We start from the raw sequence: 53,280 nt of genomic DNA on the forward strand, positions 1-53,280 counted from the left end.
CTCGATGAAAGCCGCGTGAGAGTTCAATCTGCCCTCCTTGCCCCGGGATGTCACCTCTCGGGCTGCTTGGTCGCCTCGGGCAGGCTTTCCAAGAAGGACGCCAGATCTACGCGCGTGGTGATCGTTCGCGTGCCATACTTTCGGATCCGCAGCCGCCCTTCTTTGATGGCCTTGTAAAGGACGTCTGGCCCAGCGAAGACAGGACAGCAGCCTCAGGAACGGTAAGGCCGAGCTTTTCCGCGGCGTTTTGAAGCATCGGTTCGCGCCTTGGCATCTCAGGGTGGTGTCGCTTCATTTGATTGCCGCAACGACATCGAAGGCATGCAGATCCGACGGATGAAGGCTAAGCGAATGCTCGACAACATCCGAAGTCCGTTAGGCGGAGTTTCGGACGCGATTTCGTACAATTGGGATAGTTGTGAATCCTCACTTAACTGGCAGCGAAGCACGGATGAGGCCGATCCATTCGCTTCAGTCTGCTGCGCCCGCTCTGGGCCTTGCAGCGCATGTTCACGAGGAGGCAGAGATCAGGACGATCCACGGCATAGCTTCCGGTTCGGCCCCCCTGAACCGCCCGCCGGCTCCCCCCAGCGGTTTGGAGCTTCGTCACGTCACTGCACCCAGCAGCACAATCTGGGCGCCCCGCGACAGCCGATCACTTAACCGCCTTTCGGCCGACCGCCACCCAGCAAATGTCGGTATCGGATCCGGAGCTCCATGATCACAAACCGGTCGAGCTCACCCCGCCGGTAGCGCTGACGCAACTCGTCCCGTGCTGGATCCGGGAGCGCGGCGATCAATTTCCAACCTTCAGCAACGTCGTCGAAGAGCGCGACAATCCCTGGATCAAAGCGAGCGTCATCTCCACGGTATTCCTTTTCGGCTGCGAGGTTGGAAAAAGCTGGCGAACAAATTGAAATCCGGGGGACACCCTTCCCTCGGGACACCACCTTACTCGGAGCGAAAGGGCCGCCTCGCTGAGCTGTTCGTACGCCAGCAGCGGGACGGCTCAACGATGTAAGTCTGTAACGGACGTGCCGCGCGCTGGCACGCAACACGAACGTTTTAGCCTCAAACTCGCGATGATGCTGCGGCACGGCCTCAGTGCAGGCTGACGCTGCTCTGCAGGTGCGCCTGCCATTGTTGCGCGGTCGTGCTCATGACCATGCCGTGCTCATGGTGTCCCACATCCACCAGCCAGTCGGCATGGCCCAGATCCGGCTGCTGCGGCAATACCTGCAGGCCCGCCGCACTGGTGTCGGCCCACTCGTGGTGCCCGTCGAAACCACCGGTCCCGGGCAACGTGACGCCGGGCTGGAAGTGGAATGTGAAATTGTCGCCGCCGGTCTCCGTGGCAGCAGCGGATTTGGGTGGATCGAGAATCAGCGTGCCGCCGTGGCCGTCGGATTGGAATTTGAATGAGGCTTGGGGGCTGAAATTGTCGAACCAGAAGCTCGCATGATGCGCGCCGTCGGAGATCGTGAACGCGCCGCTCTGCGGATCATAGGTTTCAATAAACTGCGACGAATTGAAATCGATGCCGACGAGATCGATCACGTCCGAATGCGCGGCGTCGGGCGCGGTGCCGGTGAAGCCTGCAATGTGACCGGAGAAGCTGGCGGGATCGTCGAGCTTGAGCTCGCCGGTGCCGGCCAGGAAGGTGATCGTCGCGCTGCTTGGCGCCCAGACCTCGAGCAGATGGCCGGACGCGATCGTCATCGGCCCTGCCGGTTGGCTGGTGATGACAGTGCCGCCATGGCCATCGCTGCCGAAATCGAGCGCGCCACCGAGGCCGTCGAGGATGAGGCTCGCGCTGTGGCTGCCGTCGCCCACCGTGAGCCGTCCGGTGCCGGCATCATAGCTCTCGGTGAAGCCGGCCGCGGTGAAATCGATTCCGGCGAGGTCGATCGTGTCGCTGCCGGATGCGTTCGCCATGAAGTTCTGGACGTGCCCGCTGAACAATCCGGGGGCGTCGATCTTCAGCGTGCCGGTGGCATCATCGAAGCGAACGGTGCCGATCGTGAAGCTCGAAATCTCGAGCACGGCGCCCGGCGCGATGGTCGCGGTCTGATGGTTGATCAGCGTGCCGCCGGCACCGTCGGACGCGAGAGCGAACAGGTCGGCGAAGTTGTCGAAGCTCAGGCTCGCGCCATGCGCGCCATCGTTCAGCTGCAGGACGCCATTGCCGTAACTCGCCGTGAACAGCGCGGATCTGAAATCGATTCCGACGACATCGATCGCGTCGCTGTTGGCTCCGGCGAAATTGATGATGTGACCGCTGAAACCGGCGGGATCATCGAGCTTCAGCGTGCCGGTGACATCCGCGAACGTCACGGCCTGGTTGCTGCCGCCGGCGAGCTCAAAGATGGAGCCGGCAGGGACCTGCAGCGATGCCGCCCCCGCGAGGAGCGTGGTGGTCGCGACGGTGGGCAACCCCGGATTCTGGAAGATTTCGAAGCTATCCTGGCCGCCGGTCTGTCCGATCGTGAAGGTCTGACCTGCGTGCGAGCCGGTGCCGACGACGACTTTTCCGACCAGGTCGGGCAGCTTGAAGCCGACCTTCCCATCGCCGCCGAAGTGGGTGCCCAGGACCGCGAAAAGGACCTGGAACTGGTTGATCGGAAGCGTGCGGCCGTCCGCCAAGATCCATCCGTGCGGAATATTATTGGGACGCCCGGCAAAGGCCATGATCTCGCCGATGAAGGGCGTGTTGGGATCGGGTTCGCCTCCACTCGAGGGAAAGACACCCTCGTAGGCGATGAGATAGGAGAGCGCGACCGTGGGCTGGTCGTTCGAGATCGGCAACGCGCCGCCCTGGGGCGGCCCGAGGTTGGTCGGAGCGAGGCTGATCGTGTCGGTGCCGCCGGAGGTTCCAGGAGGCAGGGTAGAGGAGCCATTTCCCGCGCCGATGATCGTCGCGTTGACGAGGTTCGGCAGCTTGAACGTCGTGACGCCATCGCCGCCGTAAGCATTGCCGATCACGTAGAACAGTTCCTGGTAATCGGCGATGTTGAGGGTCTGTCCCTCTGCGAACAGATAGCCGTCGGGCACGCGGTAGGGCACGCCGAGGTACGGGATGACTTCGCCCGCCAGATCGGTGCTCGCGCCGCCGGTCGAATTCGGCAGTTGGCCCGCGACCCTGATCATATAGTTGATCGCCAGCGAGGGCTGGTCGTTGTCGAAAGGTCGCCCGCCGCCGCCCCATTGCTGCGGCACGTTGGCCAGGGTCAGCCCGATCTCGGCCGATCCCTTCTTGTCTCCCAAGGCGAGAGACGGGTCGGCGGACGATGCCGCACCGTCCGAGAGCACCGCGCCCTGCCCGATCGCGACCGTGCCTTGCAGGTCCGGCAGGGCGAAACTGTTGAAGCCGTTGCCGCCATAGTTGGGGCCCAGCAGGCTGAACAGCGTCGTATTCTGCGAAATCGACACGATCTGCCCCTTGGCCTGGGCGGTCCCGCCCACGGCAAAACCGCCGGCGAAGGTCCTGATCGCAGCCATCGGGATGCCGTGGCCGGAGCCATCGCCGCTGCTGGGAAAGACCCCCTCCGTCACGACGAGCTGGTTCAACGCGACCCACGGCTGATAGTTGTCCGCGGTCACCGTCCCCGCCCCGGCGATCTCGTTGGTGCCGTTGACGGTGTTGCCGTCGTGCACGACCCAGTAGATCTCGCGCGCGGAATTGGTCCCGCCGATGCTCGCATCGTTGCCCTCGAAGCTGTAGGCGACCGATCGCATCGCGGCCTGGAAATCCGCCACGCTCGGCGCCGGGCTTGTGCTGGCCCCGACCAGCGTGAGGATACCGTGCTGATAGCTGCCGGTGATGGTCGCGCCATCGCCGAAGCTCATCGTGTTGGTGCCGTGATTGAAGGACAGCCGGTCGCCGGCCTGCGCGTTGAGAAGCTGCACCTGGACGTCCGCCAGCGAGGCGTTGACGCCGTTGTCGTCGAGCACGCTGATGTTGTCGGCGAGGATGACCGGCGCGCCGCTGTTCTGGAAAGCTGCAAAGCTGGTCGGAGGCGTCACGATGGGCGCGACATGCGTGGTGGTGACATGACTGGTCACGACTGCAGAGTTCGTGACACTGTCGCTGACGTACCATGCGATGGTGCGCGAGGTATCGGCTCCGCCATTGGTCGGGTCGTATTTGCCGTCGGAATAGGTCACCGCGCGCAGGGCCTGCTGGAAGTCAGCAGCCGAGGCTCCTCCCGGCCCCGCCGTCAGCGTGAGCACGCCGTTGTTGTAGATTGCGTGGATGATGCCGCCGTCGCCGAGCGGCAACGTATCATCGTAGGCGAGCGTGTCGCCTGGCGCGAGCCCGGAAGAGATCGTCACCGTCGCGCTCTGCAGCATCGAGCCGTCGAGATCGGTCACGGTCAGCGTGCTGTCGAGCGTCACGGGTGCGCCGCCGCCGCTGTAGCGGACGGTCGCGCCGGCGACCACGGTCAGCGGCGGCACGACATCGATGGTCACGGCCTCGGTGCTGGTCGCACCGGACGGATCGCTCGCGGCAATCGTGAAATGATAATTGCTTCGGAGCGCGAGATCGGCGGTGAAGCTCGACGTGACCGCACCGGTGGCCGCGTCGATCTGGAAGGCGGAGGCGTCGTCGGCAAGACCGCCGACCAGCGCATAGGTCACCGCTCCACCCGCCGGGTCGGCGGCAACCGCCTTGTAGACCGTCGTTCCCGTCGGCGTCCCGCTCGTGATCACCGCGTGGTCCGCGGAACTGATCACCGGCGGCAAGTCGTCGACGGCGAGCGTTACCGTCTGCGTGGTCGACAGGCCCGAGGTCTCGGTGGCCTGGACGGTGAAGCTGTACGACGATTTGGTCTCGAAGTCGGGCACCGTCTCGAGCGTCACGGCGCCGCTGTGCGCGTCGATGCTGAAGCTGGAGGCGTCGCCACCCGGCAGCAGCGAATAAGTGATGGTGCCGTGCCCGCCGGGCTCCGTGGCCACGGCGGTGTAGACTGTCGTTCCCTTCGCCGTTGCCTCGGCGACGTCGGCGGTCGGGGCCGAAATGAAGGTTGGTGCAACCGCGGCAACGTGGATGGTGACGGCCTGCTGCGCCGACAGGTGGCCGCCATGGGTCTCGTCCGCCTGAACGACGATGTCGTAGGACGGCTTGAGATCATGGCTCGGCACGGCCTTGAAGGTGACGGCGCCGGTCACGGGATCGATCGTGAACGCGGCGGCGTCGGCGCCGAGGAGCGAGTAGGTCACGGGATTGCCGCCCGGCTCGGCCGCCAGCGCCTGATACACGACCGTGGCAGTCGAGGTGCCCTCGTCCACGGTTGCGGTCGTCGGCGACGAGAAAGCCGGCGGCAGGTCGTTGACCGCGACCGTGACGGCCTGCTCGGCGACGAAGACGCCATTGGCGGCGCTGACGATGACATCGAAGCTGTACGTGCCGCCATGCGCCTCGAAGCTCGGCACCGCGTTGAGCGTGACGTCGCCGGTGGCGGCGTCGATACCGAGCGCCGGATCGGCATTCGCCAAGATGTAGGTCAGCCCCGGTCCGGCGGGACCTGCCGCCGCGGCCGAATAGACCACGCTGCCGGCCGGAATGCCCTCGTTGACAGCCGTCGCGACGGCAATGGAGATCTGCGCCGGATTGTCGCTGTCCGTCTCGACGGCGGTTGCGGTCAGCGCGATCATGCCATCGGTCGCGGGCGTCACGGTCAGGTCCGAAAGCGACCAGCCCGTCACGTCCTGCGATGTGACCGCGTTGCTCGCGGTGAACGTGTGCGTGCCGTCGCTGAGCGTGGCGCCCTCGGGAATGCCGCTGATCACGATCGCGGCGATCGAATTGTGCGCGGTATCGTCCGGTGTCCCGCCGACGCCGGCGGTCAGGACGACGTGAATCGGCACGCCATGCTGGGCGATGACGCCGTTGCCGCTCCAGGTCACGGATGGCGGCAACGGGCTGACGGTCACCTGCTCGGTCGCGGTCGCCGTACTGGTTGCGCCCGGGTTGGCGCCGCTCTGCTCGGTCACCGTCGCCGTCAGCTGGAAGTCGGCATCGGTCGGCGGCGTGATGGTGAGCGCCGCGAGCGCCCAGTCTTTGACATCGACGCTGTCGTGGCCGCTGGAAGCGGTGAAGCTATGGTTGCCATCGCTCAGGATGGCGCCGTCCGGAATGCCGCTGATGACCACGGACTTCAGGGTGTTGGGCGACTGGTCGGCCGGCAGCGTTGCGGCCACCGCGCTCAGTGCAATGGCAATCGGCGTGCCTTCCGGTCCCGCCGCCGCACGCGCGGCGAAGCTCACCGACGGCACTGGCGGCGTCACTGTCACATCCTCGAGCGCAACGCTCGTGCTGGTCTGCGCCGGATTGTCGGCATCCTGCTCGGTGACCGTCGCCGTCAACGTGAATGAGGCGTTGTCCGGACCGGTCACGGTCAGTTTGGCGAGGGACCAAAGGGTCACATCAACAGCATTGGTGCCCTGGCCGGCGGTGACGGTGTTGACGCCATCGCTGAGGATCGCCCCTTCCGGCAGGCCGCTGATGACGATGGACTTGATCGTGTTGTGCGACGCGTCGCCGCTGAGCCCGGCGGCGCTGACGTCGAGCGCGATCGCGATCGGCGTGCCCTCGGTGCCCGAAACGGCGCCTTGCGTGAACGACACGTTCGGCGGCAGCGGAGACAAGGTCACGGTCTCGGTCGTCGCGGCCGAGTAGGAATTGCCGTTGGCGTCGGTCACCGTGACGGTCGCCGACAGCGTGAAGTCGCTGTCGTTCTCCGTGGTGATCGTGAGCTTGCCGAGAGTCCAGCCGCCGACATCGACCTCTTTGGAGCCGGCGCTTGCGGTGAAGCTGTTGACGCCGTCGCTGAGCACCGCGCCCGGTGGGATGTCCGAGATCACGAGCGATGTCAGCGTCGTGCTGCCGAGGCCGGTGAAGCTGATCTCGAGCGGGATCGGCGCGCCTTCGACGCCGGTTTCCGGCGTCGCGCCGAGGTTCACGAGCAGCTGCGGCAGGATGACAAGCTCGGTGCCGCCGTGGCCATCGGGCCTGAATGCGAACGTATCGCCGGTGGGCAGGCCGCCCTGGACCGAGAATGCCACCGGCGCGCCGTCCAGAAGCAGCGTCGTGCCGGTCCAGACCGCCGAGTGGACATCGTTGTTGGTGAGATCGATGACGTCACCGGCGTCCAGTCCGGCGAGCGTGATATCGAAGCCGGCGAGGTCCTCGACGCTCACCATCCCGTTGCCGACGAATGTCAGCACGTCATCCGGCGACAGCGTGTTGCCGGCGCCGAAATTCACGATCCCTGCATCGAAGATGGCAACGTCTCGCAGCGTCGAACCGCCCACATCCAGCGTGCCATCGGGCCCGACCGTCAGATTGCCGCCGGTGATGATGGTGCCGGCCTCCACGCGCAGCGTGGCGAGACCGGGATCGACGACGATGTCGCCGTGGTTCACGACGTTGACGCCGCTGAGGATCGCCAGGTCCGGCTCGACATGCAGCGTGCCGTGCGCATCGATGTCCAGCTCGCCACCGGCCATCGTCGTGCCGCTGTCGAGGGTCAGCGTCGATCCGCTGGTAATCCGGACGTGGCTGTCGCCGGTGATCGCCACGTCGGCGAGATCGGAGTTGCCGCTGCCGGCAATGGTCTGGATCAGACCGCCTCCGAGACCCGAGAGCTCGCCTCCGGTGATGGTGGCGTGCTTAAGATCGATGAACGAGCCGCATCCATCGGCGGTGATGAGGCCGCACGCGTTGTCGATATCGCTGTGATCGATGGCGATGACGCCGCCACGCGCGCTGATGATGCCGTCATTCTCGACATCGGACCTGTGGAATTCGACGAGCCCGCCGCATTCGGCCTCGATCTTTCCGGAATTCTCGACCTGGTCGCGCGCGAAGCGGACCTCGGCGCCCCTGCCGTCTGCCTCGATCACGCCATGGCAAGCGTTGTCGATCAGGGACCGCTCGAACACCACGTCGGCGCGATGCGTGGCCTCGATCAGTCCGGCATTGTGCACGTCCGCGCGCCCGAAACGGACCTCTGCCCCCTTGCCGTCCGCGACGATCTCGCCGTGGCGCTCATTGTCGACCAGCGAGCGCTCGAACACCACGTCGCCGCGATGCGTGGCCTCGATCAGTCCGGAATTGCGCACGTCCGCGCACTCGAAACGGACCTCTGCTCCCCCACCCTCCGCCGCGATCACGCCGTGGCGCTCATTGTCGATCAGCGAGCGCTCGAACACCACCTCGCCGCGATCGGCGGCCTCGATCAGTCCGGAATTGCGCACGTCCGCGCACGCGAAACGGACCTCTGCTCCGCCACCCTCCGCCGCGATCACGCCGTGGCGCTCATTGTCGATCAGCGAGCGCTCGAACACCACCTCGCCGCGACGGGCCGCCTCGATCAGCCCGGAATTGTCCACCCGGTCGCGATCGAACGCAATTTCCGAGCCCCTGCCGTCGGCGAGGATCGTACCAGCCCGATGATTGTCGACTTGCGAGCGCGTGACATCGATCTCGCCGTGCTCGCGGGCAATGATGCCGCCGGCATTGTCGATCCGGCTGCGCTCGAACACGATGGCCGAGCCTTTGCCCTCGGCCCCGATCAGTCCGTCATTGTCGATCCGGTCATGACGGAACGCGACGAGGCCGCCGTTCTCCGCGGCGATCGCGCCGGCATTGCCGACGAAGCCGTGCCTGACATCGACGCGGGAATGCCGGCCCGATGCCAGGATGCTGCCGTCCTCGCCATTAGCGATGCGCGCGAAGCTGAAGCCGACGCTGCCGCCGTCGACGGCAGCGATCGCGCCGGCATTGTCGACGCTGATGCGGTCGCCGGCCGCGCCGACGAACGTCACTTGAGCACCCTTCCCGTCGGCGACGATGCTCGCCCCGTCCTCATTGTTGATGTCAGCGGCGATCAGGACCTTGCCGCCGTTGCGCGCGGCGATGTCGGCGGCGTTGTCGAGCGAACTCTCGATCTCGAGCAAGCCACGATCCGCAGCCTCGAACAGCCCCGCATTGACCACGGCAGGCCCGCTCGGGCCCGGCCCCTGAACGTCGATCAGGATCGTCGATCCTGCGCCCGTGGCACGAACCGAGCCTTCATTGAAAAGCCGATCTTCAACCAGAAGCTCGCCGGACAGGGTCGCTTCCAGCAGGCCGAAATTGTCGACCTTGTTGCCGGTATGGATGACAAGCCGTCCAGTGTCCTCCTCGCCGAGCGGCGTGGCGTCCACCGTCCCCTTGTTGACGAAGACGAGCTGGCCGTCGCCAACGCCGATGTTGCCGCTGCCCGCGATCAGATTGTCGACATTGGTCAGCACAGCGCCGGTGCCGGCGGCGCCCAGGATGAAATTGCCCGCGGTCGGGCCCAGCATGTCGATGCTGCCCCGCCCGGCCAGGCTGACGGCGCCGATGATCCGCAGCGACGGATCGACCCCGGACGAATTGAGCTGGATCAGGCCCGCATTGGCGAGGTTCGGGACACCAAGCGAACCGCCAGTGATGTTGAGTATGGCGCCGAAATTAACCGTCAGGCTGGCGATCGTATAGCTGTTGGCGTAGCTCGCCTTGCCGCTCTGGATGATGACGATGTCGGTCGCCGCGGTCGGCGCAAAGCCCTGATTCCAATTGAACGGGTCGCGGTCCCATTGTCCGAGGCCATTCCAGATGAACAAATTGGAATGGACTGGCGACGGCGACGGAAGATCCGGCGGCGAGACGATTACCGTGACGTGCGGGCCGCTGCCATAGAAGTTCAGATCCGGGAAGGACGGCAGGTCCTGTCCGAAGTTCGCCAACGGAAAGGTGGGCGCGTCGATCGGACTGCCGCTGCCGTGAATGCCGCCCACCGCGCTCGGCGTCACGGTATTGGTTTCGAGCCACTGCAAAGCCTCTCGCATCGGGCCATCGGCCGACGATCCGGACGCATCGAGCGGCAGCGAAACCAGTTCGCCGTGCTGGTCGACATAGGAGATCAGATGCGGATCGCCGATGCTGCCGAGCGCAGTGCCGCGCGCGAGCAGATCATAGGACCCGTGAGTCCTGGCCCCGTGATGGTCGATGAGCGCAAACGAATAGCTGATGCCGCCGAGCTTCGCCGAGACGCTGGCGCTCTCCTCCGCTGTCAGTCCATGCACCCAGCCGGCTGCGCCGGCATGGACGTGCATGGTGGCGACCGGCGTGCCGATCGTCAGATCGCCGCTGTCGGCAAGCTTGCCTGCAATGAACGCGAAGGTGCCCTCCAGCAGCGTGAGCGCTGCCACGTTCGAATCCGAACCGGCGTGGGCGGAATGGCCGTCGACGGCCATCCGCGTGTTGGCGGCCAAATGGAGCGCGGTGCCGTCGGACAGGACAATGCTGACGGACGACGCGCTTCCTGTCTTGATGACGTCGTTCTTGTAGATCGCGTCACCGGCATGCAGGGTGACGCTGACACCGTTGCGCATGACCGTGACGTCGCCCGCGACCTTGTCGATACGGCCAATCGCGCCTTGGGCGAAATGGCCGCTGACATCCGAGGCCTGGCCCGGCGGCTGCAGCTGCGCGTATTTTTGCGGCGCCGCGCCGCGCATCAGCGCGATGCCAGCGTTCAGGCGATCCGCACTCGCGCCAATCTGGCTCGCGACCTGCTCGTCGAACATGGTAGCCGCAGGCCCGTGGTGCTCGCCCCGCAACTGCACGTCGAGCATCTGGGCCGGCTGCACCGTCTCGGCCGCCCGGGTAGTCGCCTGTTCCGAATGATGATTGGATGCTGACGTCTGTGATTGCGGCTCAATTTCACCGTTCGTCATACAATTTTCCAAACCTATCAATCATTCAAATGTCCGCATCGCGCGTGGACGGTCGATGCGGGTGACCGCGGGCCAGCGCAGCCGAGGTCAGAATGGGTTATCCCATTACCCGGGACAAGCTTAGCGTAAACGAATGGTTAAATGGGCGCCCGCATTGTGAGTCAGCGGGGGCAGAGCCCGGTTCAAGGGCTGCCAAAATTGAGGTCGGACAATGGCGGTATGATCGTCTGGATATCCCGCTGGTTGTGTTGCTGGTTGCTGCCCGCGAAAACCGTGTCAACTGCGGTCGTCGTGGTGAAGCAGATACCTTGACAGCAGGCGCCGTTGAACACGTCATCGCTCAGCGCGACGTGCATGGCTTCCTGACCTGAGAGCCGAACGCCGAGGTCGGTGCCGTGTTCGCTCCCGGCCACCTTGACCCGCGCGACGCCGACGATGGTCCCGTGCTCTTCCGCAACAACGATCGAGCTTGATTGCAATTCGAGCTGATCAAACGAGAGTTCACGACGGCATGCATCTATGAAGTCCCTGTCTTAACCCCATACTGCTTTCGACCGATAACGTAGCGCCGATAGCCTGGGCGGCATGCACTCTCGCGCTGGCACGGCTTGTCGCGGTTCCTGAACGACGGCCGCGTCGAGCTCGACACCAATCCGGTCGAACGCGCAATCCGCCCTGTCACCCTCAGCCCAAGAACTACCTGTGCGCCGTGTCTTGTAACGGTATGCGTCGGGCACCAGGCAAGACGCCGATCATCATTAAGCGTAACGCTGCGGGCTCAAGCCATGGCGGCGGGCGATCTCCGACGCCACCACGCCGGGCTCCGTCGCGAATACACTTCTTCGCGCCCGCCGGAAGTTAGTTTGACAACGCCGATGGGGCTCGAGATATGCACCCAGTGGTACGGTGAAAACGCTCTCCGTCATCCACGTGGGCCTCGAACTGGAGCAACTCCAACAAGCGGCGAGCCTTGATGCCCTGCGGAGCGGAGAGAATCTGACGAAGATGCATGAGGCGTTCTGCGGGAGCAATGCCGACCGTACACTGGTCAAATTTTGTCTGCCGCTCCGATGCAGAAAACGGGTTCAACAAGGATCCCTTGGGATGCTGGAGTGATCGCGCCAGACGCCGGCGTCCTTCAAGGTCACGATCGTCGTATGCGGCAACAGATTTGTCGCAGTGTCCGCGCCGCTTTCGGCCTTCGGATCCAGCCGCATCTCCACAATTTGCATGTGGCGCCGGGTTTCGGCATCGCGCACCGCTTGCGGGGTGAAGTCGGCGAGCTCCACCCCGCCATAGCGAAGCATGGTTGCAATGGCGTACTGCATCGAGAACATGGCTTCCCGCGGATCGCCTGACTCTGAATGCATGAGGTTCACCATGTTGACCCGGCCTACCAGCGTTTCGACCTGTGCGACCTCATCGGCATCGAAGCGGTGCTCTGCCGCAAGAGATTGCAATGCATCAAGGCAGCGATGGGTTGATGCGCAGTTCGGGTAGAGCTTGAATGCAAACCCGTGGCTCTCAATGGCCAGCGGTTCTTTATGGACATTTGCCACAGTGGACCAGTCAGCCGCCGTGCGGCCGCCATACAACGCGCCAAAGCCGTGTGGGCCTTCCAGTGCCACTTCGCTGCCTCTCACTCCCGCCGCGGCCAATGAGGCCGCCAGGACTCCGCCTTGGGCGGCCAGTCCAGCATGCAGCGGCTTGGCGTCGGTGCCGAACTGGACCTTGGGCCCCGCGGCCATGGAAACCGCCAGGCTGAGCGCGTGCGTCATCTTGTCGGTGTCCAAGCCCCGGAGCCTTGCGCATGCCGCTGCGGCGGCAATGACGCCGATGGTCTGCGTGCCGTGCCAGCCTTTTTCGAAATGGGCCCTGTTCATGGCCATGCCAATCCGGGCCATCACTTCGCTGCCGACAATCAGCGAATCAAGCACCTGGTCCAGGGAGGCATCCATCTCGCAAGCCTGCGCCAGGATCGCGGGAATGACGGCGCAGCCAAAGTGGCTTCCTGCAACAAAAAACATTTCGTCGAGCTCTCTCGCATGCGCCGCCGTTCCATTCGCCAGCGCGCTCCGCCGTCGAAGCCCTCAATGGAGATCAGAGTTTCGTTGCAGAAAGCGTCGCGATCTACCGTACCCGCCGCGATCGCATGCTGTCGCGCATCAACCAGATCGAGAGCCTGAGCTGCCTGCCGCCCGACGGCGCGTTCTACCTCTACGTCAATTGTGCTGGCCTGATCGGCCGAAGGACACCGGCCGGGACGTGCCTCGAAACCGACGGTGACGTCGCGATGTACCTGCTCGAAAGCGTCGGCGTCGCCGTGGTTCAAGGCAGCGCCTATGGCTTGTCGCCCTACTTCCGCATTTCGGTCGCGGCGTCGCTCGAAATCCTCGACGACGGCGCCAGTCGCATCGCTCACGCCGTTTCAGAACTCCGCTAGCACCCCGATCGAAAGCATCTCATGGCAAACACCGGCATCGTGAAGAACACTTCGGCTCCCGCAAGTCGATCCTGCAGTGATCGCAAAACTGCGGACCATCGCGGTCGCCCTGCTCAGCGATCAGCTGCACCGCAATTGCGGCAGTACCGGGCTGATCCCGTATCACTTCCCGGCGCCGATGGTGGGCACTGCGGTGACGGTCGAGACGCGCGGCGGCGACAACCTCGCCATCCTGCGCACCTACGACTTCTGTCGTCCCGGCGACGTGATGGTCGTCGATGCCGGCGGTGATATCTCCAACGCACTGGTCGGCGGCATCATGACGCTCGCCGCGGCCTCGCTGGGGCTTGCCGGCATGGTGATCGACGGCGCGATTCGCGACGTTGCCGAGATTCGTCAGCGTACTTTTCCGTGTACGCGCGCGGCGTGACCCATCGTGGTCCATACAAGGATGGTCCCGGAGCGATCAATGTCCCGATCACCGTGGGGGGTATGCCCGTGAACGCGGGCGACATCATCGTGGGCGATCAGGACGGCCTCCTCGCCTTCCCACCATCCCTGGCTGCAGGGGTCATCGAGAAGGCACTGGCCCAGGAACAGAATGAACACCGCACCATCCAGGCAATCCGTGAAGGCCGATGGGATCGATCATTCGTCGATGCGCTTGAGGCACGTTGCGCCAACTGAGCGGCAAATGTGAGAGTTGCGGAGAAGCTGACGGAGAGGGAGCACGCCAGGCCCGTTCTTGATGCCGGCCAGGCTCTCCCCAGTCCTTTCAGCAGGCCTCCCCCCGCCCCTCGAGGGTCGTCCTACACGGTATTGACCTACTTTCCCGCGGATGGCCGATGCCGGAATATAACGGCCTTCTCCAAGGCTCCCATCATCGGATGATGCAGGCCTTTGCCTGCCTGCTCCATTTGAAGAAGGCGCCGCAGGGCGGCCTGGGGCGGGCGCCCGCCGGGCACTCGTTCCACACCGGCGCGCCGGCCTCCCAGCCATCGACCACGCAGCCTCCGTTCGGCGCGACGTGGCATCCGGGTCCACAGGACTCGCCTGCATGAGAAGGCCCCCCGACCAGACCCAGCACCAGTATTGCGAGGCACAAGACTCTCATCGCTCTGCTCTCCCGAGACGAGACGGCTGACCAACAATGCACCGGCAGCGAGAACGACACCGGCTACGATCCGTTCCCGAAACGCAGCTTGCGTTCCTGAAGCTCGTCGATGATGCCTCGAGCCCCCGTTCGTCATTCTGCGCGAGCAGCATGGCGCTGGCGCGGCGGATGGCACCCGTCACTTGAGCGACATCGAGCAAAATCGGCCCAGCGGCGCCGCGCGCGTCAACGGCACGACCTGCTACTGCTTGACCGGTGCTGACGGCTCGTTTCGCACCCCGAAGATGCCCTTGAAAAATTCGACGGCCTTGTTCGACGAGTCGGACGCGTCCGGGGTCGACGTCGGCGTTGTCGAACGCGCGAGCTCGGCCTGAGCTTGCCTGCTTTTCCGGCGCGCATGCGCGGCGCTCCGCCGGCGCGATCCTGTTTCGTCGCCGACGACGATCGTAATCTTCTGCGACACCACGGGAGGATCGAAGTTGAAGTGCTCGCCGTCGCCGAGCACGAGCTGCAGCGTATGTTTTCCCGGCGGCAGCTCGATCCGGACCTCGGTCTCGCCGCCGCCATAGTGCAGATGCTTCCTGTCCTGCGGGATCGGTTCGCCCGCGCTGATCGGATCATTGGAATCGATCAGCAGATGATGATGGCCGCTGTTGGCGAAACTGTCCCCGGCATGGGTGACCCCCATGTTGCGGAGGCCGAAGCGGCACCAGAACGCGCCCTTCACGGTGTCCCCGTCGGTGGGCGTGATGAAGTAGAGATGCGCATCCTTGGGCGCGGTCCTGCCCTGCCCCGACGCAAGCGTCGGCAACAGCGCGAGCGCAGTAGTCAGTCCCATGGCTGCAATCGTCACGTGCCGACGCAGACCAGGTCGTCGAAAGCATTTCAGATCAGTCAACGCCGCCGAAGGCGCAGATGTGACGCTACTCATAACGCTCCAACTCGCAAACATATTGCACAACAGATATTGTCAACTTCGAAACAATGGCCGCCGGTTAGACGGCTCGAGCCCTGACGCGTCCAGCTCAACGGTGCCGCTAACTCGGTCTGCTCGTCATCCTCCTCCGCACCAGCCCGCACTAGAGCGACTGAGCGACGCGGAAGCCATGCGTCGGATATCTCACCCGCCCGTCGTAGCGGTCGCGGCTTCCGCTGCGCACGTAGCTTGCATCATTCTTCCACGATCCCGAGCGGATGACGCGGACGAAGCTCTGCTCGTCAACCCATGCCGCGCCATTGGACGGCGCTCCCTGATAGTTCTTGTGCCAGCTGTCGGCGACCCACTGATCGACGGAGCCGCCCATATCGAACAGGCCGAAAGGATTGGCCTGGAAGCTCCCCACTTTCACTAGGCGTGCGGGCTCGCCGGTCCCGTTGCATCCGTCGCAATTGGCCATTCCCGGGCGCATCTGATCGCCCCACCAGAATTTCGTCGCTGCACCTCCGCGCGCGGCATATTCCCATTCCGCCTCGCTCGGCAGCCGAAACGGCTTGCCGGAGGTGCGTGAGAGCCACGCCAGATAGTCCTTGGCGTCGTAGTAGCTGACATTGGTGACGGGATTGTCCTCCGGGCCTGTCGCCAGGTCCGCGCACGCCTTGTCGGTCACGCATGCGTTCCACTCGCCGACCGTGACGGGATATTTGCCGAGCGCGAACGGTGCGATCGTGACGCGGTGGACGGGAAGCTCCGCGCTTTCGAGGCCCCCCATTGCGAACGTATTGCCGGGGATCATGACCATGTCGGGCAAGCGGTTCGTCGAACGCATCGACGGCTCGGCAGCCATATCCGAATCCGTGAGAGAGGGTGCGGCCTTGGGCGGCGAAACGACCGCCGCGGCCTGCAACTCTGGCGCCGGGCTTTGCATCGTCTCCGTGGGGCTCGAGCGCGTCGCGGCGTCCGGAAGCCCGCCTTGCAGCAGCGCTGGCGTTGGCTCGGGCGTCGGCGCAACGGGCTGCGGCGGAGCCGGGCTCTCCGAAACAGCGATGCTCGTGCGGCTCGCAGCCGGCTCCGGCGTCTGGACCGCCTGCTGCTGCGAAGCCGGCTCGGGGAGCGGCGAGCCGGGACCACGCGCCAGCATGAACCAGCCGGCGATGGCGATCAGAACGAAGGCGGCGAGACCGGCCGCGGCGCGGGGCGAGACCAGCGGCCCACGTTCGGCGCGCGAAGCGGCCGAGCGAAGCTTCGAGGCCAGATCGTCCTGTCCATGCGTCTGCCAGATCTCGGCAACGTTGCGAGCTTCCGCCGCGGAATATTGCTCTGTCGAAACACCGGGAATGCTGCAGACGATCCGTCCAGCCGCGCCGCCATCTGTCGCCGCCTCGACGCTGGCGGTCGCGCATCGGGACTCGAGGGAGTGCTGCAAGGGCGGACACATCATCAGCAACAGGCCGCCGTCATCGCTATTGCGGCGCTGCTGGATCTCCGGGCACTCGATCTGCTCGTCGACACGCTGGAAGCTGGGCGGGCGCAGCGCGTTCAACGTCACCCGCACCGTCCGGCCGCACCGCTCGCACGGAACGGTCTGGGTGACCGAGACCATCGCCAACTCGCTCGCCGTTGAGCCCGCCGCGTGCCTCATCTCGTCGATCCCGATCATCGTCGTCTGGGACGCGCCCCGCATTGGCCCTGCTGGATCATTGCCCCCAGGCAGCAAACGCATCCTTGAATGCGCGCTCACCGTCTGCTCCCTTTTCGATCGCCAGAACCGCCCGGCTGCCGCCGCTGTACACGATCGGAATGTCGATCCACTCCTTGCCCTTGAGCAGCAGCACGTTCCGCTTGGTGTCGACATCGCCGGCCGACAGCGCGATCATGAAGAACGTCGGCGTCACCTTTGCCGTGAGAGCGGACAACGGAGCGCCGCGCCCCGATTCCCTGGCCTTCATGCTCACGCCCCGCAAGGTATCGACGCCGGTGCGAGAGGCGTCCTCCGGCAGGTTGAACTTGACCTCCATGATGTGGCTTGCGGGCATTTCGTTTTCGACGTTGGGACGCAGCAACAGGGTGGCCGTCATGCGCTGATCGATCTCGATATCGCCTTTGATGGATGCCGGCACCGCCCCGGCGCCCGGCTCGACGCGCCACGTCACCTTGCCCATGAATCGCTTGCCGCGAGGATCCGACGGATCCTCCTGGTATAGCACGGCATGCGACACAAGCAGCTCGGCAGCGCTTGTCGCACCATCACTCGTCGCACCCTTGCCGTCCGGCGAAATCCGGTCCGCAATCACTTTGCGCGGCTCTGTACCGGCCGGCAGCGCGACCGCCGTCGAGCCTCCAGTCCAGAAAGCCGGCAGTTGACTGAAGACCCCTTGCCACGAGGTCGTCATTCGGTTCGTGGCCGACAGCCAATAGGCCGAAGCGCCGACCATCATGACCGCGACGGCTGCCGCAGCGGCCATAAGGTGCCGGGCGCGCCATCGCCTCACTGTGCCAATCGAGCGCGAGCGGCGGCTCTCCGCCTGCGGCGGCAGGTCGGCGAGATCGCGCAACGCGTCGCGCCGCCGCGCGTCGGCCGGCGCCGCGCGGTCGAACGTCTCTGCCTCGGGCACACGCGGGTTCGATGAAGCCACGGGGGACACCGTGCGCAACGGCAGCACGGTCGCGGTGGCCGGCGCTTCGGCCAGATGGAGAGAGTCGCTGTTCGTAAGTGATCCGGCAGCTTCCGACGATGTCGAGACCAGCGGCACTGGCGCGCCGGGCGACTCCGGACCGCCCCAGTTCTCAGCCGCTCCACCACGTGCTGATTCCTGCGCTTCCCCGCTCCGCGCGCTGACGCGCGAGCGCGGGCTCAGCCAGGATGGCGGCGCGACGTGAATCACGCTGCTCTGTTGCGGCTCCCGCTCTGCCGAGAGCCGGGCGAGCGCCAGACCTTCGGCCACCGTGGCGATCTCATCCTCGATCGAACTCGCCGGGCGGGTGACCGACGGCTCGGCGTCCACGCTCGCACCAGCCGGTATCGGCGACTGTGCCGAAGTTGCAACGACGGTTGCCGGCGGCTCGGACTCCAGAAGCGGCAGGGGCGACGCCGTCATCGGCAGCACGACCGAATCGAGCCGGCGCGTCTGTCCTCGAAGCCGGATGATCCGATCGGGAAACAGCGACTTGACGAGATCGTAAAGGCCCGCGCCGGGCAGCAAGAGCTGGCGGATCGCGACGGGGCCGCTGCGTGCGGGAACGTGATCGGCACGTCCGACGCCGTGATCGCCCGGCTCGAGAACATCGAGCGTCGGTCGCCCCTGATCCGAGAGGACGACGACCTTGCGCCCCCGGAGAACCGCATTCAGCTCGCGCAGATCGGACGACGAGGCGTCGTCGACGATCACCAGATCGAACACCCCGAGGCGCGACGGAAGTTGCTCGGCGACACGCCAGGTCGGCATCAGCTGGCACGGAATTCCTTCATGGCATCCTTCCAGCGCCTCGCGCGCGATCTCGCGCAACCGGGACGCCGTCAGGCCCGAGCAGGTCGCAGCCAGTTTGCGCAGCGTCGTGGTGAAGACGGTGAACGCGTGCATCACATCGCTGTCGATGTTCTGCGCCAGGCTGAGGGCAGTCCGTGACACGACCACCTCTTCGAACAGCTCACGCAAACGCACCTCGAGCGCGGCACGCTCGTCGGACAGATCGCGGAGCCGCTGCAACTGACCGACGACTTCGGTCTGTCGCGTCAAGACCGCCCAATTCCAGGCCATGACCCAATCTGCGACGAGCACCGGATCGCCGCCGTCCCGGTCTGCCGGCTCGGTCCTGATACGGCGGGCGAAGGCGCCTGCCCCGGCCGCGGTCATCGCTTGGCACACCTCATCGAGCAGTTCGACATCCTCGCGCCGCTCATGCAGCGCTCGCAGCCTTGTGCGCACGGCGATCCAACGCCGCTCGATTTCGCGCGGACCGATATCATCGCGGCCGATCTGCGAGAGCACGTCTTCGCGAACCAGCGCTTCGATCGCACCGCAGCCGCGGAACAGCCGTTTCAGCCGGGCCAACTCCGTCCGCTGATCGGCGACGCGTCGAGCCGCGGTCCTGACGGCAGCCGCGAGCGCTGCAAGTCTCTGGCCATCGCCGAGCAGATCGGCGATGTCGGCGTCCCGCATCGAGAGCTTTGCGGCATTGATCGACACGTTGCGCTTGGCCAGGGCGGCCGTCACGACCGCGATCTCGACGCTCCTGGCGACGCGCTCGTGCCCCTGGAGCGGATGCGATGCTTCCAGCGCAGGCGCACCGATAGCCGGCGCCAGCGAACGCCATCTCGCGTCGAGCGAATGCTGGTGGCGCCGCCACGTCAGGTGATCGCGGACAACGCTCCAATCCGCAGCCGTCTTTGGCGCGAAGCCCGCCAGCTTGATCGCATCCACGGACTGCTTCAGCGCACGACCGGACGGCGACAACCGCGCCAACAGCTTGGTGCTGCCGCCGGCAGCCAATCGCTCCACGGCAGCAACCAGATCGTTGTCGAGGAAATTGTCGTCCGGCAGTTCCACCGGCCGCGCCAGCACGTCAGCGCGCCGGACCAAGAGAGCCGAGGCATCGCGTGCGAAGTCGATCACCATGGCCGCTTCGCGCGGTGTTTCGCCGCCACGCCCGCCGATCGGAGACAGCGCCGCGAGCCAGGGCTGTTCGGCGATGATCCGATGCGCTGCAGCCAGTGCATCGAGATCACTGGCAAATTTGTCGGCCTCGTCCGGTCCGAGCGCCGCCGCGGCAGCGCGGCCGAGCCGATCGTCCCGAACATCCGCACTGCCCTGCGCCGTCGCTTGCAGATCCTTGTGCAGGCGCACCAAGGTCGCGGCGTCCGGCAGCGTCGCCATCTTGGGAAGCTCGTCATCGACATATTTGAGATCGGCGCCCAGCCGCAGCCGCGCCGCGCGCGCCTGATCGGCGGCCGCAATCAGCAGATCGGTCTCGGCCAGAAACCGTTCCGGGCGATCCGTGAACCAGGCATAGTCGTCTCGCTCGGCGATCAACGACGTCAGGCCGTCAACCGGCAGGTCGGAGACGCCCTGTGACCTCAACGTGCTCCGGTCGACGATCGCGGCCGCCTCGTCGTCGAGACGCGAGATCTCCTGACTGGTTGCGACGATGTCGCGTTCCAAGCGATTGACCGCTTCGGCCTGCTCGTGCAGGTCCATCCTCTCGACGATCGAGAGTAGCCGGCCCACGATTAGCTCTGCTTCCCGTAACGCGTCCTTGTCCGACGCCATCAGATTGAGGGTGAGATCGCGCACGGCGCCGGGCAGCGCACCGGACAGGGTCGCGAGCGCCGACTCGTCGCGCGAGACCACGAGCACGCGCAGCCCCAGAGCGAGATGATGACAGACCAGATTGACGATCGCGGAACAGCGGTCGGTGCCGACGGCGCCTTGAACGACCACGCCGTCCGATCGTCTCAGCTGGCGTACAATTTCCATCTGGTCGGAGTTGGTCGGCAGGGGAAAGAACAGATCGCCCTGGCCGTCAGCGGCTTGCGCGGCGGGAGCGACGTCGATCGGATGACCGATCACGCCGGAGGGCCGCTGGCGCAGCATGTCCCGGGCATCGTGGTCCGGAGCCCCGAGCAGAACATTGAGCGGCGTGGTCAGGCAGCAGCCACTCTTCGGTCCATACTCGATCGCTCGCCTTAGGCGCTCGAGATCGTGCAGCAGCGTCTCGTCCGAGCGCTGCCGCGCAAACATCACCCAGCGATCTGAGACCATCAGCCGCTCGCCTGCTTCCGGCAGCGGATGGGCTGGGCCCGGCGCGCCCGGACAATAGCGGGCTTGCGGATCGAGGTGGGAGCTGATCGCGGTGAGCACCGGCTCGAAACTCGTCGGTTGGAACGGCGATATCTCGCTGCCTCGCCCGAGAGCCTGCAGCAGCGTTTCGGCGTGATCACCTGCCGATGCCGCCGTGGGCGTCATCGGCTCGAAGGCGCTGAGGCGGACCGCCGCGCCGGCCATCCGGGGGCGAACCCTGATTTCCGCCTCTGCACTTTCCACGACCTCGATCTCGACGAGACGCTCGAGCACCGGCAGATCCAGGTCACGTCCCTGTCGTCGCCAGCGGCTGACGCCCAGTCCCCAGACGATCTCGCAATCGCCCCGACTGGCCACGTTAGCCAGTTCGCGCAACCGTCGGTGCAGGTCGATGGTGCGACGGATCGGCCGTTCGGCCGCGGCCCACGTGGCCCACGAACCCGCGAGATATCGCTCCAGGCGCTCGACGATGTCAGGGCGCTGCTCCAGACGCAGACGCACGCTCCAGAGTCCCTCGGCGGCATCGCCAGACTCCCCCTGCGAGCAGTGCTCCGCACGCGCCTGCCCGAGTGCGACCAGGCGATCCTTCTCGGTCTCGTCTACCGTGATCGTGGCGCGCTGCCGGACCAGCGGACGTCGGTTCGGATCATCGGACACGCCGATCCACATGACCAGATCCGAATCGACAGCCGGCGGCTGGGTGGCAACGAGGCCTTCGACGCAGAGCCACACCGGGCCGTCCGCATCGAACGTGTCGCGCGTGACGCCGGGCAGGTTCTCAAGCTCGTGCTGATGAAGCACAAAACGGGTGCCGTCCGACAACTGATAGTCAGACACGCGCTGAACCGCCTCGCGCCCATGCGAGACTATATCGCTGAGGTGACCGAGGATGGTCTGCAGCGGTCCGATCGCTGGCTGCAACCGATGGACAACATTCATGATGTCTTTCCGATCCGAGCCGATGCGCGCCACGACCCGCGCCGCACCTGGTGAGAAGCATGATGATCAAAGCAAGCAGACTTGAACATTTTCAATCTTGGTAAGGTTCGCGTCTCCCGCTGCACCGCGATTGCACTGGTCGAGATTTCGCGGCGTTCGACGGACGACAGGACTAATTGGCCAATAGGGTCACGCAATGCGGCGTAATGATGGGTGCCTCGCCACACGGGCTGCAAAACCGCCAAGATGAGCCAACTGATTTGTAGGACTTCCAAAAAGTTCGGATCAGACGAGCCGCGGCTACTTTAGAATTCGTTTAAAGGCCGCGACTTTCCGCCCGCTCGGCTGCCTTGATTGCGTGCGGCGGGCGGTCGCACGATCCCGAGAGCCGCCGAACCGGAAAACCCGCACGTCATCCCGCCGCAATCCGAGCAGAGCCCGCGTCGGTTTTCCCGTGTGATTTGAATGGGCGCTCCAGACAATGCCATCGCTTCAACGCAATTCGTCGCGCAACGCCTCGATCGCTGACGAAGTGTGGCCTCACTCACGAACTCACGCTGCGGCAGCCTGGGCTTCAATCGATGATGCGTATCATGTCATTGCGCCCGCGATGATTGTCGCGCGCCGTAATCGGCAGGAATTCGCGGAACTTAGCCGATAGCGGCAAGCCTGGCAGCGCCCGCCCGCTCTTCTGCCGAACAACCACGCCCACCGGCGCGCGCACCGCTCTGCCCAAGTGCCGTCACGTCAACATCGCCCGCGAGCCCAAGTATCGACATTGCCGGCTTCTAGCGGCGAAGGACTTGCATTTGCACACACGGATCAGTGCTCAGGCGACGCGGATGAGGGTTGGACGTCCGCAGGTCATTGATGGGGAGGTTGAACTGATGGATTTGGTTAGCTGCAATGTGAGACCTGCCGGTCGCGTCGTGCCTGCGCACGACGTTGCGCCAGGTCTCGGCAATGGTGCTCGAACGCGCGGCCGGGCAAGGCTCCTGCCCTCGCTCCTGGCCGCTGTCTCAACACTGGCGCTGGGCGCCGTGACGGCGAAGGCGGCCGAAAATACGCCGTCGCGTGCGACGGACGGGCCGGCGGTCAAGGCGCTGATGGCGAAGCTCGAGTCCATGGAGCAGCGCATCAACAGCCTCCAGGTCGAACTCAAGGACGCGAAGGCCAAGAAAGCCGCCAGCGTCGGACAGTCCGCATCGCTCGCATCGAGGCGACCGACGGACAAGGTGGCGCTCACCGACGGCAAGGACCAGCGTGGCAGCGCGTCGAAAGCTTCGTTCAATGCGGCGTCGGCGTCGAATTCCACTGCCAACGCCATGGCGCTCGCCGATCCGAAAGACACCAAAGCCAACGATCAGGCCGCACAGCGCGCGGAATCGCCGACACCGGCGTCACGGCTGGCGGCAGCGTTTGCGGATTCGGAGCCAAAGCCCAGATTCACGCCGGCTGCCGATCTCAAGGCACCCCCGCCGTCACCGGGCAGAGATCTGTTCGGCGCTGCGCCTACTCCCGCGCCCGGCATGAAGATCGGCATGTACGGCGAAATCAAATTCGGCTCGATGCAGAACCCTGACGCCAACGGCCAGTGGCAGAACGGCTTCGACGCGCACCGCTTGGTGCTGCTGCCGACCTATCAGGTCAACGACTACATCACCTTCAATGCAGAGCTGGAATGGGAGCACGGCGGCATCGCGTTCGACAACGACGACAAGCTGCACGGCGCCGTCGAGGTCGAACAAGCCTTCTTCGACATCAAGTTCAACGACTATTTCACGTTGCGCTCTCCAGGCGTCGACCTGATCCCGATCTCCTTTACCAATCTCTACCACGAGCCGACGCTGTTCTACAGCGTGCGGCGGCCGGAGCTTGCCAACGGCCTGATCCCGACCACCTGGTATGCACCCGCGGCCGGATTCTACGGCAAGATCGTCGACGGCTTGAACTACCAATTCCAGGTCAGCCAGAGCGCCGAGGACTTCGGTGACAGCTTCGATCGTCGCGGGGACAATGGCCACATCACGCCCGGCGGCTATGAGGGCGGCATCAATGGTTTAGAGGCGCTTCAGCTTTCTCGTCCGCCGATCGGCGATAATCGTCAGTTGAGCAACCAGCTGGCCTATACGTTCCGACTGAGCTACACGCCGTCGTTCCTCCCCGGCTTCGCCGGCAGCTCGGCGATCTACTATTCGCCGAACGTCACGCCGCGCGGCGCCTACGCCACCGATCCGAACGGCAACGAGATTTCGCTCGGCAAGAACGCGATGACGATCTTCAACACCGAAGCTCGCTATCGCGTCCCGAACACGGGGCTCGAGCTGCGGGGCGAATACGCCTTCGTGAACTTCTCCAACCCGGAGAACCTGCGTGCGAACAACGACCTTGTTGACGACAACAACGTCGGCAAGAACATGTGGGGCTACTCGGGCGAGATCGCCTATCACTTCCGGGCGCCCAACGACTACGACATCGTGCCGTTCTATCGTTACACCCGCCAGAACTTCCAGACCTCGGGGGTGCTCGGCTCTGACATCTCGAACGGGATTCACAACATCTCAGGTCATGGCGACATGACGTTCCACGACGTCGGCCTCGCTATCTTCCCGAATCCGAGCCTGGTCTACAAGCTGAACTACACCAAGGTGATCGATCACAGCGCCGCCGGCGCCATGCAGGATCGCATACTCGCCGGTGTCGGCTGGCTCTGGTAGCCGATTGGACCCCGCCTGCTGCGCAGGCGGGCGGCAAAAAGCTGGGGACGGGAGGCCGCTGCCTTCCGTCCCGGGCATCTCCTCGACAAACATGCGTACTCATCAGAGCGGGCGGGCGGGCAAGTGGTTTGGAATGCTGATGTGAGCTCCGATAGGCTGAGATACGGTACGGTCTCGGCTGCTCTGGTCGTCGTCGCGCTGGGGCTTGCGGCGTGCAACCCAGCCACGCTCAACGCCGATGATCGCGGTGACGACGTGATGGGCAAGGTCGGCCGGCTCGACCTTTCACCCCGCTATCCCCGGCAGGTGCTTCCCGAGCAATCGCCGGCAGCCAGGCGCGCGCGCGCCGAAATCTATTCCGGCGCCGACGATGCGAGAGACGCGCGCAATGCCCGCGCGGAAGCGCCCTCCTCCGACTCGCTTCCGGTCCAGCAGGTGGCTGCGCATTCGCAACCCGTCGGCAACGGCTTCGAACTGAATTTCGAAAACACACCGATTGCGACGGTTGCCAAGGTCGTGCTCGGCGACGTCCTCGGCGTCGGCTACACCATCGATCCCCGGATTCAGGGAACGGTCAGCCTGTCCTCGGTGCGCCCGGTGCCGAAAGCCGACGTCGCCTACGTCCTGGAAAATGCGCTGCGCCTCGCAGGTACGGCGCTGGTCCGCGACAATTCCGGTTACCGCCTGATCCCGCTCGGCGACGCAGTCGGGGCCGGCAACGTCGATCGCGCCGGAGGCTCGGCCGAGCCCGGCTATGGCATTTCAGTGCTGCCGCTGCAATACGTCTCCGCGCCGACATTGCTGAAGCTGCTCGACAGCTTTGCGCTGAAGCCCGGCACCGTGCGCGCCGACCCCGGCCGCAACGTGCTGCTGATTCAGGGCACCGGGGCCGAACGCCAGACCGCGATCGACGCCGCGCTCAGCTTCGATGCCGACTGGATGCGCGGGCAGTCGGTCGGGATCTTCCCGATCGCGAACGGCAATCCCGAGCCGATCGTCGCCGAACTCGAGAAGATCATGGACGCCGGCGACAGCGGCCTCGGCCAGAACATGGTCAAGTTCCAGACCATCAGCCGTATGAACGCCGTGATGGTCATCAGCCGCAAGCCGGCGCTGCTGCACACCGCGGAAACGTGGATCAAGCGGCTGGACAGCGGCAACACGCTGCGCAACAGCGTGCATGTCTACCGGGTCAAGTATGGCGAGGCTCGCCAGATGGCACGGGTGCTGAACGACATGTTCACGGTCTCCGCCGGCGCTGCAGAGGCAGCGTCGAACGACCTCGCGCCTGGCACGGGTGCATCGACCAACTCGAGCATCGAGCGGCTCTCGGCCGCCGGCACGACGGGGTCTGCTGGCCAGCCGTCGGGCTCCAACGGGCTCGTCGCCAACCGGGGCTTTGGCGGGACGCCGCCGCCGACCCAGGCCGGCTTCGACGCGGGATCGGACTCGCGCGCGTCTCCCGCCGGCAGCAAACCGCTGATGGACGGTGTGCGCATTACGCCCGACGTCGTCAACAACACGCTTCTGATCTATGCCGACAAGGAAAACTATCGGGTGATCGAAGCCACCTTGCGGCAATGCGATCGTCCGCAGTTGCAGGTCGCGATCGACGCGACGATCGCCGAGGTCACGCTGAACGACTCGCTGAACTATGGCGTGCAGGCCTATCTGACGAGCAAGAATCTCGGCTTGAGGCCTGATCAGGGATCGGCTCTCAACACCACATCGACCTCGGCGCCGACGGCCGTCGCCTCCGCGGCGGGATCGATCACCAATGCCTTCCTCAGCCGCGCGTTTCCGGGATTCAACTTCCTGATCGGATCGGAATCGCAGCCGAGCGCGATCCTGAGCGCGCTCCATACCGTCACGGACGTGAAGGTGTTGTCCAACCCGTCGCTGGTGGTGATCGACAACCAGGCCGCGACCTTGCAGGTCGGCGACCAGGTGCCGGTCTCGACCGGCAGCGCAACCGTGCTGACCACCAACAACACGGTCGTCAATACGATCGACTACCGCAACACCGGAATCATCCTTCGTGTTGCGCCGCGGGTCAACGAGAACGGCAATGTCAGGCTGGAGATCGAGCAGGAGATCAGCAACGTCTCGCCGCAGACAGCCAACAGCCTGACGCCGACGGTCGCGCAGCGCAAGGTGAAGAGTTCGGTTGCCGTGGCCAGCGGCCAGACCGTCCTGCTGGCCGGCCTCATCAGCGAAACCCACCAGGGCACGCGCAACGGCATCCCCGGCATCGACCAGATCCCCGGCCTCGGCGACCTCTTCAGTCACAACGACCGCAGCCGCGGACGGACGGAGCTGATCATCTTCATCCGTCCGCAGATCATCCGCGATGGCACCGATGCGCATTATGTCGCCGAGGAACTGCGGTCCAAGCTGCGCGGCACGATACGGCCCGTGTCCACCACTGCACTTCAAACGTCTCGGAGCAACCGATGACGCGGCGTGCGAAGGCCGCAATTGCATTGCTGTCGTTTGCGCTCGGCATCGCGGCAGCGGCGCCGGCGGCCGATGCCCGGTCGTCGGGAGCGGCCTGGGCGGCATTCGCCCGCGGCGATTACGTCAAGGCTGCAACCTTGCTGACGCCGATGGCGCAGCACGGGCATGCACGCGCCATGACCGTGCTCGGCTACATGTACGAGAACGGACTAGGTGTTCCACAATCCTACGAGATGGCGGTCGATCTCTACGCAAGAGCTGCCGAACACGGCGATCCGACCGCGCAGCATCTGTTTGGCCTCGCCTACGACAAAGGGCATGGCGTGCCAACGGATCCGGTGCTGGCCTACAAATGGCTGAGCCTTGCAGCCGGCGCCGCGTCGGCTCGCGAGCGTGGGCCCTATCTGCGGATACGCGACGCCGTGGCGTCCAAGATGTCGTCTGATCAGATCGTCGACGGCCAGCGTCTCGCCGTGCAATGGCAGCAGGGACTACGCGGCCAGACCATCGTGGATGGGCAGCATGGCGATTTATCGGTCTTCTAAATCGCAATTCTCAAAAGCATCATTTTCCGTACCGACAACGACGTACTTCGCCTGCCTGCCCTCGGCAATGAGGTGACCGACAACGATCCGTCACGGAACGCGCCATGAGCCCGACTTTCCCTCCTCTTCGACTCGCCGAGCAGCTGCGCGGTGGCAACCGGCTGGTCTCGTCCGGCGCCCGGCCGGCGGACGCTGCAGTGGCCGGTGGACGATCGTCGGAGACAATGGAGATCACGGCCGCCGAACGCGCCGACGCCATCGCCGAGCAGCTCGGATTGCCTCGGATCACGTTGTCCGACCTGCTGGCGTCGAAGTCGCTGGCCGAGCATTTTTCCCGGCGCTTCCTTCGGGAGACGATGGTCTTCCCGTTTCAATCCGACGAACACGGGCCTTGTCTTGCAGTGGCCGATCCCGGCGATACCGCGGCCGCGCGCGCGGCGGAGCTGGTTTTCGGTGGTCCGGTCGAATTGGTGGTCGCATCATCCGAGGACATTGCCACCGCGCTGAACCGGCTGGCCGGCGACGACGAGATGCCGGCGCGCGAAGGCGCCGAGCAGCCGCAGCGGCAGGACGAGGACATCGAAAGCCTGCGCGACCTCGCCACCGGAGCGCCGGTGGTGCGCGCCGTCAACGATCTGTTCGAGCTGGCAGTCGAACTGCGCGCCAGCGACATACACGTCGAGGCCACGCGGAACGGACTGTCGCTGCGGATGCGTGTCGACGGTCTGTTGAAGCCCGTCCCCGAGCCCGTAGGTGTTCTGCCTCAAGCCGTCATCTCGCGGATCAAGATCGTCGCCGGGCTGAATATCGCCGAGCGCCGGCTGCCTCAGGATGGCGCTGCGCGGCTTCGCGTCGGCCGCTTCGAGCTCGACGTCCGCGTCGCCGTGATGCCGACGCACCATGGCGAATCGGCCGTGATCCGGCTTCTCCCGAAAGACCGGGGGCTGCTATCCATCGAGAAGCTCGGCTTCGCTCCCCACGACGATCGATCGCTGCGCCGTCTGCTGGCTCTGCCTCACGGCATGATCGTGATCTGCGGGCCGACGGGCAGTGGCAAGACCACGACACTCGCAACGGCGCTATCGATCCTCAACGAGCCGACGCGGAAGATTCTCACCATCGAGGATCCGGTCGAGTATGAGCTTCCCGGCATCAACCAGTCGCAGGTGAAGCCGGCCATCGGACTGACCTTCGCGGCCGCCCTGCGCTCCTTCGTGCGACAGGATCCCGACGTCATCATGGTCGGCGAGGTCCGCGACGGCGAAACCGCCCATGTCGCGGTTCATGCTGCGCTGACCGGGCACCTCGTGATGACGACGTTGCACACCGAAAGCGCCGCAGCCGCCATCCCGCGGCTGCTCGACCTAGGTGTCGAGGACTTTCTGCTGCGCTCGACCTTGCGCGCGGTGATCGCGCAACGGCTGGTGCGCAGGCTGTGCGAGCGCTGCAGATCCCGGAAGGTTCTCTGCACCGACGATCTCGCCGCCGACCCGCGCTACGTCGCGGCAGGATTTTCGGCTGGCGAAGCGGTGTACGAGCCGACCGGATGCGAGAGCTGTGGCGGCACCGGCTATCGCGGGCGGCTCGGGATCTTCGAGGTTCTCGAACTGAACCAGGAGGTCCGCTCGCTGATCCAGGGCGCGACCGATGCGACGGTCATCGATCGCAGCGCCATACGGAACGGGATGACCACGATGCTCGACGACGGCGTCTCCAAGTGCCGGGCCGGAGCGACCTCGGTCGCCGAAATCCTACGCGTCACAACGTTGCGGTGAGCCCGTGAGCAAGTTCCGCTATCGCGCCCTGACTCAGAACGGCGACATCGTCCACGGGACGATCTCGGCTGCGTCACTCAAGGAGGTGACCGAGCGGATCGAGTATCTGCAGCTGCTGCCGATCGAGACCGTTGAGGAGAAGGCTGCACGCTCGGCCTCGCGCGAGACCCTGGCATTGTTCGGTGCTCCGATCGCGAGCGATGTTACGACTTTCACCCACGATCTGGCGCTGCTGTTGAAGGCGGGCGCAACGCTGGAAGACTCGCTCGAGCTGCTGGCGAGCGATGCCGATATCGGCCGTCTGCGCGCGACCGTCCGCCGCCTGCGCTCCAGCATTCTTGCCGGAGAGAGCTTCGCGGAGGCGCTGGCGCATCACCCCCTGCAGTTTCCCGCCATGTACGTGGCGCTGGTGCGGGTCGGCGAAATGTCGGGCACCCTCGATCACGTCCTCGACGTGCTCGGCACCGAGCGCGCGCGCGCGGCGGCGATGCGGCGCAAGCTCACGGATGCGATTCAGTACCCCGTCTTCGTGTTGATCGCGGCGTGCCTGGTGATGCTGTTCTTCTTCGTCGCCGTGCTCCCGCAGTTTTCGGCCGTGCTGCGCGATTTCGGCGCCAAGACCGACACCACGATCAGCGTCTTCCTCGGAATGTCTGATTTCGTGCGGGACAACGGCGTTGCGCTCGCTCTGTGGGCAGCGGCGGCCCTCGCCGGCAGCCTGCTGCTTCTCGGCCGTCCGCGCTTCCGTGCGGCGGCGGTGTCGCAGCTCTGCCGGCTGCCGGGCCTTTCGACCGCATTCGGCTCGTATCGCACCAGTCTGTTCTGCCGGAACCTGGCGATCCTGCTCGGCAGCGGCCTGACGCTGACGGCCGCGCTGCGCATCCTTATCGACATCATGTCCGTCACCGGCAACGGCCCGGTGTGGATCGCGGCGGCGGACCGCGTTCGGCAAGGCGGCAAGCTATCCGAAGCGCTGGCGGCGACCAGCGGCCTGCCGGCGATGGCCACACGCATGATTCGTCTCGGCGAGGAGACCGGACAGCTGCCGGTGCTCGCCGGCCGCGTCGCCGAGTTCTACGAGGCGAAGCTGCAGCGAAGCCTCGATCGCATGGTGGGCATCGTCGGTCCCGCCGCGATCATCCTGATTAGCACCGTCGTGGGCGGCCTCATCGTATCGGTGATGACCGCACTCCTGTCGGTGACGCAACTCGTTGGTGATTAGAAGATGGACCGAGGGATGACACGATCGGAGACCGGCCGCACGGGGCGGCAGACCGCAGCACGCGATGGCCGCCAGGACGGCTTCACGCTGGTGGAAATGCTGGTGGTCATCGCGATCATCGGCATGGTGATGGGGCTGATCGGGCCGCGGGTGCTGTCCTATCTGAACGAATCGCGGGTCAAGACCGCACGCATCCAGATCCAGAGCCTCGCCAGCGCGCTCGATCTGTTCTTTCTCGACACCGGGCGCTACCCGACGACGTCCGAAGGCCTGGCCGCGCTGGTTCGGCCGGCCGCGAACATTCCCGGCTGGTCCGGCCCTTATCTCAAAGGCGCCAACGTGCCCGCCGATCCCTGGAGCCATGCCTACGCCTATCGCTCGCCCGGACAGCGTGCGCCCTACGACATCGTGTCGTACGGATCGGACGGACAGGAAGGCGGTACGGATCTCGCGGCCGACATCTCATCGTCGGCTGCAGCCGGCGCCAAATAGCCATGCGCGCGCGCGACCACATCGAAGCCGGCTTCACCCTGCTCGAGGTCGTTTGCGCGCTCGCCATCATCGCGTTGCTGGCGGGCGTACTGCTGCCGGCGATACCGAAGCAGACCTCGCAGCCGCGGCTTGAAGCCTATGCGATCGAACTTGCCGCACTGTTGAAAGCCGACCGGAATGCCGCAATCAAACATGGATCAGAGATATCGACGCACATCGATACGCAAGGTCGCTCGATCCGCTCCGGCGTCAACGGGCAGGCGATCCGTTTTCCCGACGATGTCAAGCTGGAAACCGTATTGCCGCGGAGGTGCAACGACCGGCCCGCGTTCGAGACAATCAGCTTCTTCGGTTCGGGTTTGTCTTGCGGAGGCATCATTGCGCTCAAGCGCACCCATTCGGGCTACGAAATTCGCGTCAACTGGCTGACTGGAAGGATCGAACTTGTCCCGACCCCTGATGTCTCCGGGCAGTGAAGCGACCGCCGGATTTACGCTGATCGAGGCGCTGGTCGCGCTTGCGATCGTGGCGGTGTCGCTCGTTGCCATTGGTGCGCTGATGGGATCTTCCGTGCGCGGGACGAAGAAACTGGAACAGCACGTCGCGTTGGTGCAGGCCGCCTACAACGGACTTTGGCTCGCGTTTCCGTCGCGCTCCTCGCCAGCCTCTGAGACGCAGTCCGGCGAGTCGATGGCTCATCTGTGGCGCGCGCGGACGCAGCCGTTTGCCATCGACAATGGCGTACCCGATAGCGCATCGGCTTGGATGCCGCAGAAGGTCACGCTCCAGGTGCGCTCGCCATCGGGCGAGACGATCGAGTTGGAGACGGTGCGATTGTTCCGGAGGCGGACCGAGTGATGTCGACGCCAGCCGATCATTCCGAATCGGGCTTCACGCTCATCGAGTCTCTCGCGGCGATGACGCTGCTCGGCCTGCTGATCTCGGCACTGCTCGCGATCACCTCGCAATGGCTGCCGAATTGGGATCGCGGCCTGCGCCGCATCCAGCACAGCGAGTCCGTGAGCCTCGCACTCGACCGCCTCAGCGCCGACATCGCCGCCTCCGAGTTCATCCGGGCCGACGGCCAGACCAAGTCGGTGCTGTTCGACGGATCGGAGACGTCGGTGACGCTGGCCCGCAGCGCTCTTGGACCGAATGGCAGCCGAGGTCTGGACGTCATCCACATCGCGGAGACGCCCGATCGCGACGGCGTCGCCCTGGCGCGAACGCGCGCGACGTTCGCGCCCGCAAACCCGATCCCCCGCAGCTTCGTCGATCCCGTCGTGCTGCTGCGATCGCCGGTGCGCGTGTCGTTTGCCTATGCGGGGGCCGACAGGATTTGGCAGCCCACCTGGCATGATGCCGATCGGCTGCCGACGGCGGTCTCGTTGACGGTGCGCGACGCGGGAGGCCGCGGCGAACGGCCCATCACCCGCATCATTGCCATTCACGTCTCCGCGCCGCCGGACAGCGTATGCCGCCTCGGCGCCACCCAATGCAACGACGCGCCCGTGCTGACCGACCCCGCAACCGGGCGCTTGCCCGTGCCGTCGGAGTGATGATCATGGACCACGCTGCTAAGGCCGACCACCGAGAAAGCGGCTTCATTGCCGTCGCCGTGCTCTGGATGCTGAGCTCGCTGGCTGGATTGGCCGTCATCCTGTCGGTGTTTCTGATCAACACCAGCCAGGGACTGGCACTCGACGACGATCGCCTGCGCTCCGCGGCGCTGGTCTCGGCTGGCGTGGAGCTGGCGGCGTACAAGCTCTCATCGTCGGCGAAGCCGCTGCGTGCCCCCGCCGGCTCGTTTACGTTTCGCCTCGATCGCGCTCAGGTGTCGGTGGCGTTCCGCTCGGAAGCCGCGCGGATCGACCTCAACCATGCATCGAAGGAGATGCTTGCCAACCTGTTCGGCGTTCTTGGCGCGCGCGCCGACATGGCGGACGCCTACGCCAGACGGGTCATCGGCTGGCGCACGCCGTCCGCCGAGACCGCCGCCGCCGCCGACGCCGACGCCGAACGCACGCTCTATCGCGCAGCCGGCCCCGACCGCCTGCCCCGCGCGGCGCCGTTCGCAAGCGTCGACGAGCTTCGTCTGGTGCTCGATCTGCCGCCCGCGCTTGTCGACAAGGCGATGCCGTTCGTGACCGTCTTCAGCGGCCGGCGCGAGATCGACGCGCTCGAAGCTGCGCCCGAGGTGGTCGCCGCTTTGCCCGGAATGACCCAGGATCATCTGAAGAGCTTCCTTGCACAGCGTACCGGCCTGCGTCGCGACAACAAATCGCTGGCGGCGCTCGGGCCCGCTCGCGCGGGAGCCACCCTGGAGGTCGCCGACGCCGTGCGCTTGTCGATCGTCGTCGCGTTCGACAGCGGTCGGCGGAGCGCAACCGAGGCCGTCATTCTTCTGGACAAGGGTGACGACCCCTATCGCATCCTCGCGTGGCGCGAGGACATCGATGCGCTCACGAAACTCCGCAAAGCTGCAAGGGCACTGTGATGACGATGATAGCAGAACTGCGCCAACAGTTCGCAGATTGGATCGGCTCCGTCGCCGATACGATCGTGCGGACCTTTGCCAGACTCGACATCAAGCCGCCCATTCAACTGATCGAAACCGAACGAAATGTCTTCGTCTTGCGAACGACCGCGAAGTCCGGACGGTCGGCTGCACCCAATTGCCAGGTTCGCCTGACCGGCGATGCAGCTGGGGTCGCTCCGCTTCCCGAGCATTGGCAGGCGGCGATGCGCGGCAGCCGGGTCGAGCTCATGCTGCTGCCGGACCGTTTCCTGACCAGGCCGCTGGACCTTCCCAGGCGTGCCGTCGAGTTCCTCGATGCGATGATCCGCTCCCAGGTCGATCGCTTGACGCCGTGGGCGGCAGATGACGCCGTGTTCGGCTACACGTCACCCGCCGAGATCTCCGGTGACCGTATCGCCACCACGGTGATCGCAACGCCAAAGACGACGCTCGAGCCTCTGATCCGCATGGTCGAGTCCTGGCGCGCCGGATCCATCGTCGTATTCGCGTCCCGCGAGGTGGCGCTGCCTGCCGCAAACGGGCAATTCGCCTCGGCCGGCATCACGAAACTGATGGAAAAACACTTTCGCGGCTCGCTCGACGCAGCTCGCGTCAATCGCGTCCTGACCGCGATCCTGCTGGCCGCAGCAGCCATGGCTGCGCTGTCCATGACGACGATGAGCATCATCGGCGGCGGGCTGGAGGAGCAAGAGCGCCAATTGACTCAAAGAATCTCCGAACGTCGCGCAGCCCTTCGCCTCGAAGGCAGCGACAACACCGCCCTCGCCGGCCTCATGCGGCGCAAGCAGCAAGACGCCGCGAGCGTCGTTCTGCTGGAGGCGCTATCCCGGATCCTGCCTGACAACACCTACGTCACCGAGTTGCGCATCGACAACGACAAGCTGCACATGGTCGGAATGACACAGGACGCGCCGGCACTCGTCAAGGTTCTGGAGCAGTCGCCACACTTCACGCATGCGACGTTCTTTGCACCGACGACCCGAACGGCCGATCAGGCCGGAGAACGATTCCATATCGAAGCAGCGATCAAACCTCATTCCGGACTTGGCATATGAGCATGGCAACGTTCTTGAAACGCTCTCCCGCTGCGCCTGCGATCGCGACCTCGGTCTATGGCGGCCTGCTGCTCACGCTCATGGCAGCGACCGTCATGCCAATCAAGGCAGTCATCGACCAGCGCATGACGGCGGAGACGCTCAAGGATACCCTGCATCTGCTGGACGCTCACGTCTCGGCGGCCCAGCATCCGGATGGCAACAAGACGGCAGACGTCGCCGCGACTGCCTTTCTCGAAGGATCCACCGTCACGGTGGCAGGTGCAGCCCTGTTGCAGCGTCTGGCTGATGCGATCACCGCCCATGGCGGCGTCGTGTCGTCGTCGCAGCTCGACATGCAGAGCGCTCACGCGAAGGATGGTCGCATCGGTGCCATCGCGAGCTTCGAGGTCGGGCAGTCCGACCTGCAGCAGATCCTCTACGACCTGGAGGCCGGAATGCCGTTCCTGTTTGTCGACGATCTGGTCGTCGAGACGAGCTCAGCCGCCGCGACTGCAGGCGAACGATTTCGCGTTCTGATGACGCTCTCAGGACAATGGCAGGGCGCGCGATGAGCCGGACCGTCAAACTCGTTGCCGTTCGCTCCTGCTGCGCTCTCGCGACGGTCTTCGCGCTGAACGGCGCTGATCCTTTCGGTCTTGGCGTCGCGATCGCAGCCGAGCAGTTGCCGCTCGCGGAACGCCTCCAGGCGCCAAATGGCAATCCGGTGCAGGACGTTCCCCTCGCATCGCTCTCTGCAACGCGCGATCGGCCGATCTTTTCGCCGTCGCGCCGCGCCGCTTCGGCCGAGGCGCCGCCGGCCGTGGTCGCTGCTCCAGTGGCTCAGGAGCCGCCAGCGCCGGAAGCGCCGCAACTGACGCTGCTCGGTACCATCGTCAATGGCGCCGACGGCTTGGCGATCCTGCTCGATCCGAGCAGCACGGCGCCGTTGCGGATCAGAGCCGGCACCGCGTACCAGGGCTGGACGCTTCGCCGGGTCGAGGCGAGATCGGTCACGCTGCAGAAGGGCCAGGAGGTAATGGAGCTCTCATTGCAGACATCGTCGGGCCAGCCGAAGATACCGCCCGGCACCAGCCTCGTGCAGGTGCCGTCCACGACGATGTCACCGACGCCGGCCCAAGCCGGACCACCATTCCTGTCGCCGGAATCCAGGTTGCTCAAGCTGCATCATCGCCAACGCTCGGGGCGCCGGCAATTGTGAGCGCGGCGGGGGCAGCCGCGCAGCTAACGCTTGCACAACCCGCTCGTCAGGACCCATCCGTTCTCGGTGAGGAGCGCGGAGACGATGTCGAAATAGAGACGCTTGTCGGGATCGTCCTCGGAGACGAAGGAGACCTGGCACAGAAAACGCTTGCTTTCGTCGCCGTGGTCGCATGTCGCCTCGACGATCTTCAGCCCCTTGTCATGGCGGACGCCGGATGACGGCGCTTCCTGCTCATAGGCCTTCTGAATGATCTCGGCGGTGGGCGCCGTGCAGGAGATGCCGGTCACGTTGCACATCCATGCGAGAGCGACGGCAAGCAGCATTCTTGGCTTCCTCGGTATTGGAGAAACGACAACCAGGGCCAGAGGCGTTCTCGTGCTGGCACCTCGGACGATCGGTCAGGCGACCTACGCAAAGCGCGTTGTCGTTTTTGTGTCGTACTCGTTCGCTGCGAGCCCAACAAACAGCATCTGCTGCTTAGTTAGATCTATTCTTAAGAGCCTGACTGCATTCCTCAGAAAGCGAACGAAACGGTCACAAAGCAGACATCCGCCATTCTTACCGACTTGGTGAGCAAGGGGAGCGACCGCACGGATCACCGATGAGACGGACCTTTCGATCGATTTCGAGTCCGGATCGGTGGTCCTGCGGTGGCACACACATCTCGAGCCAGATGGGGATCAGGCATGTTAGTCAGGCGTCTGCACAAGAAATATCTGCGATCATTGACATCTGCAGCCGCGCTACTCCTGGGCCTCGCAGGCACGGCGACGACAGCACGCGCCCATGATCTGCCGGAGCCGACGGTGTTCAGGAGCCGGCACGGCGTGCTCGACATCCTGATGATCGCCAAGGCCAAGCCGATCTCGACCATCACCTACACCCCGCCCGGCGCCGCCGCCATGAACCCGACGGGCTGGGTCTACGAGATCTGCCCCCGGCCGTGGTCCGGCAACAAGTGTCCAGCGGGCTCCGCCGTGGCGGACTATGGCGGGGTGAGGCTGGCGCTGCAGAAGGGTGACACGCTGAAGATCAGGCTGGTGAACCAGCTGCCGCAACTCGATGCCGCCAAGGTCAACCACAACACCGATCCAGGCCAGGCCAACCTGTTTCGCAATCCGACCAACCTGCACACGCATGGACTGATCGTCGAGCCGCGCGCACCGACCCTGGCCGACCAGACGTTCGGCGACTACGTCTTCGTCCAGATCTTCAATTCCGCGAACGGCATGCCGGTGCCGCAGACGACCCACCAGCATGGCTCCAACAAGATGGACTATGCGGACTACCGGATCGAGATCCCGAGAAATCATCCCTCGGGGCAGTTCTGGTTTCATCCGCACATCCACGGCATCTCGCTCAACCAGGTGTCGCAGGGCCTGGCCGGCATCATCTCTGTCGGCGAAGTCTCCGACTATGCGCATGGCGACGCCAGGGACACACCCTTCCCCGACGCAAGCGTCCGCCATCTGGTCCTGAAGGACATGCAGGTCGCGCCCGGCGGCACCGTGCAGTTCGACAGCGGCCCGGTGACCGTGCAGCCCGGCGAAGTGATCAACCAGCAGGATCCTGGTTTTTGCGCGCAATTCCCGGCGGACAGCTCCGAGGTGCGTCAGGGATCGTGCCCGGGCGTCGACAATTCCGCAGACGAGGGCTCCAATTTTACAGGCGGCAATTGGTTCTTCACCGTCAATGGCCGGACCTTCCCGACGATCAAGATGTCCGACCCTGACGGCGAGGTCTGGCGGCTCACCAACGCCTCCGGCAGCCTGTCCTACAATCTGCAGCTGACCGACGATGAAGCGCAGAAGCCGATGGTGATGCAGCTCATCTCAGTCGACGGCGTCAGCGTGAACCTGCCGCAGGACACCACGATGGACACCATGGTCCGGCTCGGCGGCGCCCGCTTCCGCGTCGTGCCCTGTCCGCCGCTGCCGAACGCGCGATTCCACTCCAAGCCGGTCTGCGTGACCCAGATCGTGATGATGCCGAGTTCGCGGACCGAGGTGTTCGTGAACTATCGCGACCCCGCAACCGGTGCGATCGCATCCCCCGGACGCTCGGCATCGGCGACGTTCAAGATGGTCGGCCTGACCATGGGCAGCGGCGATCAGTGGCCCGCGGTCGATCTCGCCAAGGTGCAATTCCATCAGCACGGCTGGCGCAATCACATCACGCACGCCATTGACATCAGGGGCGACGCGTTGGCGACCATGCAACCCTCGGGCATTCTCGACGCCAAGGTGCCGTATGCGAATGCAGCGCCGCTGCGCAACGGTTGCCGTCCTCTGCCGGCAGGGCACCGGCGCCGCATCTTCTTCGGGCTCGCCGATCTCACCGACGACGGCACCTTCGGCCTCGGCTATGAGGAAGTCGATCAGAATGGCAACCCGGTCCCGGGCACCCAGCTCCCCGTGAGCCAGTTCGATCCCGCGCAGAACATCGTCTGCCTGCCGCTGGCCGCAGGACAGCGCCCGGTGCACGAGACCTGGGAGCTGGTGCAGCTTTCGACCGAGAACCACAACTTCCACATTCACCAGACACGGTTCAGGACGATCGACAGCCGGTCAGCAGAGAACACACCGCTCTCGGTGTCGCTGAACCGGAGCATCGGCGGCGGCATGCTGCAGGACAACGTGCCGCTTGGTGTCGCCACGCCGAACGTTCCGGAGGTGATGGATGCGCAGAGCGGAGTTTGCACCATCGAGCAGTGGCGCAGCGGGCAGTGCACGTCGAAGCCGGTCGTGGTGGACATCCCGTTTTCGCAGGTCGGCGAGTTCGTCTATCACTGCCATATCCTCGAGCACGAGGACGGAGGCATGATGGCCAAGATCAAGGTGGTGCCCTCGCCCTACGGCGGCTCGAACTGGGAAGCTCTCAACCAGATGCCGTGGTAGCATCGACAGACCAGTGCCACTGTCCCGCTTCAATCGGCGTCGCGATCGCGACGCCGACGACATCGTTTGAACGGCCGAGAGTTCGCGAGCTCATCGTCGGATGGATGCGGCGAAAACGCTGGCTTCATGACTGCGTGCACACTGCCCCACTCACATTGGAATCGCTCTAATTCGCTCGATGGCGTTGCGGCGTCGTCCTCTTCTGAGCGGCGCTGGATTTTCAGCAGCGAGTCCGCACAAAACTTATTGCAGATGCTCGCCGCGCATCCCGTCGCAAGCACAAGTGGTGGCAGAACACCCGCGCGGTTTGCAACGACGCGGCCTCGACCCATTCGATCCCGCGGCGACATCGTTATTCCCCGGCTGCTCCGGCAAATCGCCAACATCAACGCGGTAAATCGCCGCAATCGAACCGCTATTATTTCTGCACCTGATGCTCGTTGCGATTTGCAACAAGCGAGCGCGCCAGGGAGGGAGAACGCGATGGGATCGAGGATCTTTTCCGAGATGATGGCACGCGCATTCGCGCAAGACTGACCATCGAATAGCAAAATCCAAAATCGTCACATTGAAGACTTGAGAGGAAGAAGATGAGCGACTGGCTGAAATGGGCGGCTCCTGTTGCGGCCGTCATGTCGATCGCCGCACCGGCCCATGCCATCCAATATCTGAGCGTCGAGGAGGCACAGAAGGCCGCCTTTCCGGGAGCGAGCTTCGCGGAGGTTCAAGCCGGTCGGGTCTGGAAGGCGAGCAATGGCGGCTATTTCTACTACGATCATGTCGTCGGAAAGCACCTCCTGATCGACTATACGGTCGCGATCGGCCCCGACGGACGGGTGCGTCGCGTGGATATCCTGAACTACCGTGAGTCGTATGGCGGCGAGGTGCATGATCCGAACTGGCTCGGCCAATTCGTCGGCAAGGGCAGCCAGAACGAGCTGCGCATCAACTCCGATATTCGCAACATCTCCGGCGCCACCCTGTCGTCGACGCATTTGACCGAGGGCGTCAAGAAGGTGCTGACATATCATGCCAGCCACTTCCACTAGCATTCGCCGTGCCCAGGCTCTCCTGGGCACGTTCGTCGAGATCGATGCGACTGGCGCGACGAGGCACGACACCGAGTCTGCCGTCGAGGCGGCCTTCGCTGCGATCGCCGACATCCATCGGCTGATGAGCTTCCACGATCCGGACAGCGACCTGTCGCGCTTGAATCGCGACGCGTCGCATGGCCCGGTCAGGGTGCATCCCTGGACCTACACCGTGCTGGAAGCGGCTCTGGAGATGGCCCGGCAATCAGATGGCGCATTCGACATCCGCGTTGCCGGAACAAGACCGTCGCCTTGCGACTCCCCGGCGGTCTCCGCCTTCGAATTGCTGGCTGACCACCACGTCCGCTTCCCGCAAGCCGGCGTGAAGCTAGACCTCGGCGGCATCGCCAAGGGGTTCGCCGTCGACCGCGCAATCGACGTCCTGCAAAATCACGGCGTGCAGTCTGCCCTGGTGAACGCCGGCGGCGATCTCTCCGCCTTCGGCGTCGTCCCACGCCTCGTCGCTCTTCGAGACCCGCGATTTCCTGACCGGATCCTGGGCCAGATCGAGTTGAGCAATGAAGCGCTGGCTTCTTCGGCACGCCGCTTCAATCCCTTCGAATCGAAGGAAACGTCGGATACCGCGGTCGTTGATCCCGCCACCCAGCTGCCGGCCCATGGAGCTCACGGCGCGACTGTTCGGGCCCCCACCTGCATGGTCGCCGACGCGCTGACTAAGGTCGTGATGGTCTCGGGCGAGAAGGCCTCGGCGCAACTGATCCGCCATCAGGCGAGCGCGATGTTCCTGTCGACGCGCGGCGACATTCACGCAACATCGGACTGGCAAGGAGTTCTCCATCATGCGGCTTAAAGGCGCGTTTCGGTTCGCCCTCTATGGCACTCTCGCGCTCCTGTTCATCAGTGGAGCTTTTTGGCTCATTGCCGATCAGCTGAAGACCCACTCGGAGGACAGCGAGATGTGGCAACAGGCCGCGGCGTTCCTGCTCAGCACGCATGGCGGAGCGGCGATGGTGACGCTGATGCTGCTCGGTGCGCTTGGTCCGATGCACGTTCAGCGCGCCTGGCGGGCCAAGAAGAACCGCGCGACCGGCACCGCGAGCATGGCAGTTTATGGCCTGCTCGTCCTGACAGCGTTCGGGCTATATTACGCCGGCTCCGAAGCGCTCCGGTCGTGGGTCAGCATCGTCCACATCGCTTTCGGGCTCGGGGTGCCGGCCGTCATCACGGCTCACATCAAGGTTGGCCGCTCGAGCGTCGCCTTCGTGGCTCCGCCGGTTCGGGCGCAGCACGCTCCGGCGGTCACCCTGGTGCCTGCCGACGCACCAACGGATGCGGATCTCGTCAACGCGATGAGCAAAGTCGGCTGACAACGGTCACGCGGGCCGGTTTTCCCTGAAGGGCGACCGGCTCGCCTTCATCCGTTCAAGAGTCCAAGCGACGTTGCCCACTCAGTTCAGAAGTTGCTTCTCGATCTCGTAGACCGGCAACTTCACCAGGTCCTTGTGGATCTCGCCGTGCAACACCTTGCGCACCGCATCCGAGTAATCGGCGCGGATCATGCCGAGAGCACGGGGCGATGCGACCATGGTCAACCCTTTGGTTTCCCCGGCCTGAACTGCATGGTGAAGCCTGTCTGCGAGCTGCTTGAGGAAAGCGCGTTCGGCCAGATCATGCCAGTCGGTCTGCTCCACCGAACTCCGTGCATGGCCGGTCGATTGCTGCACCGATCCCGGGGCGTCGGTGCCCTGTGCGGCAGTTCGCTCATTGACATGCTCATGAACCTCCTTGGTGTGCAGGTTCGGGAACATGCTGTCGCCGATGTTCTCGAGGATCAGCGCCTTGCGGCCGTCGCAGACCACCACCCATTCACCGGTTCCGACTTTCATCTTGTCCATTGAGCTACTCCATCGTCGCGCCGCACCTTGCAGCGGCGCTTTGGTGTCCGCCTCCAGCATCATGCCGCTGAGGCGGCCGGCATCATGAGGCCGAAGACGAGAGGGCGAGAGAAGCGCTGCATTTCAGCGCGGCCGTTCGTAAAGTCTCGATGAAGAATGTCGTGACAATCCGATCGGACACGCGAAGCCGCCGCGTCAGAGGCTTTCCTCGAAATCCTCCAGGGACAGGCCGAACTCCGAGAGTGCCTCTTCCAGATAGTCGCCGAGCATCGGAGTCTCGGTCAGATAGGTTGCCGTCCGATTGTTGTGTGATTGAGCCGCCTGGGCGCGCAGTTCGTCCCAGTTCTCCAGCGAGCCATCCCCGCGGCCCAGCCACATCAACGCGACCAGATCGATCTGTTCGTCGACGTTCAGACCCTTGATGAAGCTAACGATGACCGATCGATCCGTGTTGACTCCACGACCCGCCGTTCCGGGCGCTGAATCGTCATCCGTCAGATCCGCCAGCAGCTCGGGTTCGGCTGCCTCCATCTCGTATTGATGAGCCTTCGTCACGATGAAGGCGACCTTCTCCGGCGAGATCGAGAGGTTGGGCGTCGAGGTCGTCATGCAGCGTCTCCGTGGGTCCGAAGGGCAACGCGCCCGGGTCCCATGGCAAGGACGCTAGGCGCTCCAGCGGGAGCGCACTTTGCGCAAGATCAAGGCAGTCTGGCGGCGTGGACATGCGCGCAGCTGCGCGCAGAACGAACGGGACGTACTGGCAGGAACTACCAGGTCGAGTCGAACATGCCGTAATGCGGCTGCTGCGCCACCAGAATCATCGGACGGCCGGGATGAGCCTTCGCCATCTTCCGCTTCTTGGCTTCTGCGGACCTGGACGCGCTCTCCGAAGTCTTGGACGCCTGCGGCTTCTCGACAGCCTTCCCTGCCACGGTCTGCGGCTTGGCGTCCGCGGCGCTCATCTGCGCATAGGCATCGCGTGTGCTGCTGGTCTTCGCCGGCTCGGCGGCCGCAACCTTCGCAGGCTGCTCGACCTTTGCGATCTGCGCGGGAGCCGGCATCGCGACGGACGTGTCCATCACAATCCGCTCCGGCCACTGCCGCGCGGACTTGATGCGCACCGCCGGAAGATCCGACGCGGAGGCCAAATTCGCTGGCAACGGCACGCTTGGGAGCACGGCGTCGGCGAGGACGAGCAATGCAAGCAGAGTTCCGCCGACGAAAAGAAAGTAACGCAAGATAGGCATAATTTACCGCTCCGTCGGCACGCCTGCGCCGACCATCCACCTAACGGAGGATCATGGAAGTATGTTCCCGAGCCGACCCATCCGGTTCAACGACCCGCGGAAACTAGCGCGACATAATTAGATTTTCGTCGCTGCAACCAGCGCGCATTTTGCCGTGCTGACATTAACGTTGACAAATCCGACATGGAACGCCCCGAAGGTCTTGCGGCTCCTCGGCCTCACCTCTCCGGGGACCACCCGCCGGCGCTCCGTGACCTGACTACCGTCCCGGCGGCTGAAGGCACAGTTGATCTCGACATCCTTGATCGCGAAGGCGTGGGTGTTGCTGATCGTGAAGGTTACCAGCGCCCTCGATCCGAGACCGCCGCGCCGCCAGGATTGGGAACTGATCCGCAGACCGGACAGAGCGACCGGATCCAGCGCCGAGGACGACCTCGATGACTGGACGGGAGCGAGACTCGCATTCGCATCCATCGGGTTGCCACCCGATGCGACCGGAGGCGATGCCAATCCGACGTCGGCGCCCCACCTGCCGGCCATGCCCGGGACCATCGACGCAAAGCCTCGCGACGGCTCGCTGCCGTCCTCGTCGCCCTCGTACTGACTGCCCGGCCTGTCCAAGGTGAGCTTGGCCAGAACGGGATCGGCCGTGTCGCCCTCGTCCACGGCCATGATCACCCCAGCCACGGCGCCGAACATCACGAGCGCGAGCGCCGTGAGGCCGAGCAGCGCCGACCCCAGCGGAATATCCGCACGCCTGGCCTTGCGGCCCTGCAAGCGAGAGAGACCCGCGCTCATGTCTGCACCATCGGCTGCCCGGACAACTGGAACCTCAATTGACGAACGTCGACAACGTTGCATCCAAAGCCGACAATAGCAGGGCAGGCCCCGGATACCGGTTCGGTGGTCGTACTGGTGCTCTGGACGGCGAGCCGATAAAGATGCCCGCGATTTCCAACACAGTTCCGAAACGCCGGCGCTCTGCCGGTGGTTCACCTCCTCGAAAGATCTCGCCGATGTTCACTGTCACCTGGGACCATATTCATCTGCGCAGCCCCGATCCGGACGCCACCGCCAACTGGCTGCACGAGATGCTCGGCGGCGAGATCATCCGTCATCCGGGCCGCATCGACGTCAGGCTGGGCGGCGCCAGCGTGTTCATCGCCAAGGTCGAGCCGGGCGACGGCGTGAACGAGGCGCCGACCACGCCCTATCAGGGCCTCGATCATTTCGGCCTCACCGTGAAGGACATCGACGCCGTGGCGGCCGAGCTCAAGGCCAAGGGCGTCGCCTTCACGACCGAGCCGACGACGATCCGGCCCGGCGTGCGCATCTGCTTCATCCGCGGGCCGCAGGGCATCTCGATCGAGCTCCTCGAGCGCGACAAGAAATACGTCTGACTGCGGCCAGGGCGGAGCCGCCCTACTCGGCCGCCTGTTCCAGCGGCGCGACGCGCGGCAGGATGATCTGGATCCGCGTGCCCTTGCCGGGCTCCGAGTCGAGTTCGAGCCGCCCGCCGAGCCGATTGGTAACGATGCTGTAGACGATGTGAAGGCCGAGACCGGTGCCGCCCTGGTCGCGTCGCGTGGTGAAGAACGGATCGAAGGCGCGGCGGCGGACGTCGAGACTCATGCCGCAGCCATTGTCGGAGAAGATGATCTCGACATTGTCGCGCCCGCACTCCCGCGCCTGGATCTCGATCGTGCCGGGCCGGCCGTCCGAAAAGCCATGGGCCACGGCATTGAGGAACAAATTGGTCAGCACCTGACCATAAGGACCGGGATAGCTGTTCATCGTCAGATTGGGCTGACAGTTCACGTTCAGCGTCAGATTCTGTTGACGCAAGCCCGGCCGCAGGCTCGTCACGACCTGCTCGGTCAGATCGGCAAGATCGAAGGCGCGCTGGTCGGAATAGTTGCGGTCCGCCGCGACCTGCTTGAACGACTGAATCAGCTCAGCGGCCCGGTTGAGATTGGCGACCAGCTGCGCCGCCGCGCTGCGGCTCGTCTCGATGAATTCGTTGAGGCTCGATCGTCGGAGTTCCCCGCGCGTGACCGCCTCGTTGAAGCGCTCGGTCTTGCGCTCCAGCGCGGAAGCCACCGTCAGGCTGATGCCGACGGGATTGTTGACCTCGTGGGCGACGCCCGCGACCATGCGGCCGAGCGCCGCAAGCTTTTCCGCCTCGATCAGCGAGGCCTGGGTGTCGCGCAGATTGCGCAGCGCGGTCTCGGCGGCCTCCTTGGCCTTGCGCATCTCCTGCTCGCTCTTCTTCCGCTCCCCGATGTCGAGCGCCACCGTGACGATCTTGTCGACCTCGCCGTCGGCATCCAGCAGCGGCAGCTTGTTCACCAGCCACTGCCGCATGACGTTGCAAGAATCGAGGTATTCCTCCTCGTAGAATCCAAGGCCGGCCTTGGTCGCCAGCACGCGTTTGTCGTTCGAGTCGGTCTTGCTGGCGCCGTAGCGCGACATCAACTCGCCGGTGGTGCGTCCCAGCGCATCCTCCGGCTCGACGTTGAAGATGCCGGCCATGTAGCGGTTCATCAGCACGTAGCGCAGCTCGCGGTCCTTGACGTTGATGACCGCCGGCACCGTGTCGATGACCTGCTGCAGCAACCGGCGGCCTTCGGCGATCGCCGTCTCGGCGCGCTTCTGATCGGTGATGTCGCGGACGACACCTTCATAACGCAACACCTCGCCATTCTCGTCGTGCACGACGGTGGCGCTGTCGGACAGCCAGCGGATCTCGCCATTGCGCCGGCGCACCTGGTACTCGAACTCGCGCACCATGCCGTCACGCTGCATCAGCTTCTCGTAGCGCTTGCGCGCCAGCGGATGCACATAGATCGAATCGCCGATGTCGTTCACGCTCTGGATCAGGTCGCTCGCGGAATCATAGCCCATGATGCGCGCGAGCGCCGGATTGGCATTCAGCACGAGACCGCCCGGCGTCGTCACGTAGATGCCGTCGATCGAGGCCTCGAACAGCTTGCGATAGCTCTCTTCCGCCAGCCGCTGCTCGGCCAGCGCCCGCACGGCCGCCTCGCGCGCGGCGTCGGCATCCTGCAAGGTCTGCCGGAACACCTCGGCGGCGCGGGCGATGTCGCCGATCTCGTTCTGGACATCGGTTTGCGGAATCGACGTCGCCTTCTCGCCGGCCGCCAGCGCCCGGATCGAGCGCGCGATCGAGGCCAGCGGCTTCACCGTGCGGCGAACCACGAAGGACGCGGCAAAGATGCCGATCAGCACCCCGGACGTTCCGAAGATGATGCTTTGCCATTTGGTCTCGGCCAGAGTGCGGGCGAAGTCGCGCGACAGCACCTTGCCCTGGCTGGCGCTGAGCGCCCGCAGCAGCTCGGTCACCCGCCCGATCAGCCGCCCCTCGATGCCGAGCACCTCCTTGTCGAGGCGCGCGATCTCATCCTCGGTTCCGGCTATGGCGATGATGGCTTCGGCGTAGCGATCGGCCGCGGCACGCAGCGTGCTGTTCTCGATCGGCAGCGCACGCATGCTGCGGGCCGCCTGCTCGGCGCCGGCCGGATCGCGCGCCAGCAGCGCGGCGCCGATCTGGTTCTGCACCTGGAACAGCGCCCGCGCAGTGCCGCGCTCGGTCAGTCCCGCGATCGCCTCCTCGAAACCCTCGCGCGCCGCCGGCAGTCCCGACAGCAGCTCGGCGCGCTGGGCGATCAGCGCACTGATGCGGTCGATGCCTTCGCGATAATTGCTCAGCCGCTGCGAGACGCCGTCGATGGTCGCCTGCTGCTCCGGCGCCAGCTGAAGTCGCGTCTTCTTGAGCAAGGCGCTGAGCTCGGTCGCCGCCTCCATGACGCGGTCCGACCGCGAGGCGGGGTCGGTGACGAAATCACGCGCGGCGAGCCGCAGCTCGTTCATGCGCTGATCGATCTCCTCGGCGAGATCGCCGACGCCCTGCAGCCGCTGCAGCTCGGCAAACGTCGAATCGATGTGGCGGATGGCGATCACGCTCGCCATGCTGGTCGCGGTGATCACGGCGAGCAGCAGCAAAAAGCTGCCAAAGATCATCCGCCCGATCGTCATCGATCGGAGGCTGCTGCAGGCTGTGTCGAGGTCCGGTAACTTACTCATGGGATCCGATGTTCGGAACCGCACTATATACGAGCCGCCGCGCGGCCAATCGAACAAATAAGGAACAACACCGCTTCGCGCATCCCCCGCGCGACGAAAAATAGCCTGTGCGGTTAACCGGCCGCACCGAACTCGAACACCTCGCCATCATAGCCCGCCTCGCGCGGAATGCGCAGCTGGCGGCCGCCATCGGCGGTCTTGGTCATGACCGGCATCACGGTCACGATGTTCATGTCCCGCGCGGCCGCCAGCGCGTCGGCGACGGCGGTCTGCTTGCCGAGCCGGATCAGGTTACGGGTGGTCGGAAACGGCAGCTTGAAGCGGCCGTCATCGCCGCCCGCTAGCGCCTCGCGCGGCGACACCCAGACTGAATCGGTGGATTCCCGGCCGTCATGGGCGCCGAGCTGGTCCGGCGGCGCCGCAGCCAGGAAGAACCACGTATCGAACCGCTTCGGCATGCCCTCAGGCGTGATCCAGTGCGCGTAAGGCACCAGCGCGTCGAGCGCCAGCACCAGGCCGTGCGCCGCGATCACCTCGAGAAAGCTGGTCTTGCCCTCGCACAGCGCCAGCCGATGCGCGGCCTCGATCTCGCGGGCCGCCGCGGCATCGATCAGCGTATCAGTGCCCTTGGTGCGCGCCAGCAGGATGCCGCTCTCCTCGAAGGTCTCGCGGATGCCGGCGATGCGGAAGCCGAGCGCCTCGGCCGCCACGCCCTCGCCGCCGGAGTAGAGCTCGGGCATTCCGGCGATCTCCCGGTCGCCCCTGTCGACGCTGCCGCCCGGAAACACCAGGGCGCCCGAGTTGAACTCGATCTGATGGTGGCGAACCATCATGAACACCTCGATCTCGCCGAAGGCCGCGCTGTCGCGCAGCAGCAGCACGGTCGAGGCGGCACGGACGGCGGCAGCGTCAGCCATGGTCACTCCGCGGCATCGGCACGAGGTTGCAGATTGGCGCGCGCGTCATGGCGCGCCACGCGCGACAGGAGATAGTCGACCTCGGCCTTCGCCGCCGCCGTGATTGCCGAGCCGGGCTTGCGCTGCGCGCTCGAGGCGATGGCGCCGCGCTTCTGCAGCACGTATTTGCGCACGGCGAGCCCTGCCCCCGGCTGCTGCTCGTAGCGCACCAGCGGCAGATGCGCGTCGAACAGGTCGTGCGCCGCATCGCGCTTGCCGGCCTGCGACAGCTTCACGACATCGACCAGCATTTCCGGGAAGGCGTAGCCGGTCATGGCGCCGTCGGCGCCGCGCTCCATTTCGAAATCGAGGAACAGTCCGCCATTGCCGCACAGGATCGACAGCGGCTTGAGCGAGCCGTCCTTCTGGAAGTTTCGCAACGCCGAGATCTTCTCCAGGCCCGGCCAATCCTCATGCTTGAGCATCACGCAGGACGGGCTGTCCATGACGATCTTGCGGATGACGGCCGGCGTGAACTGCACGCTCAGCGTCAGCGGGTAGTCCTGCAGCACCCAGGGAATGTCCTCGCCGATGGCCTCCTGAGCCTGCTTGAAATAGCCCGTGATCTGATCGTCGGTGCGCAGCGAGGGCGGCGGCGCGATCATCACGCCAGCAGCGCCCGCCTCCATCGACTTCAGCGCCAGCGAGCGCATGGTGGCAAATCCCGGCGCGGAGACGCCGACGATGATCTGCAGGTTCTTGGCGCGCTTGGAAAAGCGCACCGCGACCTGCTCGGATTCGGCCGCATCGAGCTTCGGGGCCTCGCCCATGATGCCCAGCACGGTGATCCCGTCGCAGCCCGCCTCGGCGTAGAACTCGACCAGGCGATCGATCGAGGCCTCGTCGATGCGGCCGTCATCATGGAACGGCGTCGGCGCGATCGCGAAGGTGCCCTTGGCGGCGGCGGTGAGTTTCATCGGTCGTCTCCAGTTTCTCTGCCGTCATTCCGGGATCGTCCTGACGACGAGACCCCGAATGACCGCAGACATACATCAAAACCGCCGTGCGGACTTGGCTATATCCGCCTCGGAAAAGAATATCTCCCCTGCATGGGCGGCGATGTCCTCAGGGCTCCAGGCCGAGGACGGCGGTTTCCAGCCGTCCATCTCCATCATCCGCATTTCGCGGACGCCGCGCGCGGCGGAGACGCCGAGCACCTTGCCGGTCTGGTCTCCGGACAGACTGCTGACCATGTAGAGAACGGCCGGCGCGATGCCCTCGGGCGTCAGCGCCGCGCCAGGGTTTTCCTTGTAGCGCGGCAAGTCAGCGGTCATGCGGGTCAGCGCGCCCGGCGCCAAGGTCCATACCCGGATGTTGTACTTGCGGCCCTCGATCGCCAGCACGTTGGACAGGCCCCAGATACCGCCCTTGGCGGCGCCGTAATTGGATTGGCCGAAATTGCCGATCAGGCCCGAGGTCGAGGAGGTGTTGACGATCACGCCGCCGCCATTGTCGCGCATCCAGCGGAACACCGGCAGGGTGCAGCAGAAGGTGCCCTTGAGATGCACCTTGATCACCTTGTCCCAGTCGGCCTCGCTCGACTTCGCAAACGTCTGGTCGCGCAGGATGCCGGCGTTGTTGACCAGGATGTCGGCGCGGCCGAAATGGCGGATGGCGTCGTCGAACACCGCCTGCCCGCCGGCCATGGTGGAGATGTCGGCGCCGTTGGCGACCGCACGGCCGCCCTCGGCCTTGATCGCGGCAACCACCTGCTCGGCCATCGACAGGTCCGAGCCGGAGCCGTCGCGCGGGCCGCCGAGGTCGTTGACCACCACCGCCGCCCCCTCACGCGCGAACAGCCTTGCGTAGGCTTCCCCGAGCCCGCCGCCCGCCCCCGTGATCAGCGCCACCTTGCCGTCGAGCAGTCCCATGGTGCGTCCTCCCTCGTGCTGCTTGTTTTGCTGCGTCATGGCCGGGCTTGACCCGGCCATCCATCTTCGGAGGAGGATGGATGCCCGGGTCAAGCCCGGGCATGACAACAACAAGCAGGCGTGCCTCACATATCAATGATCATCCCAGCACGGTCTTGCCGTTCTTGATCACGGTGACGTTGCGCTCCTTCACGCGCGCCTCGAACGAGATCACGTCGCCGTCCTTCCACAGATCGACCGTCACGGTCTCGCCGGGGAACACCGGCGAGGAGAACCGCGCCGCGTGCTGCTTGAACGCCGCAGCGTCGTAGTCCGCAAAGGTCTGCAGCACGGCGCGGCAGGTGAGGCCGTAGGTGCACATGCCGTGCAGGATAGGCCGCGGGAAACCAGCCCGGCGCGCGAATTCGGGATCGGAGTGCAGCGGATTGCGGTCGCCGCACAGGCGATAGATCAGCGCCTGGTCCGGCCGCGTCGTGATGTCGACGCTGCGATCCGGCGCGCGCGACGGCACGGGGTGCGGGTCTGGAATGCCGCCGGAGGGGCCGCCGAAGCCGCCATCGCCGCGGGCGAAGCGCGAGGCCACCAAGGTCGCCAGCGGCGCGCCGCTCTCGTCGCGCAGGATGGTCTGATGGCGGATCACGGCGCCCTTGTCCTTGCCCTTGTCGGACACCGCAAGCACCGACGAGTCGGCGGTGATCTTCGCTGCCACGGCCAGCGGCTTGTGAAAGCTGATGTCGCGCTCGCCGTCGACCACCAGCACGCGGTTCAGCTTCATGTCGCCGGGACCCGCCCCCCACGCCGCCACCGACGCAAAAGTCGGCACCACCTTCAGCGGCCGCGGCTCGGCAGTGGCTTCGTTGACGAAGGCGAGCTCCTTCTCATCCATGGGATCGGCACCCATGCCGATGCCGTAGGCGTACAGCATCACCTCGCGATCGGTGTAGGCGTAGTTCTGCCCGATCGCCTTCATCGCCATCAGCTCATCGTAGTTGACCGGCATGGTGTCTCCCCCAAATTCGTTCTTGTAGGGTGGGCAAAGCGAAGCCTGCCCACCGCCTTTTTCGCAACAACCGCGGTGGGCACGGCGCTCCGCGCCTTAGCCCACCCTACGCACTCATCATGGGGAACACAGCTCGATCCACATCGTCATTGCGAGCGCAGCGAAGCAATCCAGGGCCGCGCGAGGACTCTGGATTGCTTCGTCGCTTCGCTCCTCGCAATGACGCGCGGCCAACATCCGTGCCCCCTCGCCTACACCGGCGTGAAGAACGGCAGTGGGGCGCCGTCGGTGGGCTTGAACACCACCTTCACCTTCTGGCCGATCTTCAGGCTATCGAAATCGCAGTCGACGAAATTGGTCTGCAGCGACGGCCCCTCCTTCAGAGTCACATAACCGATCGCATACGGGCCGGTCGGCGACTTCCGCATGATCGAGAACGTGTAGATCGTCCCCTCGCCCGCGCTCTGCTCCCACACCGTCTGGTCGGAGAAGCAGAACGGACAGATCGAGCGCGGGAAGTAATGCGCTTCACCGCAGGCAGTGCAGCGCTTGATCATGAACTTGCCCTCGGCGACGGCGTCCCAGAACGGCTTGGTCTCGGGATTGGTGATCGGGGCCGGCAGCTTGGCCGGCAGTTTCTTGGCTTCTGACATCAGACGCGCTCCAGAATGCAGGTCGAGGCGGCGTGGCGAACGCCGAGCAGTCCGCCGGTGCCGTGGGCGATCGCGAGATCGCAGTTCGGCACCTGCACCTTGGGATGGGCTTCGCCGCGCAGCTGGCGCACGGCCTCGATCACCTTGGTCATGCCGCCGCGGTTGACCGGGTGGTTGCTGCAGAGACCACCGCCGTCGGTGTTGAAGGGAAGCTTGCCGACGCCGGAGATGAGGTTGCCGTCGGCGACGAACTTGCCGCCCTCGCCCTTCTTGCAGAAACCGAGATCCTCGAGCTGCATCAGCACGGTGATGGTGAAGCTGTCATAGATCGAGGCGTATTTGATATCCTTGGGAGTCACGCCCGCCTCCTCGAAGGCGCGCGGACCGGACCACACGCCGGCCGAATACGTCAGATCGAGGTCCTTGCCGCCGCGTGGCCCCTTCATCGCCTCGCCATGACCGATCAGCCGCACCAGCGGCTTCTTCAGGCTCTTGGCGATCTCAGGCGTGGTCACGATCAGTGCACCGCCGCCGTCGGTGACGACACAGCAATCCATGCGATGCAGCGGATCGGAGATCATCGGCGAGTTCAGGACGTCCTCGACGGTCACCACCTCCTTGAGCATCGCATGCGGATTGTATTGCGCGTGGTGCGAGGCTGCGACCTTGATCCAGGCGAGCTGCTCCGAAGTGGTGCCGTAATCGTGCATGTGGCGCATCGCGCACATGCCATAGGCGTTGTGCGTCGTGGCGCCATAGGCAGCTTCGAAATCAGCCTCGGCGCCGGCCGCGCGCGGCGGCATCGGCCCGGTGCGCGGCTTGCCGGCGAGCGTGATCAGCGCGATCGAGCACTTGCCCGCGGCGATCGCCTCGGCGGCGTGGCCGACATGGATCAGATAGGAGCAGCCGCCGGTCTCGGTGGAGTCGATGTGCCGCACCTTCAGCCCGAGATAATCGACCATCGGCCAGGCACCGCCCGGCGCATCGCCGGCGCAGAAATAGCCGTCGACGTCCTTGGCGCTGAGCCCGGCATCCTCCAGCGCACCCTTGGCGACCTCGGCATGCAGTTGCGGGGTGGATTTGTCGGGTGCGTGCCGGGTGGGATGCTCATAGATCCCGGCAATGTAGGCCTTGCCCTTGATGGTCAATTCCGTCTCCGCTTTCAGTCGTTTCGTCCCGGATGGTTGTAGATTTTTTGGACCGTTGCAGGAGGCTTGGCAAGCGCGGAAAATATTCCGCGAGGTGGAGATGGCCTCTCACCGCGCGTTTGATTCCGCTGTCGTCCCGGGCTTGACCCGGGACCCACTCACTGGCCGTTGTTGTGTGACCCGATGATCGACCAGCGTGCGCTCTCATTGCTTCCTGTGGTTATGGGTCCCGGGTCAAGCCCGGGACGACGCCGGTGGTGTGGCGCGAGCTAGCACATATCGAACTACACATGCCATTGCATTCCCGCGACATCCCTGCCCGAGTCATGCTGATCTGTTTCGCCCTCATCAGGTCGGAGGGCGCAGGGAAGGCCAAGCGTCGGCTGACGCCTGCGGCCCGCCTGCGAAAAAAATGCAGGCGGCAGGTACCACAGGTGCAGCCGGACAAACCCG

The 53,280-nt window shown here is 65.0% G+C and carries 41 protein-coding genes and 2 pseudogenes (1 of these 43 running past the window's edge); 24 read left to right on the forward strand and 19 right to left on the reverse strand.

Annotated elements, in window-relative coordinates:
* Both ACQR1I_RS17785 and ACQR1I_RS17790 read left to right on the forward strand, forming a co-directional pair.
* A protein-coding gene (locus ACQR1I_RS17785) for a tyrosine-type recombinase/integrase (protein WP_434866662.1) crosses the window boundary here: on the forward strand, window positions 1-19 show its final stretch. It extends 1,025 nt beyond the left edge of the window; only the last 19 of its 1,044 coding nucleotides appear in the window; its start codon lies off the left edge, out of view; its stop codon occupies window positions 17-19.
* 673 nt (window positions 20-692) lie between these two features.
* On the forward strand, window positions 693-917 hold the full coding sequence (locus tag ACQR1I_RS17790) for a hypothetical protein (RefSeq protein ID WP_434869947.1): 225 nt from the start codon (window positions 693-695) through the stop codon (window positions 915-917).
* Window positions 918-1,101: 184 nt separating this feature from the next.
* Here the strand turns inward: ACQR1I_RS17790 and ACQR1I_RS17795 are convergent, their stop codons facing one another.
* Window positions 1,102-10,767, reverse strand: a complete 9,666-nt coding sequence (locus ACQR1I_RS17795) for a tail fiber protein (RefSeq protein WP_434869946.1) — start codon at window positions 10,765-10,767, stop codon at window positions 1,102-1,104.
* Between the two features lie 182 nt (window positions 10,768-10,949).
* Window positions 10,950-11,246, reverse strand: a complete 297-nt coding sequence (locus ACQR1I_RS17800; protein ID WP_434869945.1) for a hypothetical protein — start codon at window positions 11,244-11,246, stop codon at window positions 10,950-10,952.
* A gap of 102 nt (window positions 11,247-11,348) precedes the next feature.
* Between ACQR1I_RS17800 and ACQR1I_RS17805 the strand changes: the two are divergent.
* A pseudogene (locus ACQR1I_RS17805) lies at window positions 11,349-11,456 on the forward strand (IS66 family transposase); the annotation flags it as partial.
* Window positions 11,457-11,852: 396 nt separating this feature from the next.
* On the opposite strand, the gene ACQR1I_RS17810 reads toward ACQR1I_RS17805, so the two are convergent.
* The gene (locus ACQR1I_RS17810; RefSeq protein ID WP_434869944.1) at window positions 11,853-12,794 is read right to left on the reverse strand and encodes an MmgE/PrpD family protein; all 942 of its coding nucleotides are present in this window, start codon (window positions 12,792-12,794) and stop codon (window positions 11,853-11,855) included.
* Between ACQR1I_RS17810 and ACQR1I_RS17815 the strand changes: the two genes are divergently transcribed.
* From ACQR1I_RS17815 to ACQR1I_RS17825, 3 genes and pseudogenes are all read left to right on the forward strand, one after another.
* Window positions 12,779-13,210 carry an aminotransferase class I/II-fold pyridoxal phosphate-dependent enzyme gene (locus ACQR1I_RS17815; protein WP_434869965.1) on the forward strand — a complete coding sequence of 144 codons (432 nt, stop codon included), beginning with the start codon at window positions 12,779-12,781 and terminating at the stop codon, window positions 13,208-13,210. The genes ACQR1I_RS17810 and ACQR1I_RS17815 overlap by 16 nt on opposite strands.
* 76 nt (window positions 13,211-13,286) lie before the next feature.
* Window positions 13,287-13,690: pseudogene (locus tag ACQR1I_RS17820) on the forward strand (RraA family protein); the annotation flags it as partial.
* A gap of 18 nt (window positions 13,691-13,708) precedes the next feature.
* Window positions 13,709-13,897 carry a hypothetical protein gene (locus tag ACQR1I_RS17825; RefSeq protein WP_434869966.1) on the forward strand — a complete coding sequence of 63 codons (189 nt, stop codon included), beginning with the start codon at window positions 13,709-13,711 and terminating at the stop codon, window positions 13,895-13,897.
* Between the two features lie 193 nt (window positions 13,898-14,090).
* On the opposite strand, the gene ACQR1I_RS17830 is transcribed toward ACQR1I_RS17825, so the two are convergent.
* The 4 genes from ACQR1I_RS17830 to ACQR1I_RS17845 all read right to left on the reverse strand — a co-directional run bounded on the left by ACQR1I_RS17830 (window position 14,091) and on the right by ACQR1I_RS17845 (window position 21,998).
* The gene (locus ACQR1I_RS17830; RefSeq protein ID WP_434869943.1) at window positions 14,091-14,324 is read right to left on the reverse strand and encodes a hypothetical protein; all 234 of its coding nucleotides are present in this window, start codon (window positions 14,322-14,324) and stop codon (window positions 14,091-14,093) included.
* 241 nt (window positions 14,325-14,565) lie between these two features.
* Complete coding sequence (locus ACQR1I_RS17835; protein WP_434869942.1) at window positions 14,566-15,162, reverse strand: DUF4399 domain-containing protein; 597 nt, start codon at window positions 15,160-15,162, stop codon at window positions 14,566-14,568.
* A 241-nt stretch (window positions 15,163-15,403) separates the two neighbouring features.
* Complete coding sequence (locus tag ACQR1I_RS17840; RefSeq protein WP_434869941.1) at window positions 15,404-16,903, reverse strand: SUMF1/EgtB/PvdO family nonheme iron enzyme; 1,500 nt, start codon at window positions 16,901-16,903, stop codon at window positions 15,404-15,406.
* A 55-nt stretch (window positions 16,904-16,958) separates the two neighbouring features.
* On the reverse strand, window positions 16,959-21,998 hold the full coding sequence (locus ACQR1I_RS17845) for a helicase (protein ID WP_434869940.1): 5,040 nt from the start codon (window positions 21,996-21,998) through the stop codon (window positions 16,959-16,961).
* Window positions 21,999-22,885: 887 nt separating this feature from the next.
* Here ACQR1I_RS17845 and ACQR1I_RS17850 point away from each other — a divergent pair.
* The 13 genes from ACQR1I_RS17850 to ACQR1I_RS17910 all read left to right on the forward strand — a co-directional run bounded on the left by ACQR1I_RS17850 (window position 22,886) and on the right by ACQR1I_RS17910 (window position 36,001).
* Window positions 22,886-24,715, forward strand: coding sequence for a hypothetical protein (locus ACQR1I_RS17850; protein WP_434869964.1), 1,830 nt, complete (start codon window positions 22,886-22,888; stop codon window positions 24,713-24,715).
* Between the two features lie 141 nt (window positions 24,716-24,856).
* On the forward strand, window positions 24,857-27,172 hold the full coding sequence (gene gspD, locus ACQR1I_RS17855) for a type II secretion system secretin GspD (RefSeq protein WP_434869939.1): 2,316 nt from the start codon (window positions 24,857-24,859) through the stop codon (window positions 27,170-27,172).
* Window positions 27,169-27,717, forward strand: coding sequence for a tetratricopeptide repeat protein (locus tag ACQR1I_RS17860; RefSeq protein WP_434869938.1), 549 nt, complete (start codon window positions 27,169-27,171; stop codon window positions 27,715-27,717). Before gspD ends, ACQR1I_RS17860 begins: the two co-directional genes overlap by 4 nt.
* Window positions 27,718-27,821: 104 nt before the next feature.
* The gene (locus tag ACQR1I_RS17865; protein WP_434869937.1) at window positions 27,822-29,492 is read left to right on the forward strand and encodes a GspE/PulE family protein; all 1,671 of its coding nucleotides are present in this window, start codon (window positions 27,822-27,824) and stop codon (window positions 29,490-29,492) included.
* Window positions 29,493-29,496: 4 nt separating this feature from the next.
* Window positions 29,497-30,714, forward strand: a complete 1,218-nt coding sequence (locus ACQR1I_RS17870; RefSeq protein ID WP_434869936.1) for a type II secretion system F family protein — start codon at window positions 29,497-29,499, stop codon at window positions 30,712-30,714.
* Window positions 30,715-30,729: 15 nt separating this feature from the next.
* Window positions 30,730-31,206 (forward strand): type II secretion system major pseudopilin GspG, encoded by a 477-nt coding sequence (gspG, locus tag ACQR1I_RS17875; protein ID WP_434869935.1) that lies wholly within the window; start codon window positions 30,730-30,732, stop codon window positions 31,204-31,206.
* A 2-nt stretch (window positions 31,207-31,208) separates the two neighbouring features.
* On the forward strand, window positions 31,209-31,682 hold the full coding sequence (locus ACQR1I_RS17880) for a pilus assembly FimT family protein (RefSeq protein ID WP_434869934.1): 474 nt from the start codon (window positions 31,209-31,211) through the stop codon (window positions 31,680-31,682).
* Complete coding sequence (locus ACQR1I_RS17885) at window positions 31,651-32,064, forward strand: PulJ/GspJ family protein (RefSeq protein WP_434869933.1); 414 nt, start codon at window positions 31,651-31,653, stop codon at window positions 32,062-32,064. The genes ACQR1I_RS17880 and ACQR1I_RS17885 overlap by 32 nt, the downstream gene beginning before the upstream one ends.
* Window positions 32,064-32,765 (forward strand): prepilin-type N-terminal cleavage/methylation domain-containing protein, encoded by a 702-nt coding sequence (locus ACQR1I_RS17890; protein WP_434869932.1) that lies wholly within the window; start codon window positions 32,064-32,066, stop codon window positions 32,763-32,765. The genes ACQR1I_RS17885 and ACQR1I_RS17890 overlap by 1 nt, the downstream gene beginning before the upstream one ends.
* Window positions 32,765-33,703, forward strand: a complete 939-nt coding sequence (locus tag ACQR1I_RS17895; RefSeq protein ID WP_434869931.1) for a general secretion pathway protein GspK — start codon at window positions 32,765-32,767, stop codon at window positions 33,701-33,703. Before ACQR1I_RS17890 ends, ACQR1I_RS17895 begins: the two co-directional genes overlap by 1 nt.
* A complete protein-coding gene (locus ACQR1I_RS17900; protein WP_434869930.1) occupies window positions 33,703-34,800 on the forward strand; it encodes a PilN domain-containing protein in 1,098 nt (365 codons plus the stop codon). The genes ACQR1I_RS17895 and ACQR1I_RS17900 overlap by 1 nt, the downstream gene beginning before the upstream one ends.
* 2 nt (window positions 34,801-34,802) lie before the next feature.
* Entirely contained in the window at window positions 34,803-35,354 is a 552-nt protein-coding gene (gspM, locus tag ACQR1I_RS17905) for a type II secretion system protein GspM (RefSeq protein ID WP_434869929.1), read from the forward strand.
* Complete coding sequence (locus ACQR1I_RS17910; protein ID WP_434869928.1) at window positions 35,351-36,001, forward strand: hypothetical protein; 651 nt, start codon at window positions 35,351-35,353, stop codon at window positions 35,999-36,001. The genes gspM and ACQR1I_RS17910 overlap by 4 nt, the downstream gene beginning before the upstream one ends.
* Window positions 36,002-36,024: 23 nt before the next feature.
* Here the strand turns inward: ACQR1I_RS17910 and ACQR1I_RS17915 are convergent, their stop codons facing one another.
* Window positions 36,025-36,327 (reverse strand): hypothetical protein, encoded by a 303-nt coding sequence (locus tag ACQR1I_RS17915; RefSeq protein ID WP_434869927.1) that lies wholly within the window; start codon window positions 36,325-36,327, stop codon window positions 36,025-36,027.
* A gap of 579 nt (window positions 36,328-36,906) precedes the next feature.
* On the opposite strand from ACQR1I_RS17915, the gene ACQR1I_RS17920 reads away from it, so the two are divergent.
* From ACQR1I_RS17920 to ACQR1I_RS17935, 4 genes are all read left to right on the forward strand, one after another.
* Window positions 36,907-38,901, forward strand: a complete 1,995-nt coding sequence (locus ACQR1I_RS17920; protein WP_434869963.1) for a multicopper oxidase domain-containing protein — start codon at window positions 36,907-36,909, stop codon at window positions 38,899-38,901.
* 590 nt (window positions 38,902-39,491) lie between these two features.
* The gene (locus ACQR1I_RS17925) at window positions 39,492-39,950 is read left to right on the forward strand and encodes an FMN-binding protein (RefSeq protein WP_434869926.1); all 459 of its coding nucleotides are present in this window, start codon (window positions 39,492-39,494) and stop codon (window positions 39,948-39,950) included.
* Window positions 39,931-40,803 carry an FAD:protein FMN transferase gene (locus tag ACQR1I_RS17930; protein ID WP_434869925.1) on the forward strand — a complete coding sequence of 291 codons (873 nt, stop codon included), beginning with the start codon at window positions 39,931-39,933 and terminating at the stop codon, window positions 40,801-40,803. The genes ACQR1I_RS17925 and ACQR1I_RS17930 overlap by 20 nt, the downstream gene beginning before the upstream one ends.
* Window positions 40,793-41,320 (forward strand): hypothetical protein, encoded by a 528-nt coding sequence (locus ACQR1I_RS17935; RefSeq protein WP_434869924.1) that lies wholly within the window; start codon window positions 40,793-40,795, stop codon window positions 41,318-41,320. The genes ACQR1I_RS17930 and ACQR1I_RS17935 overlap by 11 nt, the downstream gene beginning before the upstream one ends.
* A gap of 81 nt (window positions 41,321-41,401) precedes the next feature.
* Here the strand turns inward: ACQR1I_RS17935 and ACQR1I_RS17940 are convergent, their stop codons facing one another.
* The 4 genes from ACQR1I_RS17940 to ACQR1I_RS17955 all read right to left on the reverse strand — a co-directional run bounded on the left by ACQR1I_RS17940 (window position 41,402) and on the right by ACQR1I_RS17955 (window position 43,872).
* Window positions 41,402-41,848, reverse strand: coding sequence for a host attachment protein (locus ACQR1I_RS17940; protein WP_434869923.1), 447 nt, complete (start codon window positions 41,846-41,848; stop codon window positions 41,402-41,404).
* A 195-nt stretch (window positions 41,849-42,043) separates the two neighbouring features.
* Entirely contained in the window at window positions 42,044-42,457 is a 414-nt protein-coding gene (locus ACQR1I_RS17945) for a DUF3775 domain-containing protein (protein WP_434869922.1), read from the reverse strand.
* 158 nt (window positions 42,458-42,615) lie between these two features.
* On the reverse strand, window positions 42,616-42,927 hold the full coding sequence (locus ACQR1I_RS17950) for a hypothetical protein (RefSeq protein ID WP_434869921.1): 312 nt from the start codon (window positions 42,925-42,927) through the stop codon (window positions 42,616-42,618).
* 285 nt (window positions 42,928-43,212) lie between these two features.
* On the reverse strand, window positions 43,213-43,872 hold the full coding sequence (locus tag ACQR1I_RS17955; RefSeq protein WP_434869920.1) for a hypothetical protein: 660 nt from the start codon (window positions 43,870-43,872) through the stop codon (window positions 43,213-43,215).
* A gap of 239 nt (window positions 43,873-44,111) precedes the next feature.
* Here ACQR1I_RS17955 and ACQR1I_RS17960 point away from each other — a divergent pair, with 239 nt between their 5' ends.
* Window positions 44,112-44,495, forward strand: a complete 384-nt coding sequence (locus ACQR1I_RS17960; RefSeq protein ID WP_434869919.1) for a VOC family protein — start codon at window positions 44,112-44,114, stop codon at window positions 44,493-44,495.
* 22 nt (window positions 44,496-44,517) lie between these two features.
* On the opposite strand, the gene ACQR1I_RS17965 is transcribed toward ACQR1I_RS17960, so the two are convergent.
* The 7 genes from ACQR1I_RS17965 to ACQR1I_RS17995 form a co-directional block, all read right to left on the reverse strand.
* Window positions 44,518-47,199, reverse strand: a complete 2,682-nt coding sequence (locus tag ACQR1I_RS17965) for a PAS domain S-box protein (RefSeq protein ID WP_434869918.1) — start codon at window positions 47,197-47,199, stop codon at window positions 44,518-44,520.
* Window positions 47,200-47,312: 113 nt separating this feature from the next.
* On the reverse strand, window positions 47,313-48,116 hold the full coding sequence (locus ACQR1I_RS17970) for an NUDIX hydrolase (RefSeq protein ID WP_434869917.1): 804 nt from the start codon (window positions 48,114-48,116) through the stop codon (window positions 47,313-47,315).
* A gap of 2 nt (window positions 48,117-48,118) precedes the next feature.
* Window positions 48,119-49,072: a dihydrodipicolinate synthase family protein gene (locus ACQR1I_RS17975; RefSeq protein WP_434869916.1), complete on the reverse strand. Its 954-nt coding sequence runs from the start codon at window positions 49,070-49,072 to the stop codon at window positions 48,119-48,121.
* Window positions 49,073-49,147: 75 nt separating this feature from the next.
* Window positions 49,148-50,026: an SDR family oxidoreductase gene (locus tag ACQR1I_RS17980; RefSeq protein WP_434869962.1), complete on the reverse strand. Its 879-nt coding sequence runs from the start codon at window positions 50,024-50,026 to the stop codon at window positions 49,148-49,150.
* Between the two features lie 139 nt (window positions 50,027-50,165).
* Complete coding sequence (locus tag ACQR1I_RS17985) at window positions 50,166-51,026, reverse strand: MaoC/PaaZ C-terminal domain-containing protein (protein WP_434869915.1); 861 nt, start codon at window positions 51,024-51,026, stop codon at window positions 50,166-50,168.
* Between the two features lie 251 nt (window positions 51,027-51,277).
* Window positions 51,278-51,679, reverse strand: a complete 402-nt coding sequence (locus tag ACQR1I_RS17990; RefSeq protein ID WP_434869914.1) for a Zn-ribbon domain-containing OB-fold protein — start codon at window positions 51,677-51,679, stop codon at window positions 51,278-51,280.
* Window positions 51,679-52,827 carry a thiolase domain-containing protein gene (locus tag ACQR1I_RS17995; protein ID WP_434869913.1) on the reverse strand — a complete coding sequence of 383 codons (1,149 nt, stop codon included), beginning with the start codon at window positions 52,825-52,827 and terminating at the stop codon, window positions 51,679-51,681. Before ACQR1I_RS17995 ends, ACQR1I_RS17990 begins: the two co-directional genes overlap by 1 nt.
* Between the last annotated feature and the right edge of the window lie 453 nt (window positions 52,828-53,280).

It is taken from the genome of Bradyrhizobium sp. HKCCYLS2038, assembly GCF_051167655.1.
Taxonomy (GTDB): Bacteria; Pseudomonadota; Alphaproteobacteria; order Rhizobiales; family Xanthobacteraceae; genus Bradyrhizobium.

What these genes read in the sequence shown, in the direction of transcription:
- ACQR1I_RS17790 (WP_434869947.1), top strand. Translation starts at nt 693, where the DNA reads ATGTCGGTATCGGATCCGGAGCTCCATGATCACAAACCGGTCGAGCTC.
- ACQR1I_RS17795 (WP_434869946.1), bottom strand. Translation starts at nt 10,767, where the DNA reads ATGACGAACGGTGAAATTGAGCCGCAATCACAGACGTCAGCATCCAAT.
- ACQR1I_RS17810 (WP_434869944.1), bottom strand. Translation starts at nt 12,794, where the DNA reads ATGTTTTTTGTTGCAGGAAGCCACTTTGGCTGCGCCGTCATTCCCGCG.
- ACQR1I_RS17830 (WP_434869943.1), bottom strand. Translation starts at nt 14,324, where the DNA reads ATGAGAGTCTTGTGCCTCGCAATACTGGTGCTGGGTCTGGTCGGGGGG.
- ACQR1I_RS17835 (WP_434869942.1), bottom strand. Translation starts at nt 15,162, where the DNA reads ATGGGACTGACTACTGCGCTCGCGCTGTTGCCGACGCTTGCGTCGGGG.
- ACQR1I_RS17840 (WP_434869941.1), bottom strand. Translation starts at nt 16,903, where the DNA reads ATGAGGCACGCGGCGGGCTCAACGGCGAGCGAGTTGGCGATGGTCTCG.
- ACQR1I_RS17845 (WP_434869940.1), bottom strand. Translation starts at nt 21,998, where the DNA reads ATGAATGTTGTCCATCGGTTGCAGCCAGCGATCGGACCGCTGCAGACC.
- ACQR1I_RS17850 (WP_434869964.1), top strand. Translation starts at nt 22,886, where the DNA reads ATGGATTTGGTTAGCTGCAATGTGAGACCTGCCGGTCGCGTCGTGCCT.
- ACQR1I_RS17860 (WP_434869938.1), top strand. Translation starts at nt 27,169, where the DNA reads ATGACGCGGCGTGCGAAGGCCGCAATTGCATTGCTGTCGTTTGCGCTC.
- ACQR1I_RS17865 (WP_434869937.1), top strand. Translation starts at nt 27,822, where the DNA reads ATGAGCCCGACTTTCCCTCCTCTTCGACTCGCCGAGCAGCTGCGCGGT.
- gspG (WP_434869935.1), top strand. Translation starts at nt 30,730, where the DNA reads ATGACACGATCGGAGACCGGCCGCACGGGGCGGCAGACCGCAGCACGC.
- ACQR1I_RS17880 (WP_434869934.1), top strand. Translation starts at nt 31,209, where the DNA reads ATGCGCGCGCGCGACCACATCGAAGCCGGCTTCACCCTGCTCGAGGTC.
- ACQR1I_RS17890 (WP_434869932.1), top strand. Translation starts at nt 32,064, where the DNA reads ATGTCGACGCCAGCCGATCATTCCGAATCGGGCTTCACGCTCATCGAG.
- ACQR1I_RS17895 (WP_434869931.1), top strand. Translation starts at nt 32,765, where the DNA reads ATGATCATGGACCACGCTGCTAAGGCCGACCACCGAGAAAGCGGCTTC.
- ACQR1I_RS17900 (WP_434869930.1), top strand. Translation starts at nt 33,703, where the DNA reads ATGACGATGATAGCAGAACTGCGCCAACAGTTCGCAGATTGGATCGGC.
- gspM (WP_434869929.1), top strand. Translation starts at nt 34,803, where the DNA reads ATGGCAACGTTCTTGAAACGCTCTCCCGCTGCGCCTGCGATCGCGACC.
- ACQR1I_RS17910 (WP_434869928.1), top strand. Translation starts at nt 35,351, where the DNA reads ATGAGCCGGACCGTCAAACTCGTTGCCGTTCGCTCCTGCTGCGCTCTC.
- ACQR1I_RS17915 (WP_434869927.1), bottom strand. Translation starts at nt 36,327, where the DNA reads ATGCTGCTTGCCGTCGCTCTCGCATGGATGTGCAACGTGACCGGCATC.
- ACQR1I_RS17920 (WP_434869963.1), top strand. Translation starts at nt 36,907, where the DNA reads ATGAACCCGACGGGCTGGGTCTACGAGATCTGCCCCCGGCCGTGGTCC.
- ACQR1I_RS17925 (WP_434869926.1), top strand. Translation starts at nt 39,492, where the DNA reads ATGAGCGACTGGCTGAAATGGGCGGCTCCTGTTGCGGCCGTCATGTCG.
- ACQR1I_RS17930 (WP_434869925.1), top strand. Translation starts at nt 39,931, where the DNA reads ATGCCAGCCACTTCCACTAGCATTCGCCGTGCCCAGGCTCTCCTGGGC.
- ACQR1I_RS17935 (WP_434869924.1), top strand. Translation starts at nt 40,793, where the DNA reads ATGCGGCTTAAAGGCGCGTTTCGGTTCGCCCTCTATGGCACTCTCGCG.
- ACQR1I_RS17940 (WP_434869923.1), bottom strand. Translation starts at nt 41,848, where the DNA reads ATGGACAAGATGAAAGTCGGAACCGGTGAATGGGTGGTGGTCTGCGAC.
- ACQR1I_RS17945 (WP_434869922.1), bottom strand. Translation starts at nt 42,457, where the DNA reads ATGACGACCTCGACGCCCAACCTCTCGATCTCGCCGGAGAAGGTCGCC.
- ACQR1I_RS17950 (WP_434869921.1), bottom strand. Translation starts at nt 42,927, where the DNA reads ATGGACACGTCCGTCGCGATGCCGGCTCCCGCGCAGATCGCAAAGGTC.
- ACQR1I_RS17960 (WP_434869919.1), top strand. Translation starts at nt 44,112, where the DNA reads ATGTTCACTGTCACCTGGGACCATATTCATCTGCGCAGCCCCGATCCG.
- ACQR1I_RS17965 (WP_434869918.1), bottom strand. Translation starts at nt 47,199, where the DNA reads ATGAGTAAGTTACCGGACCTCGACACAGCCTGCAGCAGCCTCCGATCG.
- ACQR1I_RS17970 (WP_434869917.1), bottom strand. Translation starts at nt 48,116, where the DNA reads ATGGCTGACGCTGCCGCCGTCCGTGCCGCCTCGACCGTGCTGCTGCTG.
- ACQR1I_RS17975 (WP_434869916.1), bottom strand. Translation starts at nt 49,072, where the DNA reads ATGAAACTCACCGCCGCCGCCAAGGGCACCTTCGCGATCGCGCCGACG.
- ACQR1I_RS17980 (WP_434869962.1), bottom strand. Translation starts at nt 50,026, where the DNA reads ATGGGACTGCTCGACGGCAAGGTGGCGCTGATCACGGGGGCGGGCGGC.
- ACQR1I_RS17985 (WP_434869915.1), bottom strand. Translation starts at nt 51,026, where the DNA reads ATGCCGGTCAACTACGATGAGCTGATGGCGATGAAGGCGATCGGGCAG.
- ACQR1I_RS17990 (WP_434869914.1), bottom strand. Translation starts at nt 51,679, where the DNA reads ATGTCAGAAGCCAAGAAACTGCCGGCCAAGCTGCCGGCCCCGATCACC.